Annotated in this window: 58 protein-coding genes (2 of these 58 only partly in view); 32 read left to right on the top strand and 26 right to left on the bottom strand. The window is 63.9% G+C overall.

Going from position 1 to position 55885, the window contains the following annotated elements:
* A protein-coding gene (locus tag MLB1_RS17550) for an APC family permease (RefSeq protein WP_180751119.1) crosses the window boundary here: on the bottom strand, positions 1-63 show its 5' portion. 1500 nt of this gene lie to the left of the window's left edge; 63 of the gene's 1563 nt are visible here — the first part of the coding sequence; its start codon is at positions 61-63; the stop codon falls past the left edge of the window.
* 257 nt (positions 64-320) lie between these two features.
* On the opposite strand from MLB1_RS17550, the gene MLB1_RS17555 reads away from it, so the two are divergent.
* The 4 genes from MLB1_RS17555 to MLB1_RS17570 are packed head-to-tail and all read left to right on the top strand — an operon-like array spanning position 321 to position 3373.
* Positions 321-1337 (top strand): phosphotransferase, encoded by a 1017-nt coding sequence (locus tag MLB1_RS17555; RefSeq protein WP_180751120.1) that lies wholly within the window; start codon positions 321-323, stop codon positions 1335-1337.
* A gap of 39 nt (positions 1338-1376) precedes the next feature.
* Positions 1377-2153, top strand: coding sequence for a 3-oxoacyl-ACP reductase FabG (gene fabG / locus MLB1_RS17560; RefSeq protein WP_180751121.1), 777 nt, complete (start codon positions 1377-1379; stop codon positions 2151-2153).
* Between the two features lie 27 nt (positions 2154-2180).
* Entirely contained in the window at positions 2181-3017 is an 837-nt protein-coding gene (locus MLB1_RS17565) for a GntR family transcriptional regulator (protein ID WP_180751122.1), read from the top strand.
* Positions 3014-3373: an FKBP-type peptidyl-prolyl cis-trans isomerase gene (locus MLB1_RS17570; protein ID WP_180751123.1), complete on the top strand. Its 360-nt coding sequence runs from the start codon at positions 3014-3016 to the stop codon at positions 3371-3373. The genes MLB1_RS17565 and MLB1_RS17570 overlap by 4 nt, the downstream gene beginning before the upstream one ends.
* Positions 3374-3376: 3 nt before the next feature.
* Here the strand turns inward: MLB1_RS17570 and MLB1_RS17575 are convergent, their stop codons facing one another.
* On the bottom strand, positions 3377-4690 hold the full coding sequence (locus MLB1_RS17575; protein ID WP_180751268.1) for a HAMP domain-containing sensor histidine kinase: 1314 nt from the start codon (positions 4688-4690) through the stop codon (positions 3377-3379).
* 104 nt (positions 4691-4794) lie between these two features.
* Entirely contained in the window at positions 4795-5562 is a 768-nt protein-coding gene (locus MLB1_RS17580) for a response regulator transcription factor (RefSeq protein ID WP_219603238.1), read from the bottom strand.
* A gap of 267 nt (positions 5563-5829) precedes the next feature.
* Between MLB1_RS17580 and MLB1_RS17585 the strand changes: the two genes are divergently transcribed.
* Positions 5830-6378: a hypothetical protein gene (locus tag MLB1_RS17585; protein ID WP_371750646.1), complete on the top strand. Its 549-nt coding sequence runs from the start codon at positions 5830-5832 to the stop codon at positions 6376-6378.
* Here MLB1_RS17585 and MLB1_RS17590 read toward each other — a convergent pair.
* Positions 6375-7475 (bottom strand): NAD(P)-binding domain-containing protein, encoded by a 1101-nt coding sequence (locus MLB1_RS17590; protein WP_180751124.1) that lies wholly within the window; start codon positions 7473-7475, stop codon positions 6375-6377. The two genes, MLB1_RS17585 and MLB1_RS17590, sit on opposite strands and share 4 nt — an antisense overlap.
* Before the next feature lie 15 nt (positions 7476-7490).
* Here MLB1_RS17590 and MLB1_RS17595 point away from each other — a divergent pair, with 15 nt between their 5' ends.
* Both MLB1_RS17595 and MLB1_RS17600 read left to right on the top strand, forming a co-directional pair.
* On the top strand, positions 7491-8222 hold the full coding sequence (locus tag MLB1_RS17595; protein WP_180751125.1) for an enoyl-CoA hydratase: 732 nt from the start codon (positions 7491-7493) through the stop codon (positions 8220-8222).
* Positions 8223-8224: 2 nt separating this feature from the next.
* On the top strand, positions 8225-9325 hold the full coding sequence (locus MLB1_RS17600; RefSeq protein ID WP_180751126.1) for an MBL fold metallo-hydrolase: 1101 nt from the start codon (positions 8225-8227) through the stop codon (positions 9323-9325).
* Here the strand turns inward: MLB1_RS17600 and MLB1_RS17605 are convergent.
* Both MLB1_RS17605 and MLB1_RS17610 read right to left on the bottom strand, forming a co-directional pair.
* Positions 9322-9999: a class I SAM-dependent methyltransferase gene (locus MLB1_RS17605; RefSeq protein WP_180751127.1), complete on the bottom strand. Its 678-nt coding sequence runs from the start codon at positions 9997-9999 to the stop codon at positions 9322-9324. The two genes, MLB1_RS17600 and MLB1_RS17605, sit on opposite strands and share 4 nt — an antisense overlap.
* Before the next feature lie 39 nt (positions 10000-10038).
* Positions 10039-10410, bottom strand: coding sequence for a nuclear transport factor 2 family protein (locus MLB1_RS17610; RefSeq protein ID WP_180751128.1), 372 nt, complete (start codon positions 10408-10410; stop codon positions 10039-10041).
* A 37-nt stretch (positions 10411-10447) separates the two neighbouring features.
* On the opposite strand from MLB1_RS17610, the gene MLB1_RS17615 reads away from it, so the two are divergent.
* Both MLB1_RS17615 and MLB1_RS17620 read left to right on the top strand, forming a co-directional pair.
* Complete coding sequence (locus tag MLB1_RS17615) at positions 10448-12886, top strand: cation-translocating P-type ATPase (protein ID WP_371750640.1); 2439 nt, start codon at positions 10448-10450, stop codon at positions 12884-12886.
* A gap of 312 nt (positions 12887-13198) precedes the next feature.
* The gene (locus MLB1_RS17620) at positions 13199-13873 is read left to right on the top strand and encodes a slipin family protein (RefSeq protein ID WP_180751129.1); all 675 of its coding nucleotides are present in this window, start codon (positions 13199-13201) and stop codon (positions 13871-13873) included.
* Between the two features lie 97 nt (positions 13874-13970).
* Here MLB1_RS17620 and MLB1_RS17625 read toward each other — a convergent pair whose 3' ends face one another.
* Positions 13971-14804 carry a class I SAM-dependent methyltransferase gene (locus MLB1_RS17625; protein WP_180751130.1) on the bottom strand — a complete coding sequence of 278 codons (834 nt, stop codon included), beginning with the start codon at positions 14802-14804 and terminating at the stop codon, positions 13971-13973.
* Positions 14805-14859: 55 nt separating this feature from the next.
* Between MLB1_RS17625 and MLB1_RS17630 the strand changes: the two genes are divergently transcribed.
* The 4 genes from MLB1_RS17630 (at position 14860) to MLB1_RS17645 (ending at position 17133) form a co-directional block, all read left to right on the top strand.
* Positions 14860-15075 carry an antitoxin gene (locus MLB1_RS17630; protein ID WP_180751131.1) on the top strand — a complete coding sequence of 72 codons (216 nt, stop codon included), beginning with the start codon at positions 14860-14862 and terminating at the stop codon, positions 15073-15075.
* 118 nt (positions 15076-15193) lie between these two features.
* Positions 15194-16234 (top strand): lipase family protein, encoded by a 1041-nt coding sequence (locus MLB1_RS17635; protein WP_371750647.1) that lies wholly within the window; start codon positions 15194-15196, stop codon positions 16232-16234.
* A 36-nt stretch (positions 16235-16270) separates the two neighbouring features.
* The gene (locus MLB1_RS17640) at positions 16271-16714 is read left to right on the top strand and encodes an SRPBCC family protein (RefSeq protein WP_180751132.1); all 444 of its coding nucleotides are present in this window, start codon (positions 16271-16273) and stop codon (positions 16712-16714) included.
* Positions 16715-16845: 131 nt separating this feature from the next.
* A complete protein-coding gene (locus MLB1_RS17645) occupies positions 16846-17133 on the top strand; it encodes a hypothetical protein (RefSeq protein WP_180751133.1) in 288 nt (95 codons plus the stop codon).
* 18 nt (positions 17134-17151) lie between these two features.
* Here MLB1_RS17645 and MLB1_RS17650 read toward each other — a convergent pair whose 3' ends face one another.
* Positions 17152-18063: an LLM class flavin-dependent oxidoreductase gene (locus MLB1_RS17650; RefSeq protein WP_180751134.1), complete on the bottom strand. Its 912-nt coding sequence runs from the start codon at positions 18061-18063 to the stop codon at positions 17152-17154.
* Positions 18064-18177: 114 nt separating this feature from the next.
* Between MLB1_RS17650 and MLB1_RS17655 the strand changes: the two genes are divergently transcribed.
* Positions 18178-18738, top strand: coding sequence for a TetR family transcriptional regulator (locus MLB1_RS17655; RefSeq protein ID WP_180751274.1), 561 nt, complete (start codon positions 18178-18180; stop codon positions 18736-18738).
* On the opposite strand, the gene MLB1_RS17660 is transcribed toward MLB1_RS17655, so the two are convergent.
* On the bottom strand, positions 18692-20701 hold the full coding sequence (locus tag MLB1_RS17660; RefSeq protein ID WP_180751273.1) for an MDR family MFS transporter: 2010 nt from the start codon (positions 20699-20701) through the stop codon (positions 18692-18694). The two genes, MLB1_RS17655 and MLB1_RS17660, sit on opposite strands and share 47 nt — an antisense overlap.
* 129 nt (positions 20702-20830) lie before the next feature.
* Here MLB1_RS17660 and MLB1_RS17665 point away from each other — a divergent pair, with 129 nt between their 5' ends.
* The 4 genes from MLB1_RS17665 to MLB1_RS17680 all read left to right on the top strand — a co-directional run bounded on the left by MLB1_RS17665 (position 20831) and on the right by MLB1_RS17680 (position 25058).
* Entirely contained in the window at positions 20831-21241 is a 411-nt protein-coding gene (locus MLB1_RS17665) for a PaaI family thioesterase (protein WP_180751135.1), read from the top strand.
* A gap of 76 nt (positions 21242-21317) precedes the next feature.
* Positions 21318-22835: an aldehyde dehydrogenase gene (gene adh / locus MLB1_RS17670; RefSeq protein WP_180751136.1), complete on the top strand. Its 1518-nt coding sequence runs from the start codon at positions 21318-21320 to the stop codon at positions 22833-22835.
* Between the two features lie 31 nt (positions 22836-22866).
* A complete protein-coding gene (locus MLB1_RS17675; protein WP_255485994.1) occupies positions 22867-23274 on the top strand; it encodes a DUF779 domain-containing protein in 408 nt (135 codons plus the stop codon).
* Between the two features lie 98 nt (positions 23275-23372).
* Positions 23373-25058 carry a hypothetical protein gene (locus MLB1_RS17680; RefSeq protein WP_180751137.1) on the top strand — a complete coding sequence of 562 codons (1686 nt, stop codon included), beginning with the start codon at positions 23373-23375 and terminating at the stop codon, positions 25056-25058.
* Here the strand turns inward: MLB1_RS17680 and yaaA are convergent.
* Complete coding sequence (yaaA, locus tag MLB1_RS17685) at positions 25048-25794, bottom strand: peroxide stress protein YaaA (RefSeq protein ID WP_180751276.1); 747 nt, start codon at positions 25792-25794, stop codon at positions 25048-25050. The two genes, MLB1_RS17680 and yaaA, sit on opposite strands and share 11 nt — an antisense overlap.
* A 119-nt stretch (positions 25795-25913) precedes the next feature.
* Between yaaA and MLB1_RS17690 the strand changes: the two genes are divergently transcribed.
* On the top strand, positions 25914-26696 hold the full coding sequence (locus MLB1_RS17690) for a VOC family protein (RefSeq protein WP_180751138.1): 783 nt from the start codon (positions 25914-25916) through the stop codon (positions 26694-26696).
* 57 nt (positions 26697-26753) lie between these two features.
* Here the strand turns inward: MLB1_RS17690 and dinB are convergent, their stop codons facing one another.
* Positions 26754-27959 (bottom strand): DNA polymerase IV, encoded by a 1206-nt coding sequence (gene dinB / locus MLB1_RS17695; RefSeq protein WP_180751139.1) that lies wholly within the window; start codon positions 27957-27959, stop codon positions 26754-26756.
* Between the two features lie 353 nt (positions 27960-28312).
* Here dinB and MLB1_RS17700 point away from each other — a divergent pair, with 353 nt between their 5' ends.
* The 3 genes from MLB1_RS17700 (at position 28313) to MLB1_RS17710 (ending at position 30665) form a co-directional block, all read left to right on the top strand.
* Entirely contained in the window at positions 28313-29719 is a 1407-nt protein-coding gene (locus MLB1_RS17700) for a hypothetical protein (RefSeq protein WP_371750641.1), read from the top strand.
* Between the two features lie 89 nt (positions 29720-29808).
* Positions 29809-30237, top strand: coding sequence for a MarR family transcriptional regulator (locus MLB1_RS17705; RefSeq protein ID WP_180751141.1), 429 nt, complete (start codon positions 29809-29811; stop codon positions 30235-30237).
* Complete coding sequence (locus MLB1_RS17710; protein ID WP_180751142.1) at positions 30234-30665, top strand: hypothetical protein; 432 nt, start codon at positions 30234-30236, stop codon at positions 30663-30665. Before MLB1_RS17705 ends, MLB1_RS17710 begins: the two co-directional genes overlap by 4 nt.
* On the opposite strand, the gene MLB1_RS17715 is transcribed toward MLB1_RS17710, so the two are convergent.
* From MLB1_RS17715 to MLB1_RS17730, 4 genes are read right to left on the bottom strand one after another with little or no spacing between them, the layout of a single operon-like run.
* The gene (locus MLB1_RS17715) at positions 30627-31292 is read right to left on the bottom strand and encodes an enoyl-CoA hydratase/isomerase family protein (protein WP_180751143.1); all 666 of its coding nucleotides are present in this window, start codon (positions 31290-31292) and stop codon (positions 30627-30629) included. The two genes, MLB1_RS17710 and MLB1_RS17715, sit on opposite strands and share 39 nt — an antisense overlap.
* Positions 31293-31298: 6 nt before the next feature.
* Positions 31299-31742, bottom strand: a complete 444-nt coding sequence (locus tag MLB1_RS17720; RefSeq protein ID WP_180751144.1) for a thioesterase family protein — start codon at positions 31740-31742, stop codon at positions 31299-31301.
* Positions 31739-32851 (bottom strand): alcohol dehydrogenase catalytic domain-containing protein, encoded by a 1113-nt coding sequence (locus tag MLB1_RS17725; protein ID WP_180751145.1) that lies wholly within the window; start codon positions 32849-32851, stop codon positions 31739-31741. The genes MLB1_RS17720 and MLB1_RS17725 overlap by 4 nt, the downstream gene beginning before the upstream one ends.
* Complete coding sequence (locus MLB1_RS17730) at positions 32838-33476, bottom strand: TetR/AcrR family transcriptional regulator (RefSeq protein ID WP_180751146.1); 639 nt, start codon at positions 33474-33476, stop codon at positions 32838-32840. The genes MLB1_RS17725 and MLB1_RS17730 overlap by 14 nt, the downstream gene beginning before the upstream one ends.
* 74 nt (positions 33477-33550) lie before the next feature.
* On the opposite strand from MLB1_RS17730, the gene MLB1_RS17735 reads away from it, so the two are divergent.
* Complete coding sequence (locus MLB1_RS17735) at positions 33551-35029, top strand: NAD(P)/FAD-dependent oxidoreductase (protein ID WP_180751147.1); 1479 nt, start codon at positions 33551-33553, stop codon at positions 35027-35029.
* Between the two features lie 52 nt (positions 35030-35081).
* On the top strand, positions 35082-35837 hold the full coding sequence (locus MLB1_RS17740) for an SRPBCC domain-containing protein (RefSeq protein ID WP_180751277.1): 756 nt from the start codon (positions 35082-35084) through the stop codon (positions 35835-35837).
* 3 nt (positions 35838-35840) lie between these two features.
* Here the strand turns inward: MLB1_RS17740 and MLB1_RS17745 are convergent, their stop codons facing one another.
* Both MLB1_RS17745 and MLB1_RS17750 read right to left on the bottom strand, forming a co-directional pair.
* On the bottom strand, positions 35841-38711 hold the full coding sequence (locus MLB1_RS17745) for an MMPL family RND transporter (protein ID WP_180751148.1): 2871 nt from the start codon (positions 38709-38711) through the stop codon (positions 35841-35843).
* Entirely contained in the window at positions 38708-39151 is a 444-nt protein-coding gene (locus tag MLB1_RS17750) for an MmpS family transport accessory protein (protein WP_180751149.1), read from the bottom strand. The genes MLB1_RS17745 and MLB1_RS17750 overlap by 4 nt, the downstream gene beginning before the upstream one ends.
* Before the next feature lie 100 nt (positions 39152-39251).
* On the opposite strand from MLB1_RS17750, the gene MLB1_RS17755 reads away from it, so the two are divergent.
* The 8 genes from MLB1_RS17755 to MLB1_RS17790 all read left to right on the top strand — a co-directional run bounded on the left by MLB1_RS17755 (position 39252) and on the right by MLB1_RS17790 (position 46334).
* On the top strand, positions 39252-39872 hold the full coding sequence (locus tag MLB1_RS17755; RefSeq protein ID WP_180751150.1) for a TetR/AcrR family transcriptional regulator: 621 nt from the start codon (positions 39252-39254) through the stop codon (positions 39870-39872).
* Positions 39873-40099: 227 nt separating this feature from the next.
* On the top strand, positions 40100-40552 hold the full coding sequence (locus MLB1_RS17760) for a MarR family winged helix-turn-helix transcriptional regulator (protein ID WP_180751151.1): 453 nt from the start codon (positions 40100-40102) through the stop codon (positions 40550-40552).
* A complete protein-coding gene (locus MLB1_RS17765) occupies positions 40549-41529 on the top strand; it encodes a zinc-binding alcohol dehydrogenase family protein (protein WP_219603242.1) in 981 nt (326 codons plus the stop codon). The genes MLB1_RS17760 and MLB1_RS17765 overlap by 4 nt, the downstream gene beginning before the upstream one ends.
* A 188-nt stretch (positions 41530-41717) precedes the next feature.
* Positions 41718-42059: an arsenate reductase (glutaredoxin) gene (gene arsC / locus MLB1_RS17770; protein ID WP_180751152.1), complete on the top strand. Its 342-nt coding sequence runs from the start codon at positions 41718-41720 to the stop codon at positions 42057-42059.
* 164 nt (positions 42060-42223) lie between these two features.
* Positions 42224-43114, top strand: a complete 891-nt coding sequence (locus MLB1_RS17775) for a LysR family transcriptional regulator (RefSeq protein WP_180751153.1) — start codon at positions 42224-42226, stop codon at positions 43112-43114.
* 157 nt (positions 43115-43271) lie between these two features.
* Positions 43272-44456: an NAD-dependent formate dehydrogenase gene (locus MLB1_RS17780; protein WP_180751154.1), complete on the top strand. Its 1185-nt coding sequence runs from the start codon at positions 43272-43274 to the stop codon at positions 44454-44456.
* Between the two features lie 151 nt (positions 44457-44607).
* Positions 44608-44976 (top strand): hypothetical protein, encoded by a 369-nt coding sequence (locus tag MLB1_RS17785; RefSeq protein WP_180751155.1) that lies wholly within the window; start codon positions 44608-44610, stop codon positions 44974-44976.
* A gap of 77 nt (positions 44977-45053) precedes the next feature.
* Positions 45054-46334 carry an acetyl-CoA C-acyltransferase gene (locus MLB1_RS17790; protein WP_180751156.1) on the top strand — a complete coding sequence of 427 codons (1281 nt, stop codon included), beginning with the start codon at positions 45054-45056 and terminating at the stop codon, positions 46332-46334.
* 30 nt (positions 46335-46364) lie between these two features.
* Here the strand turns inward: MLB1_RS17790 and MLB1_RS17795 are convergent, their stop codons facing one another.
* The 9 genes in view from MLB1_RS17795 to MLB1_RS17835 are tightly spaced (at most 37 nt apart) and all read right to left on the bottom strand, a layout consistent with a single transcriptional unit that may run on beyond the window.
* Positions 46365-47963, bottom strand: a complete 1599-nt coding sequence (locus MLB1_RS17795; RefSeq protein ID WP_180751157.1) for a carotenoid oxygenase family protein — start codon at positions 47961-47963, stop codon at positions 46365-46367.
* Positions 47964-47995: 32 nt separating this feature from the next.
* On the bottom strand, positions 47996-48631 hold the full coding sequence (locus MLB1_RS17800) for a TetR family transcriptional regulator (RefSeq protein ID WP_180751158.1): 636 nt from the start codon (positions 48629-48631) through the stop codon (positions 47996-47998).
* A complete protein-coding gene (locus MLB1_RS17805; protein WP_255485995.1) occupies positions 48621-49418 on the bottom strand; it encodes an RsiV family protein in 798 nt (265 codons plus the stop codon). The genes MLB1_RS17800 and MLB1_RS17805 overlap by 11 nt, the downstream gene beginning before the upstream one ends.
* 19 nt (positions 49419-49437) lie before the next feature.
* Positions 49438-50124: a DUF3329 domain-containing protein gene (locus MLB1_RS17810; protein ID WP_180751159.1), complete on the bottom strand. Its 687-nt coding sequence runs from the start codon at positions 50122-50124 to the stop codon at positions 49438-49440.
* A 37-nt stretch (positions 50125-50161) separates the two neighbouring features.
* Positions 50162-51412: an MlaD family protein gene (locus MLB1_RS17815; RefSeq protein ID WP_180751160.1), complete on the bottom strand. Its 1251-nt coding sequence runs from the start codon at positions 51410-51412 to the stop codon at positions 50162-50164.
* Positions 51409-52773: an MlaD family protein gene (locus tag MLB1_RS17820; protein ID WP_180751161.1), complete on the bottom strand. Its 1365-nt coding sequence runs from the start codon at positions 52771-52773 to the stop codon at positions 51409-51411. The genes MLB1_RS17815 and MLB1_RS17820 overlap by 4 nt, the downstream gene beginning before the upstream one ends.
* Positions 52773-53891, bottom strand: a complete 1119-nt coding sequence (locus tag MLB1_RS17825; RefSeq protein WP_180751162.1) for an MCE family protein — start codon at positions 53889-53891, stop codon at positions 52773-52775. Before MLB1_RS17825 ends, MLB1_RS17820 begins: the two co-directional genes overlap by 1 nt.
* A complete protein-coding gene (locus MLB1_RS17830; RefSeq protein WP_180751163.1) occupies positions 53888-54934 on the bottom strand; it encodes an MlaD family protein in 1047 nt (348 codons plus the stop codon). Before MLB1_RS17830 ends, MLB1_RS17825 begins: the two co-directional genes overlap by 4 nt.
* On the bottom strand, positions 54927-55885 hold the 3' portion of the coding sequence (locus tag MLB1_RS17835; RefSeq protein ID WP_180751164.1) for an MlaD family protein. Its footprint extends 100 nt past the window's final position; 959 of the gene's 1059 nt are visible here — the last part of the coding sequence; its start codon lies beyond the right edge, outside the window; the stop codon is at positions 54927-54929. Before MLB1_RS17835 ends, MLB1_RS17830 begins: the two co-directional genes overlap by 8 nt.

Genomic DNA, 55885 nt, shown 5'->3' on the forward strand with positions numbered 1-55885 from the left:
GAGACGCTGCATGCCGTCCGGCTCGGCGGTGGTGGCTGCGGGTGGGTCGATGATGTCGCTCACGGACGATCCCTTCTCCATATTTGGTCTGGTTTAGCCCGGCTGCCCGTAGCGGGCGCAATCCTAAATATTGGGCCAATGGCTTGCTTCAGATGCGACGAGATCATTTATACCTGGGATAGTTCCCAGGTCAACAGTGAATCAGAGAAATCGGCCCAAGTCGTTTCGAGGATGTTTCAATCTGGGCCGGTCGTGATGCGTCGGAGTTAAATGGTCCGATTTGGTCTGCTTACTTGCCTCTGATGGTGCACACTCGGACCATGCCGGGACTACCGCCGACCCACAGTGCGTTCGCGCGTGCCGCCCTGCCCGGTTATGGCAGGGCGTCGGATGCCCCACTGCGACTGCTGAGCCTGTCGGAGAACGCCACCTATCTGGTGGACGAGCCGCAACCCATGGTGCTTCGGGTCCATCGTCCCGGGTACCACTCGCTACCGGCGATCCGTTCCGAGTTGGCCTGGATGCGTGCGCTGCGTGCCGAGACATCGGTCATTACACCGGAACTCGTCCGCGCCGAGGATGGGTCGGATGTCGTTGCGGCATGTCTGGACGGGATCACCCTCTACGTCGATGCGATGAGTTTCGTGCCGGGTTGCACCGCGGAAGAGGAACCTGGTGTGGTCGGATACAGCAAGCTGGGCGAGCTGACCGCACACATGCACGACCATGCCCAGCGCTGGCAGGCGCCACGCGAGTTCACCCGGTTCCGTTGGGATCTGGACACGATGTTCGGCCCGACCGCGCGCTGGGGTGATTGGCGGCACGCTCCCGGCATAGCCGACGGCGACCGTACGTCGATCGCTGCCGCGGTGGCAGACATGATCCGGCGGTTGAACGAATACGGCCATACCCCAGATCGATTCGGTCTGATACACGCCGACATGCGATTGTCCAACCTGATGGTGGACCCGGGGCGGCCTGATTCCGAGATCACCGTGATCGACTTCGATGACTGCGGATGGTCCTGGTTCCTGGCCGATCTGGGTGCGGTGGTGTCCTGGGTGGAGGACACTCCGGCGGCCGATGCGGCCATCGCGGATTGGCTCGACGGCTACCAACGAGTGCGCCGGCTCTCCGAGGAACACCTCGGCATGATCCCGGTCTTGGTGATGCTGCGCCGGGTCATGCTCACCGCCTGGATCGCCTCGCATGCCGATGCCGATGCGGCGATCAGAGTCAGTGACGGATTCGGGACTCGTACAGCCCGTCTCGCGGAGCGATACCTAGGTGACCGAACCTGGTTGCAGGAGGCCATTTTTGGCCGTCGAGTCGGCTGAGTAGGCCGGAGAGGCCGTGCTGGCAAGAAAGGAAGTGTGATGTTCGATCTGTCCACCAAATCGGTACTGGTGACCGGCGGCACCAAGGGTATTGGCCGCGGTATCGCCACGGTGTTCGCACGGGCCGGCGCCAACGTTGCGGTCGCTGCACGATCGCCCGGTGAAGCCGACTCGGTATCAGCAGAATTGGATGAACTCGGCGCCGGCAATGTCGTCGGTATCAGGTTGGACGTGTCCGATCCAACGTCGTGCGCGGATGCCGCGCAGGCCGTCGTCGACGCGTTCGGCGGGCTGGATGTGGTGTGTGCGAACGCCGGTATCTTCCCCGAGGCGCCGCTAGCGACGATGACGCCCGAGCAGCTCACCGAGGTGCTGGATATCAATGTCAAGGGCACGGTCTACACGGTGCAGGCGTGCCTGGACGCGCTCACCGCGTCCGGTAGTGGCCGCGTCATCCTCACCTCGTCCATCACCGGGCCCATCACCGGTTACCCGGGATGGTCGCATTACGGCGCATCCAAGGCGGCTCAGCTGGGTTTCATGCGCACGGCCGCGATCGAACTCGCCCCGCGGCGGGTGACGGTGAACGCGATACTGCCGGGCAACATCCTCACCGAGGGGCTGGTGGACAAGGGCGAGGAGTACCTGTCCGGGATGGCGCGGTCCATTCCCCTGGGGGCCCTGGGCACCCCGACTGATATTGGGCACCTGGCTGCCTTCTTGGCTTCCGATGAGGCGGGATACATCACCGGCCAGGCCATCGTGGTCGACGGTGGGCAGGTGCTACCGGAGTCGCCGGAGGCGTTGGCACCCTGAACGGTGCCCGGCGGGAATACTGAGCGGATGGAGGAGTCGGAGGGCGGACCGGTAGCCGAGGACGTGCGTCGCCGCATTCTGTCGATGCTCGCTCAGGGCACATTGCGCCCAGGCACACGATTGGGCTCCGAGCGCGAGATGGCGGAACGGTTCGCGGTCTCGCGTGCCACCGTCCGCAGCGCATTGGTGCCGTTGAGCCGTGCGGGCATTCTCGAACGCCAGACCGGCCGGGGCGGTGGCACCTTCGTACGGGCGGATCTGGTGCAGCGCAATGTCGCCGAGCTGGCGGGCTTGCCCACCAGGTTGCACCTCGGGGGGCACACCAGTGACACCCGTGTACTCGGCACTTCCCGGAGGTGTGCGACCCCCGCCGAGCAATCCGCCTTGGAAATCGGGAACGCTGCAGAGGTTTTCGACGTGCGGCGGCTTCGCTATGCCGATGGTGTGCCACTCTCGGTGGACACCGCATGTTTTGTCGCCGAGCTTGTTCCCGACCTGCTGGAGCAGCCCCTGGGCGGCTCACTGTACGAGCTGTGTCAGCTGCGTTATGGGCTGGCGCCGGCCTCGTCCACCGAGACGATCGAGGTGGTCAGTGCCAATCCGCGGGAGGCCGAGTGGCTCGACGTGCCGCACCGTAGGCCGTTGCTGGCGATCACCAGGGTCACCCGGAGCGCCGACGGCCGCCCCTTCGAGTGCAGCTATGACCTGTTCCGTGCCGACCGGGTGCGCCTGACCGCCACCATGACTTCGGCCGGCGAAATCGCGGGCACCGTGCAGGAGCGTCTCGGCGCGGACGGCAAGGTCGAACGTGCGGTGAGCAGCCTGGCCGCCCATCGGCGGCCGGACGATACGCTGCTGGCATGACAAAACCTGAGATCGATTTTCAGCCAGGTCCGCCGCCCACTGAACTGGTCATCAAGGACGTCACCGTCGGTGATGGTGCGGAGGCCGCACCCGGTTCGGTCGTCAACGTTCACTACCTCGGAGTCGAATTCGAGAGCGGCGAGGAGTTCGACAGCTCGTGGAACCGTGGCGAGTCCATCGAGTTCCCACTCGATGCGCTCATCAAGGGCTGGCAGGATGGCATCCCCGGTATGAAGGTCGGCGGACGCCGTCAGCTGACGGTGCCGCCGGCGCAGGCCTATGGCGAGGCCGGAGCCGGTCACCAGCTGTCGGGTAAGACGCTGGTGTTCGTGATCGACCTGCTCGGCGCCCGCTAGGAACTAATGCCCGGGGAGGCGCAGCACCAGCCTGGCGCCTCCCAACGGGCTGGATTCCAAAGCCGCTGTGCCGCCGTGAAGTTCGGCTTGCTGCGCAACCAGTGCCAGGCCCAGGCCGGAGCCGGAATGCGAGGCGGTGGAGCCGCGTGAGAACCGTTCGAATACCAGCTCGCGCTCGGCCTCGGGGATACCACTGCCGTTATCGTCGATAGCGATCTCGACTCCATGCACGGTGCTGTTGGCGGATAGCTGAACTTTAGTCGCGCCGCCATGTTTCACCGCGTTCTTGATCCCGTTGTCGATCACCAGCCGCAGCCCGGCGGGTAGCCCGAGCATCAGGATGGTTTGGGACGGCAGTAGCGAGATCTCAAGATTTGGGTAGCTGCGGTCGGCGTCATGGGCGGCACGGTCCAGCAGCTCGGTGATATCGACGGGCACATGGTCGTCCTCGGTGGTCAGTTGACCCTGTGCCAGCCGTTCCAGCGCGGAAAGTGTTGCCTCGACCCGGCTTTGGGTGCGGATGGTCTCGTCGACGATCTCTGTGCGTTGATCGGCGCTGAGGTTGAGGGTGGAGAGCACCTCCAGGTTGGTCCGCATCGCGGTGAGTGGAGTGCGCAGCTCATGGGAGGCGACTGCCGCGAAGTCGCGTGCGGATTCCAGTGCGGCCTTGGTCTTTTCCTGTTCGGTGTTGATGCGTTCGAGCATTCCTTCGACGGCCTCGGAGATCTCGACCGCCTCACGCACGCCGCGAACGTTAACGTCATCAGGGTTGGATTGCGCGTTGATCAGGCGGGCCTGCTGTGCCAGCAGCCGGAAGGGGCTCACCACGATGAGGGATATCACCCAGCCGACGATGACGGTGCCCACCAGCACGCCGCCGCAGATCGCGAGAATGCGGATGTGGTACCGGTAGATCTGCCGCTCGGTCTCGGCAATCGGGGCGCCGACCGCGACGGGGATATTGCCGGGAGCGATGAACGACCGGACCCGGTACTCGACGCCGTTGATGGTGGTGTTGGCATAACCGGGGGCCAGTAGCGGCAGCTCCAGGTCGCTGGGGATGGACTTGGTCAGGCCGGCGACGCGGGCGGTGAGCACCAGGCCGTCGGGGGTATCGAGCTTCTTATCGGAGCTGATCACCGAATTCAGCAGATTCGAGACGGCGCCCAGGCTGGACACCGAGTCGAGCCTTTTGTCCAGCTGCTCGTACTGGTTCTCTGTGACACCCAGCCACACCCAGGCGCCGAGTGTGACAACGAGCACCATCACCCCCAGCGCGGCGATGGCGACCAAGGTGCGCAGCGAGAAGACCCGCATCGGCTTTTCCAGCAGCCGGTAGGCAAGGTCGGTAATCCGTTGACTGGGGTGCTTACTCGGGCTGGTCATGACTGTTGGTCTTCGCGCAAGCGGCTCATCTGTCGCTACTGCGATCGCAGCACGAACCCGACACCGCGCACGGTGTGCAGCAGGCGGGGTGCACCGCCGGTTTCGAGCTTGCGGCGCAGGTAGCCGATGAACACGTCGACGACGTTGGTATCGGCGGCGAAGTCGTATCCCCACACCAGCTCCAGCAGCTGGGCGCGCGACAGCACCGCGGTCTTGTGTTCGGCCAGCACGGCCAGCAGGTCGAACTCGCGTTTGGTGAGGTCGACCTCGACACCGTTGATGCGGGCGCGTCGGCCCGGGATCTCGACCTCGAGCGCGCCGACGGTGATGGTCTCGGTAGATGAGGTCGCCACCGCACCGCGCCGCCGCAGCAGCGCCTTCACCCGGGCCACCAGCTCGGCGAGCACGAACGGCTTGGTGAGGTAATCATCGGCGCCGGCCTCCAGGCCCGCGACCCGATCGTCCACCGAGGTGCGCGCGGAAAGCACGCAGACCGGCACGTCGTTGTCCATGGCGCGCAGCGCGGTCACCACGCTGACACCGTCCAGGATCGGCATGTTGATGTCGAGGATGATCGCGTCCGGGCGATGTTCGGTGGCGCAGCGCAGCGCCTCGGCGCCGTCGCTGGCGGTGTTCACCTCGAAACCGGAGAGGCGCAGGCCACGCTCCAGCGACCCGCGCACATCGGCGTCGTCGTCCACCACGAGCACGCGCGGGGAGAGGTGCCCGGCATCTGACGATGAGCCGCTCGCGCGAAGACTGCCGGGAACCGGTGAGCCGCTTGCGCGAAGACCATCAGGCATGCCTGCCATCTTGCCTGATGCGGTGCTCAAAACCGCCAACCGAGGTCCGGCGACACCACAATTCCGGCGGGAACTGCGCGGAAGCCCGGATCGGTCGAGACCAGTAATGCGCTCTGCGCCGCCAGTATCATGAAAGCTGATAATCCAGCGACCCACACCGAAAGCTTGCGAATGTCGACAGCAGTACACGTTAAAAAGGTTTCCTATGTTGCTGGCCTCTGCGCCGCGCTCGCTGTGCTTGCTGTGCTCGCCCTGGGAACGTTGTCTTTGGCCGGTGCCGGTGTCGCCCGCGCCGATAACTTCCCCGATTTGAACGGGTTCACGGCGGTGGCGCCCGACGCGTACTTCGTCACCAACGAGAACTCCTCGGTGCGGTCGATCCACTTCACCACCCCCGACGGAATCGGCTGCATGTTCCGCGCTTCGCAGAACATCTCGCCTAATTCGCGTCAGCGCCTGAGCTGTGACGGGGCCGTTCCCGGGATTCCCGGCGATGCACAGAATGTCCCGAATGTGCCGGGAGTTGGTGGCGCGAGCGCGAATGTGCCGGGGTTGGGCGGTGTGAATCTGCCCGGTATCGGGACCTGCCCAATGGGCACCGTCGCGCAGAAGGGTGATGGCGCGTTCGAGATCAGCAAGGGCGCCTGGACCTGCGGAACCAGACCCGAGGCGCCGGTACTCAATGTCGGTCAGAAACTCACCTACGGAAATGTCACGTGTGCCGTCGGCGGTGGCGGCCTCACCGCGTGCCAGGTGTCGATGGGCGATCAGAAGCACGGCTTCGTCCTGCAGCCCTCAGGAAGCACTTCCTTCTAGGTACTTTCTAGATATTCCATTAGCTCCGCGACGGCGGCACGGGCTGCCCGGTTGGCGCCGATGGTGCTGGCCGAGGACCCGTACCCCAGTAGGTGGATAGCGGGCCGCCCGGCAACCTGTGTGAGCAGCCGGCCCGTCATGGTGATGCCGCCGCGACTGTTGCGCAGGCGCAGCGGCGACAAGTGATCCAGCGCGTGTCTGAACCCGGTGCACCACAGGATCACGTCGACATCCAATGAGCTGCCGTCGGGCCAGGCGACCCCGGTCGGGGTGATTCGGGTGAACATGGGGCGCCGCGCCAGTACACCGCGCTGTGAAGCCTCGGCGATATCCGGTGTCCACGGCAGCCCGGTCGCGGAAACCACCGATCGTTGTGGTTCCCCGCGGCGCGATCGTTCGTCGACGCCGGCGACTGCGGTACGCAGTCGATCGACGGTGAAATCCGTGACGAACACCGGCTCGCGTCGGGTCACCCAGGACGTGCGAGTGGACGCAATTCCTGAAATCTCAACGAGTAGCTGCACCGCCGACACCCCGCCCCCGACCACGAGCACGTGCCGGCCTGCGAATTCCTCGGGTGTTCGGTAGTCGTGGGTGTGCAGCTGACGTCCCTCGAACGTGGTGGCGCCCGGGACGTAGGGGACGAACGGCTTATCCCAGGTCCCTGTCGCGTTGATCACTCCTCGGACACTGAACTCGCCTGCGGAGCTGGATACCGTGAACCCGTCCGAGCCGGCTGGCGCGGGCCGTACCTCGCGCACGTGTGCGGGCCGGTGGACATCGAGGGCATACCGATGTTCGTACGCGTCGAAGTACCGGGGCATGGCCGTCGACGCCTTGATGGTTCCTGTCTCGTCGAACGGCAGCCCGGGCAGCTGGTAGATGCGGTTGGTGTTGTCGAGCGTCAACGTGGGCCAGCGGAACTGCCATGCCCCGCCCGGGCCAGGAGAGTGATCGAGGATGACGAATCCGTCGCCGGGCTCCCCGGCGGAATGTCTGCGGCCGAGCGGCTCGAGGCCACGCCGTCGCAGGAAGTACCCCGCCGCGATCCCAGCCTGCCCACCACCAATCACGGCGACGGCAGTCATAGGCGCCATATTAGGGTGGTCGGCATGATCGGTGTAACTAGCGACGGCCCCGTCACCACGATTGAGCTTCAGCGCCCGGAACGACGTAATGCGGTGACCTACGAGCTCGCGGTCGCCTTCGCCGAGGAGGTCAGGAAGGCTGCGGAAACGGCACGTGCCATTGTCATCACCGGGCAGGGCACCTCGTTCTGCGCGGGCGCCGACCTGTCCAGCGGTGCCCCAGATCCCGATAAGTTCGCCGATGCCTGGCAGCACTCGATCCTGAGCATCGACGCCGCCGACGTCCCGGTGATTGCCGCCGTCAACGGCCCGGCCATCGGGGCCGGCGTGATGCTGGCCATGGTGGCCGATCTGCGGGTGGTCTCCGAGTCCGCGCGCTTCCAGTTCCCCGTCGCCAAATATGGCATTGCCCTGGATAACTGGAGCATCCGCCGATTGTCCTCACTGGTGGGTTACGGCCGCGCACGCGCCATGCTGCTGGCCGCCGAACCGTTGGATGCGCAGACGGCGTACATCACCGGCATGGCCAACCGCATAGGAGAGCTGGCAGATGCCCAGGCCTGGGCTGCAGAACTTGCCGGTTTTGCGCCGCTGGCCCTCAAGCACGCCAAACGCGTGCTGAACGATGACGGTGCGTTCGAGGATCAGGCTCCTGCGCACAAGGAGCTCTTCGACAAGGCGTGGTCCAGTCAGGACATCATCGAGGCGCAGGTGGCCCGAATCCAGAAGCGTCCGCCCAACTTCCAGGGCGCCTGAGCATGCGGGCGCTCTGGGTTGGCGCTGGCGCAGCTCTTGCGTCGACGTGGTTCGGACGCGTCCTGCGTGACGTCCCGCGATCGTTGGGGGCTAGCAAGGACCGCATCGCCGAGGTTGCCGAAGGATCCCCGCAGTACCGCGGCGGCTCCTTCCACAATGCCGAGTCCGCCCGGCAGTTCGTCCCCGACGCGGACCCGACGTCACTGGTGCGCGGTCTGCTTACCCGGCAGGGCGCCGGCAGCCCCAAGGCGCCGGTGCCGCTAGCGGTACCCGAACTTGCCGGTTCGCCGGCGGATCTGGCGATCACCTGGTTCGGGCATTCCAGTGTGCTCGTGGAGGTCGACGGATACCGCGTGCTCACCGATCCGGTCTGGAGCGACCGGTGCTCGCCCTCGCGTGCCGTAGGGCCGCATCGCCAGCATCCGGTACCGATATCGGTGTCGGCGCTGCCCGCCCTGGATGCGGTGGTTATCAGTCACGACCACTATGACCATCTCGATATGGACACCGTCATCGCGTTGACCCGCAGCCAGAACGCGGTGTTCGTGGTGCCGCTTGGTGTCGGCGCTCATCTGCGCAGCTGGGGTGTGTCACCCGACCGGGTCATCGAACTGGATTGGGACGAGAGTCACCAGCTCGGAAAACTGACGCTCACCTGCACTCAGGCCCGGCACTTCTCGGGCCGGTCGCTTGTCCGCAACACCACGTTGTGGGCGTCCTGGGCTATCGCCGGGCCGAGGCACAAGGTGTTCTTCGGCGGCGATACCGGATACACCAAGGCGTTCAAGGTGATTGGCGAGACCTATGGTCCCTTCGATCTCACCCTGTTGCCGGTCGGGGCCTACAACACCCAATGGCCGGATATCCATATGAACCCCGAAGAGGCCATCCAAACGCACCGGGACCTCGCGACGTCTAGTGCTCCGCTGCTACCCATTCACTGGGCCACGTTCAACCTGGCCTTGCATCCATGGGCCGAGCCGATCGAGCGGGTGCTCACCGCCGCCGAGGAACACGGCGTCACGGTTGTGGTGCCCAAGCCCGGGCAGCGGGCCGATGCGCAGCGGCCCGCCGCCCCCGACGGCTGGTGGCGGCTTTCCTAGCCCTTGTGTGCCTGTAGCAGGAACGCGGGCTGCTTATTGCGTCCCTTCTCGTCCTTGTGGAACAAGGGCATCTGGAAGTCGACACCAGGAATGACGGCCGGGATGTTCGAGTGGATGAACGCCGGGCTCAGGTCGTCGATCACCCAGTACGGTTCCACGGCGGCGCGAAGTTCGTCCTCCGTGACCGCGTTCGGGCCGATCCCGGGCGGAAACGCGCCCACTGCGAAGACCAGTACGTAGTAGGACGCATCGGGTGCGGCCGCGCGCACGATCGAGCGCAGATAGCCGTCACGGGCCTCAACCGGAATCGAGTGGAACAAGGTGCTGTCCACGATGGTGCCGAAGCGCCCGTCATATCCGGTGAAGTTGGTGATATCGGCGATCTCGAAGCTGGCATTGGTCAATCCACGATCGGCGGCGGTCGCTCGCGCTGCTTCGATGGCGGTGGGCGACAGGTCCAACCCGAGAGTGGTATGCCCCAGCGTGGCGAGGCGCAACGATGTCTCGGCATGCCCGCAGCCGACGTCCAGCACATCGCCATGGAACTTCCCGGCGTCGATCAGCGCGGCCAGCTCGGGCTGGGGTTCGCCGATATTCCATGGCGGCTCGCCCGAGAAGATTTCGCTCTTGCCCTGGTAACTAGCTTCCCAGTCCGGAAGTTCATTCGATGTCATACGAACTGACATTACTCTCGGAAGGCGAACGGCGGCTAGTCACTTGGCCAACAACGTGGCCGCCTCCGCGGAGTCCAGGTACTCGTCGATACGTGTGATCAGCCCATCGGAGATAGTGGCGACGATGCAGGCGGCAACCGAAACGTGTTCGCCTGCACGATTGATCGCATTCACCACATGCTGCTGGACAAATCCGTCCGGTGTGATGGACCGGCGGATGGCGGTATAGCGGAAGTCGGACAGGTTGCGGGCTACCCAGGTCAAGGTGGCCAGGTTCTCGTCACGGTTCCTGGGTTCCCCAAGAGTGTTCAGCCAGACGACGATATCGGGCGCGTACAGCACGGCGACAGTGTCGATATCGCCTATCTCGATGGCGGCGAACAATCGCTGAGCGATCTCATCCGCGTCCATGCCCGCGACACTACGCGCTGGTCGCTACTGTGCAGGGGTGGCAACGACCGAGGGGCTGGGCATGAATGAGCCGCTTGCGCGAAGAGCGCCGAACACAGTCGGCGGCCTGACCGCCGCCGAGGTCGCTGAGCGCGTAGCGCAGGGGAAGACCAACGATGTCCCGTCCCGTGCGGCACGCAGTGTGTCGGACATCGTGCGAGCCAACGTGTTCACCCGTATCAACGCGATTCTCGGCGTGCTGCTCATCATCGTGCTGTCCACCGGCTCGGTGATCAACGGCGCCTTCGGTCTGCTGATCGTTGCCAACAGTGCTGTCGGCATTATTCAGGAGCTGCGGGCCAAACAGACGCTCGACAAGCTCGCGATCGTCGGACAGGCCCGGCCCATGGTGCGGCGCGACGGTGTGGCGACGGCGCTGGCGCCGAATGATGTGGTTCTCGACGACATCATCGAGCTCGGGCCCGGCGATCAGATCGTGGTGGACGGCGAGGTTACCGAGGAGGCTGCCCTCGAGATCGACGAGTCGCTGCTGACCGGCGAGGCTGATGCGATCGACAAGACCGTTGGTTCCCAGGTGCTTTCGGGGAGCTTTGTGGTGGCGGGCAGCGGTGCGTACCGGGCCACCAAGGTGGGGCGCGAGGCGTACGCGGCCAAGCTCGCTGAGGAGGCATCAAAGTTCACCCTCGTGCACTCCGAACTGCGCAATGGCATCAACAAGATTCTGCAGTTCATCACCTATCTGCTGCTGCCGGCGGGTGCGCTCATCATCTATACCCAGCTGTTCACGACCGATGACAGTTGGCAGGAATCGGTGCTGCGCATGGTGGGCGCCCTGGTCCCGATGGTGCCGGAAGGCCTGGTGTTGATGACGTCAATCGCCTTCGCGGTTGGCGTGATTCGACTGGGACGGCGTCAATGCCTGGTGCAGGAGCTGCCCGCCATCGAGGGGCTGGCCCGGGTGGACACGGTATGCGCCGATAAGACCGGGACCCTCACCGAGAACGGGATGCGGCTCTCGGAGGTGAAGAAGATCGACGGCGATGGCGATCGGCAGGCCCTCGCCGCTTTGGCTTCCCTCGCCGCCGATGACCCACGACCCAACGCGAGCATCGCTGCCATCGCCGAGGCATATGACACCCCACCGGGCTGGAAATCGACTGCAATCGCCCCATTTTCGTCGGCCAAGAAGTGGAGTGGCGCCTCCTACGGGGAGCATGGCAACTGGGTGATCGGCGCACCCGATGTACTTCTCGACCCGGCCGACCCCATCGCCACCACCGCCGAGGAGATCGGTTCTCGGGGTCTGCGAGTGCTGCTGCTGGCATCGGCAGAACTGCCCGTCGACGACGCGAACGCACCAGGCGCCGTCACGTCGCGCGCGCTGGTGGTACTGGAGCAGAAGATCCGTCCCGACGCCCGTGACACCCTTGATTACTTTGCCTCCCAGCATGTCTCGATCAAGGTGATCTCCGGCGACAATGCGGTGTCGGTGAGTGCGGTGGCCCAGTCTTTGGGGCTCTCCGGCGCCGCCGTGGACGCCCGCACGCTGCCCGCTGATACCGACAAACTCGCCGACACCCTGGCCGAGGCGACCACGTTCGGACGGGTGCGGCCCGACCAGAAGCGGGCGATGGTCAAGGCTCTGCAATCGCATGGCCATACCGTCGCGATGACCGGTGACGGGGTCAACGATGTGCTGGCACTCAAGGATGCCGATATTGGTGTCGCGATGGGTGCGGGCAGCTCGGCCTCACGCGCGGTCGCCCAAATTGTCTTGTTGGACAACAAGTTTGCCACCCTTCCTTATGTGGTTGCCGAGGGGCGGCGCGTCATCGGCAACATCGAGCGGGTTTCCAACCTGTTCCTCACCAAGACGGTGTACTCGGTGCTGCTGGCGCTGACGGTGGGACTTGCGGGACTGGGCTCGAAGATCTTCCACTATGGCTCGGTGCCGTTCCCGTTCCAGCCGATCCACGTCACTATCGCGGCGTGGTTCACCATCGGCATCCCGGCGTTCGTCCTGTCGCTGGCGCCGAATAACGAACGCGCACAGACAGGATTCGTGCGCCGGGTGATGGCGTCGGCGATCCCGTCGGGCCTCACCGTGGGGATCGCGACATTCCTGTCGTATCTGTTGGCCCGCCAGATCCTGCATGTCACGGGTAACAGCACGCAGGCGTCGACGGCGGCACTGATCACCGAGCTCGTGGCGGCGGTGTGGGTGCTTGCGGTGGTGGCGCGTCCATACCAATGGTGGCGGGTGGCGCTGGTGACGCTCTCAGGCCTTGGCTATCTGGTGATCTTCGCGATTCCTTGGGCGCGAGAGACATTCATGCTCGACCCAAGCAATCTGGCGGTCACCGGGCCGGCGTTGGGCATCGGTATCGCGGCCGCCGCGGTGATAGAGGCGCTGTGGTGGCTGCAGGGCAAGTGGTCCGGCCGGCCTCGCCACTTCTGGGCCACCGAGAACGACTGAGCCGACCGAGCCGACCGAAATAAACCGGATGCGCCGCGTCGAAGGCCTCCGGTACCTTTGCTGATGCGGAGATCAAGCGGCGCCCCGGCATCGCCGGACGGCGTTCCGTGTGTAAAGGCTCCACTCCAACGGCATGCCCACCTAAGGCTATTGGGTTCGAGTCCCATACGGATGACTTCCGGGCCGCGGGCCGCAAGGTTCGCGGACCGGTCCAGCGGGGACGCTACGGCGATTCCTCCCGCCGGTTCGCGATGCGGCTCGGAAGTCATTTCTCCGCAACGGAATACAAGAAATGTAAGAGAGGTGACAAGGATGAGTATGTGGGACGAGATGGTCGGCACGAAGGTCACGGTCATGGAATGGCAGCGTGGCGTGTTGTACCGCGACGGTGTGTTCAAGGCTGTGCTGAAGCCGGGTGTGCATTACACACGCCCGCGTACCGACACCTTGGTCACCGTGGAGATGCGGACGCAGTCGATTCAGGTAGCCGGCCAGGATGTGCTGACGGCAGATGGCTTCACCGTGAAGGTGTCGGCCGTGGCCGAGTACAACGTGACCAAGCCGATCGTTTTCGCCGGGTCGGAGAGTGGTTCGGTGCACTGGGGTATCTACCTGCAGGCACAGCTGCAGCTGCGTGACGCCGTTGCGGCGTTGACCCTCGATGAGCTGTTGGCCCAGCGGGGTCAGTTCCTCGGTGCCAATGCTGTCGCGAAGATTGCGGCCGAGGTCGAGGAGCTGGGTGTGACGGTGACCCGGTTCGTCGTCAAGGACCTCATGCTGTCCGGCGAGGTACGCAAGGCGCTGGCCGAGCCGCTGCTGGCCCGCGAGGCCGGTAAGGCTCAGCTGGAGCGGGCCCGCGCGGATGCCGCGGCGCTGCGCTCGATGGCCAACACCGCCAAGCTGCTGCGAGAGAACCCTGAGTTGCTGCAGCTGCGGACTCTTGAGTCGGTGGCTGACGGCAAGGCCATGGTCGTCCTCAACCGCTGACCTTCAACGGCTGACCCTCCAACCGCGAGCAGACGCATAGTGCACGCGCCACCTGGCGTTTCTGTGCACTATGCGTCTGCTCGCGTAAGAAAAGGGGTTAGAAACCGAACCGCATGATCCTGCCGATATCGCGCAGGGCGGGGATATGGGAGATGACCTTCATCTGGATGCGGCCCGACAGTGGCAGGTGTTCCTCACCTGCCACGTCGGTGCTGCGGAGGTCGTCGATGCAGCGCAACCCCGGGTGTAACACCTGGATCTGGGCGGGATCGTCGATACCCCAGTGCAGGGTGGCACCTGCATTGCGTACCGCGGGCACCAGCTTCTGCAGCTTGATCCCAATGCTGCCGTAACAGTCGAAAGCCAGTTGGCCACTGGGGAATCGGTCGGTGATTCGCCGGATCAGCGCCTGGCCCTCGGTCTCGGTCAGGTACATCGTCAAACCCTCGAACACCGCGAGGGTGGGTCGGTCGGCGGGGATGCTCTCCAGCCACGCGTCATCGGTGACGGAGCTTTCGATCATCCGGTAGTCGCCTCCGCGCTCGGGGAGCAGTGTGCGCCGCAGCGCGATCACATCGGGGTAGTCGACATCGACCCAGCGCACGGTCTCGGGCGGATTGATCCTGAAGACGCGGGTGTCCAGCCCGCAGGCTAGATGCAGCACCGTCGCTTCTCGGTGTGCGGTGAGAAACTCGGAGGTCCAGACGTCAAGTTGCCGGGCGCGCAACGCTACGCCGATCGCCTGAGTGCCTTTGATCTTGGTTTTGGAGAAGTCGTAGTCGATGCGCGCGACGGCCTCGGCGGCGTAGTGGTCATGAAGAACCGAATTGGGGGATTTGGCGTCCTGTGCGCGCCCGTACAGCGTGGCCAGCATCGTCTCCGGAGCGCCGGTCAGCGTGATTTTCACAGGGTCCGTCACTCGACCCAACATACGCCGCGATCTCGTACTACAGTTGCGCCGTCCCAGACCTAAGGAGAACTACAACATGGCTGATTTCAAGGGCCTCATCGACAAGCTCAAGAGCCTGTTGTCGGGCAACAAAGACAAGGTGAACCAGGCGGTCGACAAGGTCGGCGACGTGATCGACTCCAAGACCGGTGGCAAGTACTCCTCGGTGGTGGACAAGGTGCAGGACGCCGCAAAGAGTGCCGTCGACAAGGCAGAAGCGCCTGAGGCCCCCAAGGCCGGCGACGCGCAGTAACCGACTGGCGCCGCTCATTGCGGCGCTGGTGTTGTTCACGGCGGCCTGCGCGCGGGTCGAGGCGGAGGGTGTTGCACCCCCGCCTCCCTCGCCGCCGCCGGGTGAAGTGCTATCGGATGTGCTTTTGTCGCTGGCCCCAGATCTTGATGCCATCGCCGACGGCCATCTCATCCGATACATGTCCACCTCGGGTTCCACCGCCACGCCCACCGAGGTCACGGGAGTCGTCTTTTCGCCGAAAGGCGAACCGCCGCGAGAGGGTTGGCCTGTCGTATCGGTAGGGCACGGCACTACCGGACTGGATGACGACTGTGCGGTCTCCCGTGCCCCCGACTTGCGGGGCTATATCTGGCTGGTGCGAAACCTCACCAAGCGCGGGTGGGTGGTGGCCATCACCGACTATGAGGGGCTGGGGGTTCCGGGTCCACACCCCTATCTGGAGCCCAGATCCGCGGGATTCAACGTCATCGACGCGGCACGCGCCGCGGTGTCGCTGATACCCGGGGCTTCGTCGACATGGGCGGCCATCGGGGCATCCCAGGGTGGTCAGGCAACCTGGGCGGCCGCCGAACTTGCGGGTGATTACGCCCCTGAGCTGGAGTTTGTGGGGGCGGCAAATCTATCGCCGGCCGCCGACCTCACCAATATGGCCACCCATGTCGGCGACGGTCGATATGACTTGAGTCAGCTCTCGATGATGCCGACCTTGCTCACGGGGCTGTCGGTCACCGTCCCGGAGCTGGTGCCGGAGAACTTTCTGCACGGGTCATTTCAGGACAACCCACACGACAAGGCGCTGCTGCTGGGTTGTCACAACGGACTGGATCCCGCGCGGGCCGCGGCCATAGGCAGATTGCGCGCCAACGATTTTCACGGCACCACCCCGCAGGATGCGGCCATCTTCGCGGGCGCGCTGAAGCGGATCGCACTACCGCTGGGTCGGGCATCCGGGCCGATGCTTGTGTATGCCGGTGAGTCCGATCGGCTTATCGACGCACGCTGGATCCACGCGGCGGTGCAACGGGCATGCGCCCTGGGGGACACGGTCCAGGAAATCGTCGCGCCGGGTAAGGGGCATGTGGACCCTGAGGGGGAGCGGCTCGGGGTCCAGTGGATAGCCGACAGGTTTGCCCGGCTACCGGCGCCCAGTAACTGTTAGCCATCTGTTTTTATCGGTCGGGTATCCTCTGCCAGCGTGGCAGCTAAATTGAATTCCTCCATCGATGTGCCCCTCCCTCCCCAGGTGGCCTGGGAGCACGCCTCGGATCTGCAGCGATTCGATGAGTGGCTGAGTGTTCACACGGCGTGGCGCAGCAAGTTGCCGGAGACCCTCCAAGAGGGCACTGTGATCGACTCGATCGTGTGCGTCAAGGGCATGTACAACCGGGTCAAATGGACGCTTCAAAAGTACGACCCGCCGACGGGACTGTTCCTGGACGGCAAGGGCAGGGGCGGTGTGAAAGTCAAGCTCAGGGTGACGATCACCCCGAAGGGACCGGGATCGGTCGTGGACTTCACCCTGCACTTGGGCGGGCCCGCCATGTTCGGCCCGATCGGCACCGTGGTCGCGGCCGCACTGCGCAGCGATATCGATGCCTCACTATCGAAGTTCGTTCAGGTCTTTGCATCGACTTCCTAGGGTGAGCCAACCCACAAACATCACGTTTTTGCGTTCTACCTGCGAAAACATAAGTGACCGTTTGTGATTGGATGAGTATTAAGTTGGTGTCGGTGGTTGGCAGGCTCCGGAATAAGGAGCAATATGGATATATGTCAATCACACGGAAGATCATCGGAAGGGTGCTCGTCGCAGGTGCCGGCGCGGTGCTGATCGCTGCTGCACCCGCTGCCGTGATGGCCGCCGGGGTGCCGACAACCACGTCCAACCAGGTCGTTCTTGCCGATCCCGGTGGTTCGGGCGGCGGCGACGCGGGTGGCGGCGGTGGCTGCTACAACGGGGTGTGCGGCGGGTGGAATCCCGGACAGGGTGGCTATGGTCACGGCTGCTACAACGGTGTCTGCGGTGGCTGGGACGGCCAGCGCGGCTGGGGCAACTAACCCCGGTCGGCGCGCGAACTAGTCCGCTAGCGGCCTGAGGGCCTGCGCCAGGGCGTCAAAAGCGTCCCGGCGGGCATTCCCGATGCCGAGAAGGTGATCAGGCAAGATTACCTCGTCGACACCCTCGCGTGCCCATGGCTCCATCTGTTCCGCGATGCGTTCGGCGGTGCCGTACAACACCGGAATCGGTGATTTGGCAGCGGTTTCCGCGGCGCGTGCTTCGGATTGCGGGCCATCGGTGACAATGATGCGCGCCTGCGTGGAACGCCATATCGTCGCTGGATCGCGGCCAATCTTCTCGGCCGCGGCGTCCAGGCGACCCGAGACCTCATGGAAGGTCCCGGGTGTGGACCACTGGTTCCATTCCTGTGCATATCGAGCGGCCAGTCCCAGCATCCGCGGCTGGGTTGCGCCGATCAGAATCGGTAGGGGCCGCTGCAGCGGTTTGGGTTCGCAGATGGCCTCCGTCAGTCGGTAGTACTCGCCGTCCACCGTCGTCGCCTGCTCAGTCAATAGTCCGGTAATCGCTTGCAGCCCTTCGGAAAACCGGTTGACTCGCGGTCCCGGCTCGCCGAGTTCGAGCCCGTACCGTTGATGCTCGTTCTCCTGCCAGCCGGCGCCCAATCCGAGTGTGAAGCGCCCCCCGCTCACGTGGTCGACGGTGACCGCCCAGTTCGCGAGTACCGCCGGATGCCGGAAGGTCATCGACAGCACCAAGGGCGCCAGCCGGATACGTGAGGTGGCCGCGGCGAGTGCCGCAAAGATCGCGGTGGCCTCGTGGAAGTCGGTGTGCTTTTCGGGGGTGTCTGCGAATGACATGAAGTGGTCGGCGGCATAGAAGGCGCGCCACGAACCGTGGTCGGCGTATTGAGCGATATCCAGCAGATCGGCCCAGGATTGATTCGTCTGTCCCCATATTGAAAAGCGCATGATGTCCAGCCTAAAGACCGCGAAGGAGAAGTATGCGGGGAACGTGCGTGTCCAGAAACCGACCGTAATACGCTTGTAGTGATGAACGAGCAACCACGGGGTCGGCGGGCAGAGGTGCTGGAAGCTGCTATTCAGGTGGCGGGCACCCACGGCGTCGACGGCCTTACCTATCGGTCGGTCGACGCGGCAGCGAATGTTCCCAGCGGTACCACGTCGAATCACTTCCGCACCCGCGACGCTTTACTGCTGGGCGTCATCATCGAGATCGAGAAGTTGCGCCGCGCCTTCTGGCGGGCGTTGGTTACCGAGACGAACCCGACGACGGTGTCCGAGCTCGTCGATATCGTCACGGCCTACGCCAACGGTGCCGTCGGGGTGATGAGCACTCGGGTGCGGGCGTACATGGTGCTGCTTATGGAGGGCTGGAGCCACCCCGAGCTGAGGGAGCCGCTTCAGCGGGGGCGGGACGCACAGATTCCCCGCACGCTGCAGCTGATGCGCAAGGTGAATCCGGGTACGCCCGAAATGCACGCGGAAATTCTGCAGGACTATCTCACCGGCATCATCTACCAGCAGCTCGCCAACCCAGCGCCGGAGTTCAACCCGCGACCGGCGATCGAGGCGCTGATTACCGTGCTGGTGATGCCCCAGGCGCCGCGGGCAGTGCAGCGATAGGGTTCTCCCGCCAGTCGGTGTCGGTGACGAGTCGCCGCGAAATGCGTTCCAGCGCCGCCTGAATCTGATCCCGATCCGCACGATCTTCGAAATCCGGTGTACGGGAGAGCCGCTCGATCAGATAGCGGTTGATCGCTTCGCTGATCTTCTCGACTTCCCGTCTGCCCGAGTCGGTGAGCCAGATGTGGTCATCGGTGCGCAGGGCATAACCGTGCTCGACGAGTTCGTGGAAGGCGGGATCGAGTACCTCCGGAGGCACCCGGTACCACTCTGCGATCCTGGGCACCTCGGCCGAACCCGTAGCGCGCAGAAAGCGATTCGCCTGCACTAGGGCCCACAGCGGTGCAATGGGCATCGACACGCCTGCCTGCTCGCGCAGCTTGCGCAGACCGATGTGCGGGAAGCCGCGCATCGCGTTGCTGATCGCGATCTCCAGCAGCTTGTCCGGCGAGACCGTGCTGGGCATGCCGAAACCCTCTCCGAGGTCCATGGCGAGGGCCGAGTCGGTGCCGCGTAGCGGGACTTCCTTGAGGAACAGGGAAACGATGAATCCGACGATGGCAACCGGTGTGGCACAAAGGAATACCAGATCCAAAGAGTCGGCGTAGGCGTTGATAACGGGTATCGCAGCCTCATGCGGCAATGCGTGCAGTGCCTGCGGAGACTGGGTGGCCTCGGGTGACGTCGTCACCGAGGTCAGTTCGCGTGCAAGGAAATTGGAGAACAGCGATCCGAATATTGCCGCACCGAAGGAGCTGCCGATGGTCCGGAAGAAGGTCACACCGGACGTCGCGACGCCTAGGTCGTCGAATCGGGCGGTGTTCTGCACGATGAGGGTGAGCACCTGCATCGAGGCGCCGATGCCCACGCCCAGGATCAGCAGGTACAGCGATTGCAGCGCGAACGGCGTCGAGTTGTCCATCCGGGACAGCAGCACCAGGGCGATGGCCATGATGGCGGTGCCCGCCACGGGATAGCGTTTGTACTTGCCGGTGCGCCCTACGAGCGTGCCGGTGGCGGTGGAGGTGATGAGCATGCCCGCGACCATCGGCAGGGTGCGCAGCCCCGACGCGGTGGCCGAGACACCGTTGACGAACTGCATGAACGTCGGCAGATACGTCATCACGCCGAGCATGGCGAAACCGACGACGAAGCTCAGCACACAGCAGATCGTGAAGACTGGGTCGCGGAACAGACGCGGGGGCAGAATCGGTTCGGGCACGCGGGATTCCACCCAGATGAAGACACCGATCGCTACGACCGAGCCGATGAACAATCCGATGATCATCGGCGAGGACCACAGATAGGTGGTGCCGCCCCAGCTGGTCGCCAACGTCAGCGCCGAGGCGCCCAATCCGATGAGCGCAATGCCCCAGTAGTCGATGACGGGACGCATCGCCTTGGCCAGTGCGGGTATTGCACCGGCCGCCACGACGATCACCACGGCCGAGATGGGCAGGTTGATGTAGAACGCCCACCGCCAACCGAGGTGATCGGTGAACAGGCCGCCCAGGAGCGGGCCGATCACCGTGGTCACCCCGAAGACCGCGCCGAGCATGCCCTGATATCGGCCGCGCTCGCGCATGGGGATGATCTCGCCGATGAGGGCGGTCGCCGTCACCATCAGCCCGCCGCTGCCGAGGCCTTGGATGGCGCGGGCACCGACGAGCATCGCCATGGATCCGGCCATGCCACAGAGCAGTGATCCGACGGCAAAGATCACGATGCAGGTCATGAATACTGTCCGGCGCCCGAAGAGGTCACCGAACTTACCCATGACCGCGGTAGCCACCGTGGAGGCCAGCAGATAGCTGGTCACAACCCAGGACTGATGCCCGGCATCCCCGAGATCGGCGACGACGGTGGGCAGGGCGGTGGCGACGATGGTGCTGTCCAGGGCGGCAAGGAGCATCCCGAGCAGGACCGCAATGAAAATCAGATTGCGGCGCTGCACGCTGATCATGGAGCTCGCCGCTTCCTGATCGACTGTGGTGGATTCAGGTGACTGGGCTGACATAACTTACCCATGCTAAAGGTATGCGGATCGGGCGGGCGATTATCGTTGCCCGCACACACGTGGACAGGAAGCCAGATGACAAGTGAACGCCTTCCCGCCGGCCAATTTCCCGGGCTGCTGGGGATCGAGTCTGTGTCGTACGGGGACGGCGCCGAGGACGGCTCCGTCACCGCCGAGCTTCCGATCCGCGGGGAGCATTTCGCTCCGAACGGGTTCGTCCACGCCGCCGCGATCGTCGGGCTCGCTGACACGCTGTGCGGGTACGGATGCCTAGCCTCCCTGCCGGAGGGTGCGACCGGATTCACCACCATCGAGCTGAAGACGAACTTTCTCGGCGCCGCGCGCGAGGGAACGCTCACCGGGACTGCGGTGCCGGTTCACCGCGGACGCTCCACTCAGCTGTGGGATGCGACGGTGACATCCGAGGATGGGCGCGCGGTGGCCGTGTTCCGGTGCACTCAACTGGTGCTCTGGCCACGGGACTGACAACCGGTGCCCCCGCCCCTGACCTGGGTGTAACGTACGTCACAGGGCTCGGATGTTCGACCGACAGGAGCAGGCAATGAAGCACGCAGCACCCGGAACCGATGGCAGCGTAATCACTTTCGCGCCTCGGTACGACAACTTCATCGGTGGTGAGTGGGTTGCGCCTGCGGACGGCCAGTACTTCGAGAACTCCTCTCCGATCGACGGCAAGGTGTTCACTCAGGTCGCCCGTAGCACCGCACCCGATATCGAGAAGGCGCTCGATGCCGCGCACGCTGCGGCGGAGGCGTGGGGTAACACCTCGCCGACCGATCGGTCCAACACACTGCTCAAGGTCGCCGACCGGATGGAACAGAACCTGGAGAGGCTGGCCGTCGCGGAGACCTGGGACAACGGCAAGCCGATCCGCGAAAGCCTCAACGCCGATATTCCTTTGGCGATCGATCACTTCCGTTATTTCGCCGGGGTGCTGCGTGCCCAGGAGGGTTCGCTCTCGGAGATCGACCACGACACCATCGCCTACCACTTCCACGAGCCGCTCGGCGTTGTCGGGCAGATCATCCCGTGGAACTTCCCGATCCTCATGGCCGCCTGGAAGCTGGCCCCCGCGCTGGCTGCAGGGAACTGTGTGGTGCTCAAGCCCGCCGAGCAGACCCCGGCCTCGATCCTGGTGTTGATGGAACTGGTCGGTGATCTGCTGCCGCCAGGAGTCATCAACGTGGTCAACGGATTTGGTGTCGAAGCGGGTAAGCCGTTGGCCTCCAGTCCGCGCATCGCCAAGATTTCGTTCACCGGTGAAACGACCACGGGCCGGCTGATCATGCAGTACGCGACCGAGAACATCATCCCGGTCACCCTTGAGCTGGGCGGTAAGAGCCCTAACATCTTCATGCCTGATGTGATGGCTGCCGACGACGCCTTCCTGGACAAGGCGCTCGAAGGTTTCACCATGTTCGCGCTCAACCAGGGTGAGGTGTGCACATGCCCGTCCCGCGCCCTGGTGCATTCATCCATCTACGACGAGTTCATCGCCCGAGCGATCCCGCGCGTGGAGGCCATCGTCAGCGGCGATCCGCTCGATGAGGACACCATGATCGGTGCGCAGGCAAGTAACGACCAGTACGAAAAGATCTTGTCCTACATTGACATCGGGCGACAAGAGGGTGCTCAGGTGCTCACGGGTGGAGACGCCCGGAAGGTCGCCGAATACCCGGACGGCGCATACATTCAGCCGACGGTCTTCGCCGGTACCAACAGCATGCGCATCTTCCAGGAGGAGATCTTCGGCCCGGTGCTGTCCGTGGCGAAGTTCGACTCGCTGGATGAGGCGTTGAAGATCGCCAATGACACCTTGTATGGCCTCGGTGCGGGGGTGTGGTCACGCGATATGACCAACGCCTACCGGTTGGGCCGCGGTATCAAGGCGGGGCGGGTGTGGACCAACTGCTACCACCAGTACCCGGCACACGCCGCGTTCGGTGGCTACAAGAAGTCCGGTATCGGGCGCGAGAACCACAAGATGATGCTCGATCACTACCAGCAGACCAAGAACCTTTTGGTGAGCTACTCGCCCGACGCGGCGGGGTTCTTCTGATGATCCCCCGCAAGCGGGAGGTGCCCCCAGTTTGCGCGAAGAAAGTCCGGCCCTGATCAATCGTGTCGATCTCACCCCGGCGGCGGCCGAGCTATTGGCGTCGTTGGTGGCCAAACACGGGCCGGTGATGTTCCACCAGTCCGGCGGATGCTGCGACGGTAGCGCGCCAATGTGCTACCCGCGCGGGGAATTTCGGGTGGGCGGAGCGGATGTGTTACTCGGCGAGGTTAGCGGGGATGCCCCGTTCTGGATGAGCGCCGATCAGTTCGAGTACTGGTCGCATACGCATCTGACGGTGGATGTGGTGCCCGGACGTGGGTCGGGATTTTCGCTGGAGGCGCCGGAAGGGGTGCGGTTTCTCATCCGCTCACGGTTGTTTACCGATGACGAAATGCTCGCGCTGGCGGATCAGCCGGTGCGGACCGGCGCTGACAGTTAAGTCGCTGCCGCGGCCTTCGTGTTGTCGCCGGCGCGTAGAGGTAGTAGTTTTCCCTTGTCGAAGGCGGTCTGGCCCGGGTCGGAGGGGAGTGTCGTCCAGTGTATGTAGGTATTCGAACTGCGGCGGTTGCTGCGGTGTGCAGTCTGTGCGTCGGAACAGGCGTGGACGTGCGAACCGTTCGGCCGACCCCTTCCGTAACATATACGGCCACAACACGTTCCGTGACGACACGGCCATTCTCCCTCACGGCGCTCTCTGACCTGTTGGCGGTAGCTGTCCCGCAGAATGATGCTGTAGCGCAATCGAATTCGGCGGGCACCGGGGTGGCGAGTAGTACCGATCTCATGGGCACTGTCGCCAAGCTCCTCACGACATCAAAAGCCGCGCCGACCAGCCTGTCTCCAGAGCTAACCGGCATGGCTCCAGAGCTCAATGCGCCCGCCGCCGATGCTGGTGATCTGCCGGTGGACCAGCCCGCAGATCCGCCCGCGGCCGATGAGCCGACGCCGCCTACCAATTTCCCGGGGCCACGTCCGACCTTTGGTACTCCGTCTTACTTTGCGCAGTTGGCCTTTGCGGTATTCCACGTTGTCGCATTGCCGATCACGGTGCCGGTGCAGTTTTTCCTGGGTAGTGCCGAGGGCGTCCCGACGGTGATCGCCGCGGCGCTCAATGACTTGTCTGGCCTGTTGGGCGAAATACCGGGGCTCTCACCGCAGCAACCCGCAGCAGCGCAACCGCAGCAGAAGGTCGCAGAGGTCTCCTCGCCGTTGCCAAAGTTGGCCGCAGCGGAGACTGACCCACCCGCCGATGAGCCGCCTCCGGCGCCGGATCCCTTGCCGACTAATTTCCCGGGGCCGCGTCCGGCCTTTGGTACTCCGTCTTACTTTGCGCAGCTGGCCTTCGCGGTATTGCACGTGCTTGCATTACCGATCACGGTGCCGGTGCAGGCGATCATTGGTAAGACCGAGGGTGTGCCGACGGTGATTGTCGCGGCGCTCAATGACTTGTCGAGTCTCCTTGGGCAGGTACCGAAACTGTCGGCACCTGCAGCCGACGCACAGACCACGCCGGAGACGTCCCTCTCTCAGCGGGCCGATCAGGCCGCCACCAAGCCGGATGCCGTGTCCGAGAAGTCAGAGGCCACCAAGCACGACGCCGCTGTGAAGACGGCCAGCATCGAGCACACAGAGCATGGGGCCAAGCCTGCCGAGACGTCTGCAGAGGCGCCCAAAACGGAGCATGAGGCTAAGCCCGTCGACACGGCCGCGGAGGCACCGAAGGTAGATCCGACGAAAGTCGTTGAGCCGAAGGTGGACCCGACGAAAGCGGTTGAGCCGAAGGTCGACCCGGTGACGGCAGAGGCCGCCAAGCCGGAAGCTACGAAGCCGGAAGCCGCCAAGCCCGAAGTGACGAAGCCCGAAGCCGCCAAGCCGGAAGCCGCCAAGCCTGAGGTCACGAAGCCGGATGCCACGCGTCCCGCCAAGGTCATCCGGGACAGCCTGAAGTCGGCGCCCGGTGACACGAGCACCACCGGCGGTACTAAGACGGCCGAGGGATCCAAGGGAGCCGAGACAGATAGCAAGGCGCCCGCTGCGTCTACGGTGACCAAGGTTCGCGAGGGATTGACGTCCTCGGTGGGCGGCAAGACCGATAAGCCCGCTGAGAAGCCATCGACGGAGAAGTCGTCGCCGGAGAAGTCGTCGACCGGCAAGGGCGCATCGTCATCGGAAGGGACTTCACATTCCTCCGAAGGAAAGTCGCACTCCGCGTCTACTGACTGACGATGATCGTCAGCGCGTTGCCGTCGCGCTCGATATGAAGTCCCGCGCGACGGGCGACGGTGGCCACCGCGGCGGCGTCAGTGGGTTCGGCTCTGCTTCCGGCGAGGATGCGCGCCAGCTTTCCCTTGTGTGCCTTGTTGAAATGGGTGATCACCGTGCGGCGCCCATCGGGATGCTCGGTGAGGCAATCAACGGTCACTGCGTGCGGTAGCCGCCCCAAACCCGCATATGAACCTGAACGTAGATCGACGATCAGTTCGTTCGCGGCCAGCTCGGCCAACACTGGTTCCAGAACGGGCTTCCAGCGCGCGGACAACGACGGCTTTCCGGGCAGTTTGGACGAGGCCGATAGCCGGTAGGCGGGGACCGGATCATCGGCACGTAGCAGTCCGAACAGTGCCGAGCCGACAGCGAGTCGCTCGCGTGCCCTGGTTGCGGCGGCACCGCGCAGCGATGTCACGTCGAGGGCGTCGTACAGCACGCCGGTGTACCGGTGCAGGGCAGGCATGGTGGGTGAGGCGCGCAGCTCGGCGTTGCGCTGAATCTCGGCGTCCTGCGATGCCGAGATGCCCAGCGCCTTCCTGCATGCCTGAGGGTTGGCGGCGAGAGCGACGAGCTCGTTGACGAGTGTCCCGCGGAGTGGATTCAGCGCCGGTGTCGCCAGTTCGTCCAGGCGCAGAGGAGTGTGATCTCCACCTTCACGTTTGGTTTCCGAGGGTGGCAGCAACACGATCACTCCACAGACCGTAGCGAACTGGCCGCCCTCTGCGGCGGACAGGGTCGGCACCTGCGATGAGTTTTTCTGGCCTCGGTGGTCGATACCTGTGAATGCCCCATCCAGTTCAAGGAGACCCCATGCCCACTCGTGAAGAAACTCCACTCGGTGCCCCCGCGTGGATCGACCTTGCCTCGTCGGACCTTGAGAAGTCGAAGGCGTTCTATGGCGCGCTGTTCGGCTGGACGCTGCAGGAGGCCGGCCCCGAGTACGGCGGCTATGTCAATGCGCACAAGGACGGTAAGGCCGTCGCGGGAATGATCGCCAAAAACCCGGAGTGGAATGCCCCCGATGGGTGGACGACGTACTTCGCCACCGATGACATCAATGCCACGCTGCAGAAGGTGGCCGATAACGGTGGCGGAAATTGCATGCAGGCCATGGAAGTTCCGGAGCTCGGATACATGGGAATCTTCGGCGATTCCTCCGGCGCCGTAGTTGGGTTGTGGCAGCCGCTGGCTCACAAGGGGTTCCAGTTGGTTGCCGAGGCGGGCGCGCCGGTGTGGCATGAACTGAATACCCGTGAATATGACAAGGCGGTCGACTTCTACACCAAGGTTCTCGGTTGGGATACCAAGGTAGAGGGTGATTCCGATGATTTCCGGTATGCGTGCGCCCAGCATGAGGGTGAGCCGATCGCGGGTGTCAACGACGCGACCATCGGCCAGTGGGCGCTTCCCGAGGGTGTGCCGGCTCATTGGGCCGTGTATTTCGGTACCGACGATACCGACGCCAGTGCCACCAAGGTCGCCGAGCTCGGTGGTGTGGTGCTGACACCCGCGCAGGACACCCCATATGGGCGGATGGCGCTGGTGCAAGACACCACCGGCGGTACCTTCTGGCTGTGCTCGGTTGATTCCTGATAACTGCCGCGGTAAAGGCCCGTCATCGTACTCACGGTGATGACGGGCCTTTATTTTCTAGAGGTCCTCGAAGGTGGGGATGCCCCACTCCTCGTGTCCACCCCCGTGTAACAAGGTGGCACGGGTGACTGACCGAGTGCCAAACTTGTCGCGCAGTTCATCAAGGGTACTGTCGAGCGCCAGCGCGTTCTCCGTCAAACCTGTGAACGGAAGCTCCAATTGTGCTGCGCCGCATGGGTCGAAGTTGGAAACGGAGAATCCGATCAGGGTGATTCCCCGCTCGGCGATCAGCGAGGCGCCCTCGTCGACAAGCTGCCGTGCCACCGCCAGCAGGCGCTCGGTGGAGGTCGTGGGCCGCAGCACGGTGTGTGAACGCGTCGCGCGCGTGTAATCGTCGAACCGCAGCCGTAGCACCACGGTTCGACAACTGCGGTCGGTGCCACGCATCCGCCGGGCGATCCGCTCGATGAGCTGGGTGGCTATGGCGTCGATCTCCTTAGGCGTGCGGCGTCGCCGCCCAAGTGCGCATTGGGCGCCGATGGAACGCCGCCGCCGTCCTCCTTGAACTCGCCGCGGGTCCACATTATTTGCAAGGCAATGCAATTGGTGGCCCATGGCCCGGCCGACCATTGCAGCCAGCGTGGACTCGCCGAGATCTGCGATATCCGCGACCGTACGGATGCCGTACACCCGCAGCTTCTTGGCAGTGATCGCGCCGACGCCCCATAGTGCCTGCACCGGTAAGGGCCGCAGGAATGACAACTCCTCGTGGGGCTCCACCACCAACAGCCTATCGGGTTTGCCCTGACGGCTGGCGACCTTGGCCAGGAACTTGGTGCGAGCGATCCCGACGGTGATCGGCAGACCCGCCCGCCGGCGTACCTCCGCGCGCAGTACTGCCGCGATATCGCGCGGTGTGCCCGAAATGCGCAGTAAGCCAGCGACATCCAGAAACGCCTCGTCGATGGACAAGGGCTCGACCAGGGGAGTGGTGTCTCGGAAGACCTCAAAGACCTGCTTACTCGCCGCGCTGTACGCGTCGAAACGGGGTGGAACCACCACGGCACTCGGGCATAGTTGATGCGCCTGCCGGCCTCCCATCGCGGTGCGCACCCCGCACCGCTTCGCTTCGTAGCTGGCGGCCAGCACGACACCGCCTCCAACGATCACCGGGCGGCCGCGCAGCGCTGGATCATCACGTTGCTCGACGGAGGCGTAGAACGAGTCCAGATCCGCGTGCAGGATGCTGGCCGTTCCGTTCATGAACAGATGCTCGCACCGGGGTCCGACAGCCATAGCGGGTTGATTTGCCCAACCGCTGGTTGATTCGGAGAATCCCTGGGCAATCCTCGGTGGCGCCCGGGAGATATTTGACTTACGGCTAGGAAAACTATCGAGTTCCTGGTCGGCGGCATGGTGCAGTGTGCCCTACGTTTATGGCGAGTTCTCCAGGTTACTTCCAGCCTATTCACAAGCTTTGCCCAGAAGGGGTGGTTTACGTGCGTATACGACTTCGTGCGACGGCGGCCGCGACGGTTTGCAGTATTTGCATCGCCGCGTCGGCTTCCGCGCTCACGATCCAAACTCCTAGCGCCAGTCCGGAACAACATCGGACAGTGTCGACACAGGCGTATGTCCTGATGTCGAACGATGGCACGCTCTCGCCCGCCAGCATCGGCTCGCTGGCTACCTTGCCGGGTGTCCAGGGTCCGGCCGCGACGCCGACGGCTGCGGCTGCTGCGCCGGCGCCGAGTTTGTTTACGGCGATTCAGCCGGTGTTCACGGTGTTGGGTGGGGCGTTGACGCTGCCGTTCAACATTCCGTTCTGGTTTGCAACGGGGCAGTTGAATGCGGCGGCGAATCAGAAGGTGATCAATGACTTTGTGACGGCCATTGGTCAGTTGCCGGGTGTTCCGGCTGCGGTGTTGTCGTACTTGGCGGGTATTCCGTCGCAGACGTTGCCGACGATCCCGTCGATTCCGGGGTTGACGTCAGCGGCGGCTTCTCCGACGGTGAAGCCTTTGGCTGCTGCTGCTGCGCCGACGGCTGCGGCTGCTGCGCCGGCGCCGAGTTTGTTTACGGCGATTCAGCCGGTGTTCACGGTGTTGGGTGGGGCGTTGACGCTGCCGGTGAACGTCCCGTTCTGGTTTGTGACGGGGCAGTTGAATGCGGCGGCGAATCAGAAGGTGATCAATGACTTTGTGACGGCCATTGGTCAGTTGCCGGGTGTTCCGGCTGCGGTGTTGTCGTACTTGGCGGGTATTCCGTCGCAGACGTTGCCGACGATCCCGACCATTCCGGGCATCACCTCGCTGGTCACGCCCTCGTCGAAGCTGATCACGAACGCTGCGGCGATTCAATCCGATGCCACAAAGGCTGACGTCGTCAAGTCGGAGGTCGCGAAGCCCGGAACCCTCGAGGAAGCGGCGAAGCCCGCCACCTCGGTGGAGCCGGTCAAGGTGACGACTCCGGCTGAGCCGGCCAAGTCTGTGGAAGCGGCTACCTCGGTGGAGCCGGTCAAGGCGACGACTCCGGCCGAGCCTGCCAAGCCAGCCACCTCGGTGGAGCCGGTCAAGGTGACGACTCCGGCTGAGCCGGCCAAGCCCGTGGAAGCGGCCACCCCCGCCGAGCCGGTCAAGCCAGCCACCCCGGCTGAGCCCGTCAAGCCTGCGACTCCTGCTGATGCCGCCAAGCCTGCGGAGCCGAAGGTCAACGTGCCGAAGGTCAAACTGCCCACCCCGGTCACCAAGGTCGGAGAGGTCAGCGGCGGGGTTGCGCCGAAGACCGAAGACTCGGCCAAGGGAGACAAGAGCGAGAAGGCTGATTCCAAGGACGCCAAGTCCGACAAGGGGTCCGCACCGAAGAAGTCCGAAAATGACTCTTCAGCTGCGAAGAAGCCCGAGAGTGCCGCGTCGACCACCGGTAAGTCGGAGTCCGCCTCGAGCTCCTCATCGAGCGACTCGCACTCGAGCGCCTCGAACGGTTCCTCGCACAGCGACTCGCATAAGGCGTCGTCCGACTAGTCCCCGGTAGCAAGCACAAAGGTCCCCGCGCCCGACACGGCGTGGGGACCTGCTTGTAAGCGGAACTGACATAAGTCAACATCATTGACATGGAAACCGACGGAACCGCGACCCTGGGGTACTTGTTGACCCGTACCGCGACATCGCTGCGCGGCAAGGTCGCGGCCCGGCTGGAGCCGATTGGCCTCAGCCTGCCCGAGTACATCTGCATGCGGATCCTGCAGACCTCTCCCGGCATGTCCAATTCGGAGCTGGCCAGGCAGGCCATGGTTACCCGACAGGCAATGAACGCGGTGCTGCACCGGCTGGAAGAGGAGGGGCTCATCAGCCGTCCGGAGAATGCGGACCACGGCCGGTCGCTGCCAGCTCGCCTGACCCGGCGCGGCAGCACCCAGCTGGACAAGGCGGTCGAGGCGGTGACCATTGCCGAGAACGAGGTCATGGAGAAGCTCTCCGTCGACGAACGCCGCTCTCTGAAGGCGATGCTGGTCAAATGCGTTCCGGGGCAATTGCCATGAGACGCGCCGGGTGGCTGATCGCATTCGCCGGTCTGGTGATGGCGGTCAGCGTCTGGCTTCCGTGGCTGCGTACCTCGGCCAGCGGTGGAGGCAGGGCCAACGCCATTGGTGGTGCCATCGGATCCGTCGTACTTCCAGCGGGATTCGGTGCGGGACAAATGATTCTGCTGGTATCGGCGCTACTCGTGGTGGCCGGATGCATGGTGGGGCAGAACATCCTGCACCGCGTTGCGCCGATCGCCGCGGGCGTTCTGGCACTTGGGCTGCTGGGGCTGGAACTGCTGTACTACCGCACCAATATCAAGGCCCCGATCGTGACGGGGTACGGGTTCTGGGTCGCGATCGCGGTGTCGGCTATCGCGGTCGCGCTGTCCATCGTGGCCTTGTTGTCACGACCCCAATCCGGCGAGCAGCAGTGGGACGATTGAGCCGTACATCCCGTACTTGACCGTGCCGAGCGTGTCCCGGTTCTTGCCCACTAATGGCGCTACGAAACTTGTTGCGGTAGAGAGCACCTGGCCCTCGTCGACGGCTGCATCGACGATCTGGTAACCCAGGCTCTCGGCGCCGCCGAGCCGCCGGCCGCTGGGCATGGTGGCGGACGCCGCCTGTGGTGTCATCTTGCCTTGGCACAGCGCCGCCATACCGGGCGTGAACGGCATGCCGAGGTCGACCTCGGGCAGGCAGAAGAATCCGCGATCGACGCGCATCACCCGGTAGTCACAGGCCAGCGCGACCATGGCTCCGGCACCGAAGGCATGACCGTTGACGGCGGCGACGGTGGGCGTGGGGAACACGAGGAAGCGCGCCAGAATCTTCTGGACCTCGGTGATGTACCAGCTGAGCTTGTCGGGGTTGGTGCCCAGGAAGTCGACGTCCAGCCCGTTGGAGAAGAACTTGCCGCTCCCGGTGACAACCAGAGCGGCCGGGGTCTCATCCGCGAGGGCCTCGTCGAGCAGCGCGTTGATCTGATCGATATTGGCTGTGGTGAAACGGTTCTCGTCGGTTCCGAGTTCAAGGGTGTACACGCCTTCGGCGCGGTGCAGGGATGGCATGTGCTGTTACCTCAACTGTTCGAGAGCTGTAGTGACCTGCTCGGGGATGGGAACGGGAGTGCGCGCGTCGGAGTCCACATAGACATGGACGAATCTGCCCAATGCGCGGGGTGCGCTTTCGACTTCACCGTCGACGACGCGGAACACTGCGAGCTTGTAGATGACGCTGCTGCGGCCCTGGTGCTCCAGGGCAAGGCCGATGGACAGCTCATCGGGGAAGGACACCTCGGCCAGGTATTTGCATGAGGTTTCGGCGACGACGCCGATGGCAGGCAAGTCCCGGATATCGCATCCGGCGGCCTTCATCAGCCAGCCGTTGACGGCGGTATCGAACCAGGCGTAGTAGACGACGTTGTTGACGTGCCCGTAGACATCGTTGTCGGCCCAACGGGTTTGGTGCCGCAGATGTACCGGGAAGTCGGCCTTGGTGGGCAGTTCTGGCTTGGTCATGCCGTCACCGCGCCCGGGCGCAGGATCTGCCGGACTGCCTGGCCGTCGGCCAACGCATCCAGGGCGATATTGATATCGGCGAGGGGTAGGTCGTCGGACTTGAGCTTCTCCACCGGTAGTCGACCGGCCCGCCACAGCGCCAGCATCGCCGGGATGTCCTGTTGCGGTTGCGCCGATCCCATGTATGAGCCCAGAATGCTGCGCCCCTCGGCCACAATGCTCAACGCGGGCAGCGTGATCCGTGCGTCGGGGTGTGGTAGGCCCACCGACACGGTGCCGCCGCCGCGGCCAGTGAGCGCGTACGCCTGCTCCAGCACCGCGGCCGATCCGACCACCTCGAACACCCAGTCGTGGCCGCCGGGGGCGTCCTCTGGTGCACAGGCGCTGGTGGCCCCGAGTTCTAGGGCCAGCTCGCGTTTGGCGGGTACGGGGTCGATGGCGAGCACCTCGCCGGCACCCGCGGCGGCCGCCGACATCACGACGGCCTGGCCGACGCCGCCGAGTCCGAGCACCGCGACCGAGTCGCCGGGGCGCACCGAGGCGGTGTGGACGACCGCCCCGAAACCGGTCAGCATGGCGCAGCCGAAGAGCGCGGCGGTGTCCAGGGGAACGTCCGGAGCGATGACGACCACCGAATTACGGTCCACTACAGCATGATCCGCGAAGCCCGACACGCCCAGATGGTGACGGATCTCGGTGCCGTCCAGATCGTGCAGGCGCGTGCCGCCGCGGATCAGGTCGCCGCGACCGTTGGCCGCAGCGGCGTCCGGGCACAGGGCGGGGCGACCCGAGGAACAGTACCGACAGGCGCCGCAGCTCGGCACGTACACCAGCACCACATGATCGCCGGGGGAGACGTCGCGAACACCGGGGCCGACTTCGGCGATGACACCGGCGGCTTCGTGCCCCAGGGCCATTGGCACCGGTCGGACGCGGTTGCCGTCGACAACCGACAGATCCGAATGGCAAAGGCCCGCCGCTTCGATTCGTACCAGCACCTCGCCGGGGCCGGGTGGGTCGAGTTCCAGCTCAACGACTTTTAGTGGATGGGTGTCGCGGTAGGGCCGGTCGATAGGTGCCGAATGCAGCACCGCACTACGAATTCTCACGGAGTTCTCCATAGATCGCGTTGAGCCAGACGTGCAGCAGCGTATCGACCACCCTGTCATCCTCGACGGCGGGCTGCTGACCGGTGAAGGTCGCCTGCATCATCGACTGGTTGATGAGGTTGAGCGCGATCGAGATATCGCGGGAGGGAATGGTTTCCGGAGCGGCACCACGAGCTCGTTCGGCGTCGATGCCGACAGCTGTCATGGCGACCCAATTCTCGGTCACCTCCGACCAGCGTTGATCCAGCTCGGCGCTGGTCCCCTGTACGCCCGATAACGCCACCGAGACGGAACGGTGCGAACCGAAGGCATCGAAATAGGCCTTGATCACGGCGCGCCAGTACTCGGCCGGGCTCTTCATGCCGGTTATGTCGATGGCCGCGACATTGGCGTCGGCCTCCTCGATGATGCGTTCTGCGAGCGTGAGGAGGACGGCTTCCTTGGAGGAGAAATAGAAGTAGAACGTCGGCCGGGAGATCCCGGCTCCGCGCGCCAGATCGTCGACGGCGATATCTGTGAGCGGACGGTGTGCGAGCAGCTCCTCGGCGGTCGCCAGGATGGCCTGTATCCGATCATCCCCGGAGGGGCGCGTCGTCCTGCGGCCTCTCGTCGTCGGTTTAGTCACGTCTACCTGCGCATTCTATGAAGTTCTCGACACACTGTTGACTTTCTCGACACTGCGTCGATAGCCTAGCTGTCATGACCGAACATGTCGACATTGTCATCGCGGGCGCCGGAATCTCGGGTATTGGCATGGCATGCCACATCACCCGCGACGTGCCGGGCAAGAAGTTCCTGGTACTGGAGGCGCGCGAGCGCATCGGCGGCACATGGGACCTGTTCCGCTACCCGGGGATCCGCTCCGACTCCGACATGTTCACCCTGGGCTTTAACTTCCGGCCGTGGACGAGCACCAAGGGCATTGCCGATGGGACGTCCATCCGCGAATACGTCACGGATACCGCTCGCGAATACGGCGTGGACAAGTCGATCCGATTCGGGCACAAGATCGTCGGCGCCGAGTGGTCCTCCGAGCAGGGCCTCTGGACGCTGCAGGTGGAGCACGCTGGCGAGACCGTCGAATTCACCTGCGAGTTCTTCTTGGGCTGCACCGGGTACTACAACTACGACGAGGGCTTTACGCCCGAGTTCGAGGGTCTCGACGATTTCGCCGGTCAGGTGATCCACCCGCAGCACTGGCCGGAGGATCTGGATTACGCAGGCAAGAAGGTCGTTGTCATCGGCAGTGGTGCGACGGCCATGACCCTGGTTCCCGCGATGGCGGGAACGGCAGGCCACGTGACCATGCTGCAGCGTTCGCCCACCTACGTGGTGTCGCTGCCGTCCACCGACGCCCTGGCGGTGGCACTGAAGGGCAAGCTGCCTGCCTCGATCGCGTACCCGATCGTGAAGTGGAAGAACCAGATGGTCAGCTTCATCAGCTACCAGACGAGCCGCCGCGACCCGGAGCGGATGAAGGGGATCTTGCGTGCGCTACTGAAGCGGCAGCTGCCCGATTTCGATCTGGATAAGCACTTCACCCCGAAGTACAACCCGTGGGACCAGCGGTTGTGCGTGGTGCCGGATTCGGATCTGTTCCGCGTGCTGCGCAAGGGCACCGCGTCGATCGTCACCGACCGGATCGCGCGATTCACCCCGAAGGGCATCCTGCTGGAGTCGGGCGAGGAGCTTGAGGCCGATATTGTTGTCACCGCAACGGGTTTGAACGTTCAGCTGGCGGCTGGCCTCAAGCCGGTCGTCGACGGCATCGAGGTCGATCCGTCGAAGTGCGTCACCTACAAGGGGCTGATGCTGACGGGTATCCCGAACTTCATCTTCACGTTCGGATACACCAACGCCTCGTGGACCTTGCGTGCCGATCTGGTGTCGCAGTACACGTGCCGGCTGCTCAAACACATGGACAAGGAAGGCCAGACGGTCGTGTGGCCGGTCGAGCCCGAGACCACGGAGCGACTGCCGTTTGTGGACTTGGATTCCGGGTACATCTCGCGTGCGGGCGCTGCGATGCCGCACCAGGTGCCGACCGCCCCGTGGCGTTCGTACCAGAACTACTTCCGTGAGCTGCCCGTTCTCAAGTACGGGAAGGTCGCCGATAAGGGCGTCCGATTCAGCAGGGTGAATGCCTCGACAAAGACACCCGTTGCAATAGGCAGGTAAATACCTGCATAATGGCCGGGTGCAGTCAGCGCCCGGCCATTCTCATTGGGACATCGTTTTCAAGGCTCTCGCCGACCCAACTCGACGGGAGCTGTTGGACCGGCTGCATGAACGTAACGGCCAGACTCTGAGTCAGCTGTGCGACGGCGTTTGTATGACGCGACAGTCGGCGACTCAACACCTGGGCGTGCTCGAATCCGCCAACCTGATCAGTGCCGTGCGGCGGGGCCGCGAGAAGCTGCACTATCTCAATCCGGTTCCGCTGCAAGAGATTCAGGAACGGTGGATCGACAAGTTCGAGCGCCCGTGGCTGCGGGCGCTGAGTGCGATCAAGCAGCGAGCTGAGGAGCCAAACATGTCTCAACCAACTTTCGTCTACACCACCTACATCAGCAGCACGCCGGAGAAGGTGTGGCAGGCCATCACCGATCCCGAGCTGAGCGGCCAGTACTGGGGACATGCGAACGTTTCTGACTGGCAACAGGGTTCACGCTGGGAACACCAACGCGTCGACGGTTCCGGTATTGCCGATGTGGTGGGCACCGTGGTGGAGGCCGATCCGCCACGCAAGCTGGTGACCACCTGGGCCGACCCGGCGAGCGGTGCCGAGGGGCCGACATCTACCGTTACCTTCCTGATTCAGCCATACCAAGACATCGTGCGGCTCACCCTCACGCATGCCGATCTGGCGGACCCGGCCGAGTATGCACAGGCAAGCGGTGGATGGGCAGCCGTGCTGTCAAACCTCAAGTCATTCTTGGAGACTGGTGCTCCGCTTCCTAGCGCGCCGTGGAACCAGCCCGCGTAAGCGTCAGCCGTGCACGGAGATCGGTCCGGTGGCGTCATCGGTCCCGGATGGTTTCGGCCCAAAAGGATTCGACACTGGGCGGCTTCGCATGTTGAGGGGCCACCAGAACCAGCGGCCGAGCAAGGTGGCTATCGCCGGCGTCAAGAACGACCGCACCACGAGGGTGTCGAAGAGTAGTCCGAGGCCGATCGTGGTACCGATCTGGCCAAGAACGCGCAGATCGCTGAAGATGAAGGATGACATTGTCACCGCGAAAACCAGGCCGGCGGCGGTGACAACCCCGCCGGTGCCGGCAATGGCGCGGATGATGCCCGTCTTCAAGCCTGCGCCGGTTTCCTCCTTGAATCGGGAGACCAGTAGCAGGTTGTAGTCTGCGCCGACAGCCAGCAAGATGATGACCGCCAGCGGGAAGATGACCCAGTACAGTGGAATTCCGAAGATGTACTGCCACACCACTACTGACATCCCGAATGATGCCGCCAGCGACAGTGCCACCGTCCCCACGATGACCATGGCCGCCACGAGGCTGCGAGTCAGGAACATCATGATGAGCAGGATGAGGCCAAGCGAGGCCAACGCGGCCATCAGCAGATCGTATTTCTGGCCGTCGGCGATGTCCTTGTACGCCGAAGCGGTTCCGGCCACATAGATCTTGGCGTCGGCCAGCGGTGTTGCCTTGACGGCATCGAAGGCAGCTTCCTTTATCGCGTCAATGTGTTCGATCCCCTCGGAGGTCTGCGGATCTCCTTGATGGGTGATGATCATGCGCGCGGCCTTGCCGTCCGGGGACATGAACAGCTTCATGCCGCGTTTGAACGCCGGATTATCGAACGCCTCCGGTGGCAGGTAGAACGAATCATCGTTCTTCGCGTCGTCGAAAGCCTTGCCCAACTCTGTTGCGGTGCGGGTGGATTCCTCATTCTGCGTATTGGTGCCGTTGTTGATGGCGTAGTTGGACTGGGTCAGGTCGCGGTTCTTCTCCTGTATCGCGATCTGGGGTGGAATGAGATCCACGAGTTTGGGCTGTAAAGCGTCGAGCTTGTTGAGGCTTCCGGTGACGGTTTGGAGCGCATCGACGAGTTCGTCGATACCGTCGAGGGCGTCGAAGACGGACCTCAGCGCCGCGCAGAAGGGGATGTCGAAGCAGTGTGGTTCCCAGTAGAAGTAGTTGCGTAGGGGCCGGAACTGGTCGTCGAAGTTCGCGATCTTGTCGCGCAAGTCCTGGGCGACCGCCACCGTCTGCTGGAATCCCTGGGTCTGTTCGTGCGTGATCGCGGCGCTCTGTTTCTGAAGTGCCAGTTGCTGTCTCAGCACAGCGATGGTTTGCGTCATCTGATCGGCCTGTTGAGACAGGTACAGGGCCTGGTTCTGCTGCTGGGAGAGATTCATCAGCTGGCTGGCGCTCGACGCACTTATCTGAAATGGAATGGAGGAGTGGGTGATCGGCGTCCCGAGAGGGCGGGTGATCGATTGGACCAGGGCCACGCCACGGGCATGCAGAACGGACTTGGCGACGCGTTCCAGCATGACCATGCCCGCGGGATTGCGCATATCGAAATCGGTCTCGATCATGAGAAGCTCGGGGTTGAGTCGCGCGACGGAGAAGTGACGTTCGGCTGCGGCATACCCCACGTTGGACGGAACCGAGCTCGGCATGTAGATGCGGCCGTCGTAGGTGGTCTTGTACCCCGGCAACGCGAGCAGTCCGATCAGCGTCACCACGCAAGAGACGACGAGAATTGGGCCGGGCCAGCGCACGATTGCCGTGCCGATGCGGCGCCAACCGCGGGTGCGCATCGCACGTTTGGCCTCCATCAGTCCGAAGCGGCTGGCGATTATCAGCACGGCCGGGGCCAAGGTGAGCGAGGCAGCCAGGGTCACCAGCACCCCGAGCGCAGCAGGCACACCCAGGGTCTGGAAGTAGGGCAGTCGCGTGAACGACAGGCAGAGCAACGCGCCCGCGACGGTCAGACCTGATCCGATGATCACGTGAGCAGTGGACTTGAACATCGTTTGGTAGGCGGCCAGACGATCCTCACCGGCTGAGCGTGCTTCCTGGTAGCGGCCGACGAAAAATATTGCGTAGTCGGTACCGGCGGCAATGGCGAGCATTGTCAGAAGATTCGTGGCATAGGTCGACAGGCCGATGACTCCCGTGTGTCCTAGTGCCGCAACAATTCCGCGCGCTGCCGATAGTTCCACAAGGACTGTCACCAGAACCAGCGCCGTGGTGCCGAGCGAGCGGTAGACGATCAGCAGCATGATGGCAATGACCGCGAAGGTGATGAGCGTGACTTGGGCGGCGCCCGCGTTGCCCACCTCGAACTGATCGGTGATGGTGGGGGCCTCGCCGGAAACGTAGGCCTTGACCCCGTCCGGGGCGGGTGTGTCTGCCACGATGCGCCGTACGGCATCGACGGATTCATTGGAGAGCGCCTCGCCCTGATTGCCGGCGACATAGACCTGCACGTACGCGGCCTTGCCGTCCTTGCTTTGCGAACCGCCCGCCGTGATCGGATCGCCCCAGTAGTCGGCGACGTGCTGCACGTGCTCACGGTCCTCATTCAGCCGCTGCACCAGCGTGTTGTAGAACTGATGTGCTTGCGCGCCAAGGGGTTTGTCACCCTCGAGGACGACCATTGCCGAGCTGTCCGAGTCGAACTCGTTAAAGACCTTGCCGATATGCCTCATCGCCATGGTGGACGGTGCATCGGCGGCGTTCAGTGGGGCAGAACGTTCTTCGCCAACCACTTCCAGTTGCGGCACTGCGGCGTTGGTCACCGCCGCGATGGCCACCCAGAACAAGACGATCGGCACCGCGAGCCTGCGGATTATCCTGGCGGCCCGTGACTCTTGGGCGTGACCGGCACTCATGCGGACTTGTCCAGGCAGGTGGTGTAGCCGTTCACGATGGTGACGGTCCTTTCGTCCTTGACGATGCCGTCGACGGTAATGCGGCAACCGGTTACGTCACCGTTGCCCTGCGCGCGCAAATCGGCGAACAGGGTGGGGTCGTTGGTAACCAGCTCGTGCGACCACGGCAGCGGTGCATTGTCGACGCGGTGCGGTTGTGCCATTTCATCGAGGAAGTTGATGGTTGCGGTGCTCCCGGCCGTGCCGAAGACCTCGAAGAGGACGCGTTTGGGGTTGTAGTTGGTGTTCTCCATGGCCTCATTGCCGGGGCGAGACAGCTCGATGTTCGAGCCGAATACGCCGTGTAGGCGAGTAACGCCGAAGGCCACCACCGCTATCACGCTGGCCGCGACGGCCAATGTCCACCACCGCTTGAGGAGACTCCAGAACCGACCTTGCACCAGCGCCCACGCCCTCTCGCTAGTCGGCAGACCGCAATCGGGTACCGATAGCGGGTCGAGCCGATAAGATTCTTGTGGAACGGTACGGTACCGTACTCTGATGAGGAGCGCTGTGTCAACGGGGTTGACTAAGGGGGCTAAGGGGCGGCGGGCACCTCAGTGGACTCCGCGTGAGGTGGAGCTGCTGGCGGTCACTCTGCGTCTGTTGCAGCAGCACGGATACGACCGCCTATCGGTCGACGAAGTCGCTGCCGAGTCGAAAGCCAGCAAGGCCACGATCTATCGGCGTTGGCCGTCGAAGGCGGAATTGGTGTTGGCGGCTTTCATCGAGGGGATGCGCGCCCAGCTCGTCCGGCCTAACACCGGCTCACTACGCGAGGATCTGCTGCAGATCGGGACCAATGCTCTCGCCGATGTCCGGCGCAATACGCCCGTCATGCGCGGTCTGCTGAACGAGATCGCGCGAAATCCCGCCTTGACCAAGGCGTTTCGGACGGAGTTCATTGATCAGCGAAAGTTGTTGATCGATGACGTGGTCAACGCAGCTGTCGAACGGGGCGAGATCGATGCGGCCGCCGTCAACGAGGAACTCTGGGATCTGTTGCCGGGGTATCTGGTGTTCCGCTCGTTACTGCCCGTGCGGTCACCGACAGCCAACACGGTCCGGACGCTGGTGGACGATGTCATCATGCCCAGCCTGACCCGCGGCACGAATCGCTAAGTAGGCCCCGGAAGCGCTCACCTCGGGATTTATCAACGCCGTCGATAGTGGACTGGAAGCCCTTACAGTACAGCCAATTTCAAGGCATTGGTTCACTAGGTCGATGAGGTTCAGCTAGCGAATGACGGACGCTGGTCATCAAGTCGAATTACATTCCGCGGAATGCACTGCCTCATACCGGCCTGCTATATTCCATGGAATCCAGTAGTAGGTTGAGAGGATGGGCCATGGCAGATCTGGAGCTGTTGTTCAGCGAGCTGGTCAGATGGGAAATCGGCTTGTGGAACGCCGTGGACGCACGGCTGCGCGCCGATTTTGATCTGCCGCTGAGCCGGTATGAGCCGATGCGCGTCATCGGGCGGCGCGGCTCGTGCCGGGTCAACGACATTGCCACCGAGCTGTCAATCACGGTCGGCGGCACCAGCAAGCTGATTGACCGCATCGAAGGCTCCGATCACTGCCGGCGTCGACCGAATCCAGACGACGGGCGCTCCTCGACCATCGAGTTGACTTCGTCCGGTAGGCGCCTGCTGGCCAAGGCGAAATTGTCCCTGGAGGACGAACTTTCGAGCCGCTTGGGGACGGTGTTGTCCGCTCGCGAGTTGCAGCAGTTCTCAAAGATCTTGACCAAAGCCGCGGCCGCGGGACAGACAGCAGTGAAGGATGGGACGGCATCATGACCACCACCATGCGGGCCATCGTTCTGGACGCCCCGGGGCCCCCGCAGGCCCTGAAGATCCGGGAGCTGCCGGTCCCGGAACCGGTCAACGGGTGGGTACTCATTGCGGTGAAAGCTTTCGGCTTGAATCGATCTGAACTGCATACCCGCTTGGGCCTGGCGGAAGGGGTTACCTTTCCGCGGGTACTCGGTATCGAGGCCACCGGTGTGGTGGCAGCTTGCCCCGGCGGTGAGTTCGCGGTCGGGCAGCAGGTGATGGCCATGATGGGCGGCATGGGCCGTGAGTTCGACGGCGGATACGCCGAGTACACCTGTGTGCCCGCTACACAGGTGACCGCCTTTTCCAGCGGCTTGGACTGGGCCACGCTGGGTGCCGTTCCCGAGATGCTGCAAACGTCGTACGGATCTCTGACGGTAGGACTGGACGTCAGCGCCGGTCAGTCGCTTCTCATCCGGGGCGGCACCTCTTCGATCGGGATGGCCACTGCGGTGCTGGCGAAACAGCGCAATATGACCGTGTTCTCCACCACGCGAAACCGCGGTAAGGCCGACGCGTTAGTCGGGATCGGTGTCGACCATGTCCTCATCGACGACGGCCAGGTCGCACGCCAAGTCCGAGACATTCTGCCCGACGGCGTCGATACCGCGCTGGAACTCATTGGCACACCAACGCTTCCGGACACCCTGCGTGCCACTCGCGTTCACGGGGTGGTGTGCTTCACCGGAATGCTGTCCAACCAGTGGATAGTCAATGAGTTTTACCCTATCGATTACATCCCGCGGGGCGTCCGTCTGACCTCCTACGGCGGAGGCACCGCCGACCTGCCCGCACACGTCCTGCAGGAGTATCTCGACGGCGCAGCCTCCGGCAACACCCACATTCCTATCGATCGTGTTTATACCTTCGACCAGATCGTCGAGGCGCATACCGCTATGGAAGCGGGGAGCGCGAGCGGGAAATTGGTCGTAACCATCTAGGAGAAGTTCTTCAACCTCTCCAGAAAGCTGACAAGTGGTCAGCGCAATGGTATTGCACCGGTCGGGGTTTCGGCCTAGCTGCCGAGTCTGAATTTGCTCGGGGGGTGAGCGGTAGGAATGAGGCAGCGCGGTCGTCAGGCTCGCGCTGTACCGGGCGTGCCGTGAACCCCTACCTGTAAGTTGAAGCTGTGGACGCGACGATTTACCACAACCCCCGGTGCACCAAGTCCCGCCAGGCGCTGGCCCGGCTCGAGGATGCCGGTGCCGATATCACCGTCGTGAAGTACCTCGACGATGCGCTCACCAAGGCGCAGCTCAAGGCACTCATCAAGGATGCGGGCCTGACGGTGCGCGAGGCGGCACGCACCGGCGAGGCGGAGTACAAGGAGCTCGGCCTCGCCAACGCATCCGATGACGCCTTGCTCGACGCAATGGTCGCGCATCCGCGCTTGATTCAGCGTCCCTTCGTGGTGACCGCGAAGGGCACTCGGATGGCGCGCCCCACCGAGTCGATCGACGAGATCCTGTAGCTCTCGGCTTGCCGACGAGTACGGCGGCGGCAACCCCGGCGGCGACGCCAATCACGGTGTCGAGGCCGCGATACAGGATCAGTGTGAGCCGCCGGGCGTGCCTGTCCAAGAGATGTCGCCGCTGAGTCGATAGGCAGACCCGATCACCCGTGGTAGAACGAGCCATGCAGTTCCGTCAGCTCGAATATTTTGTGGCGCTGGCGCGGGAACGACACTTCGCCCGTGCGGCATCGGCGTGCTACGTCTCCCAGCCGGCGCTATCGGAGGCCATCCGCAAGCTCGAACACGAGCTGGGTGTCCCCTTGGTATTGCGCGGGTCGAACTTTGAGGGACTAACCCCGGAGGGAGACCGCTTGGTCCTTTGGGCCCGAAGGATTCTCGCGGACCGTGATGCGCTGGAGCATGAGGTGACGGCGTTGCGCAGCGGACTCACCGGTGAACTGCGGCTGGGCGTGGTACCCGGCGCTGCGACCCGTGTCGCGCTCATGGCCGATGCGTTTTGCGGTGAGCACCCGTTGGTGCGGGTACGGATCGAGTCCAGCCTGCGATCCGCCGAGATCCTGGATCGCATCCGCCGGTTTGAGCTGGATGCGGGCGTGGTCTACGACGACGGGTTACAGACCGAAGGGCTGGAGGTGACCCGTCTCTACGAGGAACGCTATGTGCTGGTGGCCGGTGAGGGGTTGTTGCGTGACGCCTCCGATCCGATCGATTGGTCGGAGGCGTTGAGCCTGCCAATGTGCTTACTGCACAAGGGTATGCGTGATCGCGACCGGATCGACGAGGCGGCCGCCGAGCATGGGCTGACGGTATCGCCACGTTTGGAGGCCGACTCCGTCGCCACCCTGCTGGCCCTCGTCGGCACGGGTCGCTGGGCGGCGATCGTCGCACGGACCTGGTTCGCCACCGTGCCTGCGCCGACAGGAACTCGAACGGTGGAACTACAGGTACCGACGCTGGGCTCGCCAGTGGCGCTGGTGCGTGCCGCGGGTGAGCCCGCGTCGTTGCTTGCGCGTGCACTGGTCCAGACCACTGCGGCGCTCGACCTGCCCTGATCGGTTCCGCCTATGGGGCGGTCGGAACTTGGTCTTGGACACCCGACCATCCTGTGCCGGAAACTGAGAGTGCGTCGACAAGGACGCATCGGATAGCTGAAAAGCCATCTGCATCAGAAGAACTGGCGGCACACAGGACTGCCGCAGAGGAGTGGTCATGGCGAAGATCTTGTGTGTGCTCTACCCCGACCCGGTGACGGGCTATCCGCCCGTATACGCCCGAGATTCGATTCCGGTCATCGGCGGCTATCCGGACGGGCAGACCTTGCCCACGCCGGAGGCCATCGACTTCAACCCGGGTGAACTGCTTGGATGTGTATCCGGGGAACTCGGCTTGCGTCGCTTCCTGGAGTCACAGGACCATGAGCTGGTGGTCACCTCCGACAAGGACGGGCCCGACTCGGTGTTCGAGAAGGAGCTGCCCGACGCAGATATCGTTATCTCCCAGCCCTTCTGGCCCGCCTACCTCAGCGCGGAACGAATTGCCAAGGCGCCCAAGCTCAAACTGGCGTTAACGGCGGGTATCGGCTCGGACCACGTCGATCTGGATGCGGCCATCAAGGCCGGCATCACCGTTGCCGAGGTCACCTACTGCAACAGCATCAGCGTCGCAGAGCACGCCGTCATGCAGATCCTTGCGCTGGTGCGTAATTACCTGCCGTCGCACCAGTGGGTCGTCGACGGAGGCTGGAACATCGCAGACAGCGTCGAAAGGGCCTATGACCTTGAGGGATTCGACGTCGGAATCATCGCGGCCGGGCGCATCGGCCAGGCCGTGATGCGCCGCCTCAAGCCGTTCGATGTGCGGCTGCACTACTTCGACACCCGCCGGTTGCCTGCCGAGGTGGAGCAGGAGCTCGGACTCATCTACCACCCGGATGTGCAATCGTTGGTGAGCTCTGTCGACATCGTCGACATCCACGCCCCGCTGCACCCGCAGACCTACCATCTGTTCGATGCGAATCTGATCAACTCCATGCGCCGCGGTTCGTACATTGTGAACACCGCACGCGCCGAGATCACGGTCCGCGATGCGGTGGTCGATGCCCTGCGTAGTGGACAGCTCGCCGGTTACGCCGGTGACGTCTGGTACCCGCAGCCGCCGGCCCCCGATCACCCGTGGCGCACCATGCCGCACGAAGCGATGACACCACACGTTTCCGGCACCACCCTGTCGGCGCAGGCGCGGTATGCCGCGGGTACCCGGGAGATTCTCGAGGACTTCTTTGAGCGGCGGCCCATTCGCGACGAGTACCTGATAGTCGAGGGCGGCCAGCTGGCCGGGACCGGTGCCAAGTCCTACACCGCGGACGGCTCGGCCAGTCCCGGCGCGGGCACGTAGCCCGCACGAGAGTGAAGCTGCCAGGCCGCTGCTGGGGACCGATGCCCGGACAGCGGCCCGGCGGCGTCGTCGGGTGAATTGGCAGGGATCGGGCGGGATCTGGCACCGGTTGGCAGTGTCAGGAGTGCGTCACGCTGGCAGCATCGCCGACATGAGTCTCAATACGGCATTACGAGGAATTGCGGTCGGACGTGTGGCTTCGGGGATTGCCGGTTTGGCGGTCCCGCAATTGATGGCACGATTGAGTCATGTGCCGACGACCCCTGAATTGTCCTATGTGACAAGGGTATTTGGTGCGCGTGCGATAGCCCTGGGTGTGGGGTATCTGACGTGTCCCGAGTCGGAGCGGTCGCGGTGGCAGCGATTGGCGCTGATGGTCGACACCATTGACACCACGCACGGTGTCGCTCATGTGGTGCGTGGCGATCTGCCGCGACCGGCGGCGCTCTTCTGGGCGACATTGACCGGCGGTTTTATGGCGCTGGGTGCGTCCAAGCTTGCGAGGGATCTGGCGTCCTGACCGTGCGATCAGTACCAATGTTTACGCTCGATGCACCCGCGTAAACGGGCAACTGACTCGCGAGTAAGCTCGCCGCCATGACTGCTCCTGCCAAGCGTCGCGCCGTCATCGTCGCGGGCGCGCGTACCCCGTTCGTTCGTGCCTTCGGCGACTTCACCCGGATCGATACCATCGCGCTGGCCGACGAGGCCGTACGCGGTCTGCTCGACAACACCAAGATCTCGTCGAACGAGATCGAGGCCATCGTCTGGGGTGGGGTGATTCTGCCTGCCGGTGCGCCGAACATCGCCCGTGAGATCGCACTCGACCTGAAGCTCGGCCACGGCGTCGAGGGACACACCGTGACCCGTGCCTGCGCCTCCGGCCTGCAGGCCATCACCACGGCGGCTGCGGCCATCGAGCGCGGTGAATACGACGTCATGATCGCCGGCGGATCGGACTCCACGTCCAACGCCGGAGTCAACTTGCCGCAGAAGCTCATTCATGCCGCCGCTCCGCTGGCACTGGGCAAGCCCAAACCAAAGGACTACCTCGACGCCGCACTGAGCCTCGCCCCGTTCACCGGGCTGCTGCCGCGCCGCCCCAAGATCGAGGAGCGCACCACCGGCGAGGTGATGGGGGAGTCGGCCGACAAGATGGCGAAGATCCACGGCATCACCCGTGAGGCGCAGGACGAGTTCGCGGTCCGCTCACACCATCGCGCCGCCGCTGCCATCAAGTCGGGGCGCTTCGACCGCGAGGTCATCCCCGTCAACGGCGTCACACGCGATGGCTTGGTCCGCGAGAACACCAGCGTGGAAAAGCTGGCCACGCTTAAGCCGGTCTTCAACCGCGACGGCACCGTGACCGCCGGTAATGCCAGCCCACTCACCGACGGTGCGGCCGCGGTGCTGCTCATGAGCGAAGCGAAGGCGCGTGCGCTGGGTCTGCGGCCGCTCGCGGCCTTCCGGTCGTGGAGCTATGTGAGCGTGGACCCGGCCGACGAGGTGCTGATCGGACCGGCGATCTCGATGCCGCGCGCGCTGGAGAAGGCGGGGCTGACCCTCGCCGACGTAGACTACCTCGATATCCACGAAGCCTTTGCCGCGCAGACGCTTTCGGTACTGGAGGCGCTCGGCTCCAAGAAGTGGGCGGCCGACCGGCTGGGGCGCTCCGAGGCTGTGGGCACTCCCGATATCGACAAGGTCAATGTGCACGGTGGCTCGGTGTCGATCGGTCACCCATTCGGCGCCACCGGCGCTCGCATGGTCACCACCATGGCAAACGAGCTGGCACTCACCGGTAAGGGCATTGCGCTGCTGGGGATTTGCGCGGCCGGCGGCCATGGTGCAAGCGCGGTGCTGGAACGGGTCGAGTGAGCGACAGGCTCCAGCACCGCCGGCCCGGCCCTAGTGTTTGGCGATCCGATCTGTGAAGACGCCGTGATAGCTCATCGGTACGTGGAAGGGCAGCCATGCCTCGGCGGTCGGTCCCGCATCTATATGTGCGGCGTCGAAGATCATCAGCCGACTGCGGTGTGAGGCTTCTTCGTAACCCACCGTCAGCACCCATCCGTCCTCTTCGGCGGCATCGGCGCTGCGCGGAATGAAGGTCGGCTCGACCAGTGCATTTCCTGGCGGGCAATACTTTTGAGTGTCTCCGGTCCGGTGGTCGATTCGCGCGATACCCGCGCCCTGGGTGTCGTCGGCACTCTGCACCGCCACGTAGGTGATGTTGTGATGCTGGGTGGAACGGCGCTGGTCGAATTGAGGGAACTCGCACGCCAGGTCCGTCACCACGTCCTCGGTGACATGGCCTGAGCCGCTGATACGCAGTCGGGTGATGCGTACGGCGTCGTCACGTTCGGTATTGGTCAGGCCGTCGTACACGGTCTTCATGTCCAGTCGGGTATCCGCACCCCAGCGCTTCATCCCGGGCAACGTCGCGAGGGAGAGCCGGGCCAGTTCCACCACGACATCGGCTCCGTCATCGAAGGCGTTGGTGTAGTGCCATGAATAGAACGGATCGGTCTCGATCACCCGTACCTTGCCGCCGTCGCGCGGTGCGAGGATGAGATAGGTCGGTTCACCCTCTTTGACGCTCATCGAGTCCCACATCGAGACACCGCCGAACAGCGCGCGAGGGTCGATCCGGTAGGGCGAAGCGGTGAATATCGCGTACCGCGGCGTCAACGCCATGTCGTGGATCAACGGAATACGCGTCAACCCGGGCAGCGGTACCGACCGGACGTAGTGGGTTTGTCCGTACTTATCGGTCTCGTAGAGCCGCAACTTAAGACGCGGAATCGCTTCGCTCGCCAGCTCCCTGATTCTGCGTACCCGCTCCGCGCCGTTGGGTGCCGTGCGTATCCAGGCGGGATCGATGCGGGGGTAGAAGGGGTCGATGCCGAAGTTGACGTAGCTCTCCTTGATTGGGTCATAGGTGTAGTGCGCCGAGTAGGCGCCCACCGGACCCTGCAGGGCGCCACCCAGGCTGCATGCTCCAATGGTGTTGAGGGTGTCCAGGTCCAGCCGATGCGGCCGGCCGCCTTCGTGCAGTGCCAGCAACGAGTTCGATTCGAGCATCACGCTGGTGTTGGCGGTATTTGCCGGCATCCGTCCGAAGTTCCGGATGGCGCCACCAGGGCGCTGGAAGACGAATCCACGCTTGACCATCGACCCGGCCTTGGTGGTTTCCAGATAGTGCTTGGTGCGCACGAACCTGTTGCGGAAGTGGACTCCGGTGCCGTCCAGGATGAAGGCGCTCACCATGCCATCAGCATCGAACAGGCTCTTGACCTGGGAAGTGCCAATGTTCCAACGCCCCGAACCATTCCGGTAGAGCGTTCCGGTGAGCTCGGGCGGCAATGTGCCGGTGATCTCGGTGACGGCGAGATCTTCCTCGCCGCGAATGCTTTCCCAGAAGCGGGAGGGAGCGCCGTGGTCGGGCAGGGCTGGGGGAGTGACCAGCGCAGGGGATGAAACAGACAGGCTGTCAGTTACGGTCATAACCGACAGCCTGTCTGTTTAAGGTGTAGGTGTCAAGGGTTGTCGCGAAGGGGCCCGTTGAATAACGGAAGTCGTGCCCCGCCCTCCCAGCACATGACCGTCAGATGCTCGACGAGATCGGCCCTCGACATCGTGCCGGTCCGGCGCCACCATGCCGTCGAGGCCGCCACCGCCCCAATCATGGCGCGCGACCAGGGACCGGCGGCAGCGGTCTCTGAGTTCTGGGCTGAGAGATTCATGGTGAGCAGCAGCTCCGCGCTATCGGCCAGCTGCTCGAAGAGGCCGTGGGTATCGTCGTCGCCGACGAACGCTTGCCCGCCGAGCATTCGATAGAGCTCGGGTTCCTCTTCGATCCATTCGCAGAGAGAGTCGATGAAGGCGGCGAGGCGTTGGCGGTCGGTCGCGTCGCTCGGAGTTTTCTTTCCCGTTTTGACGAGGATCTGAGCCGCGTGCCGTTGGCTCAACGCCGTCAGCAAGGATGCCCGGCTGGGAAAGATGGCATATACGACCGACCTGACGAATCCAGCCTGCCGAGCCACCTCGGCAAGCCCTACCTGCGGTCCGCCCGTTCTGACCGCCCGCTCGGCCGCGTCGAGCAGTTCTTCACGTCGCCGTTCGACATCGACGCCGGGTCCGGTTGGCCGTCCGGGTCGTCGACTACCCGCCATATCCAGGTCGGAGGATCGGTGCGATGGCGCCGATCGGGATATGCGCCTCCACGCTGCCGCCATCCATCGAGTACACCCGCTGGCCGGGGGAGTAGTCGATCGGATAGTCGTGCGCCACAGGGTAATCCGGCATGTAGATGATCAGCTCATCCGGTGTCAGCGCCCACGCCTTGTACGCACCGGAGTACACCTTGTCCGGGGTCCAGCGGTCGGGCGTGAACGGGTAGGTCTGCGGGGTGTGCCCCGGTGCCGACCGGTCCAGCGCCTCGATGATGAACGGCTCGGCGATCGGTGGAATGGCACCCAGGTCGCCCCCCTTCAAGATGTCCTTGAGCATGATTCGCTTACCGCCGTCATAGTTGAAGGTCCGGTATGCGTTGTTCACCTGCGGGCCGTTGGCGTGGTAGTCCTCATGGAACACGATCGACGTGGTGCTGCCATGGTTGAACACCTGGAAGTTCTCTTCGCCATAGCTGTCCTGAATCATGTCAGAACCCTTGGCTTTCCAATTGTTGTACAGATTGCGCAGGTACTCGCGGACCTCGGGGTTGCTATCCACAAACTCTGGGATGGCGACCTTGATATCGCGATCGGCCTTGCGCGGCGAGGACACCACCGTACGGCAGTACAGCCCGTCGAAGTTGCCGCCGAGCTCGCCACAGAAGGACTGCGCCGACGCTGCCGCCAGCGGCGCGCCGCTGAGCGCGGTACCGGTCGCCACTGCAGCGACAACCGCCCCGGCAACCCCTCGGACTACCCGCCTGGCGAAGAGCTTAGAAATCCGCATGAATTACCTTTCCGGCGGTTTACAGGTACTCGAGCTTGCTCGCTAGCCAACGGCCATCGATCTTTTCCATCGTGATTCTCATCCGGCTCCGGTCGACGCGCGGATCGGGCCGTTGGGTGTTGGTGATGCTCTGGTCCACCATCATCAGCAGCACGACCTTGTCCGGAGACTGGGACTGGATCGCCGAGTTCACGACCTTGCCGTGCGCGGCAGCCTTGTTGTCGACCAGCAGCTGACGCAGCTGCACGCTGGCCTTGGTGAACTCGTTCTTGAGTTCGCCGGTGGACCCGTTGAGGATCTGCCGGAAGTTCTCGTCCACGCTGTTGGTGTCGATGCTGGTCAAGATCTCGGTGTACGGGACGGCGATGGCTTGTGCCTGCTGTCCTGCCGCATCGATCTGGTGCTGCCGCCATACCTTCCAGCCGACGACACCCGAGAACACGAGCGCGCCGATCAGAATCGCCGAAACGGCGCCGACGACGGCATAACGTACCCAGGTCAACCCCGCGGCGCTGCTCTTCGCGTCGTCCGAGCTAGGTGCCTCCGAATCAGACACAGCCGTCGGCTCGACGTCCTCGACCTCGACCTCGGTCTCGTCGGTGTCGGTGGCATCCGTCTCCGCAGCAGAGTCGACGGCGTCCTTGTCCGCTTTTTTCGCGGAGGCGTCGTTTGTGGAATCGACGTCTTCTTTGGTCATAGTGACCACGGTAGTGGCTCCTTGAATCTGGATCGCAGGTCAGGCATCAACGCGGCGGTTCGATCGGCAGTGTCGGTCCACCATATGGGGTGGGTACCTGGAACCTGCCCTTTGGTGTCGGATCGGCCTTCTGGCCCATATCGGCTCCCTGGGGTGGTCCGGCGGTGTCGTCCCCTGCTGGTCGCGGCGCATTCTTGGCGCCGCGGATCAGGACCGCCGGATCTTCATCCGCGCAGTAGTTCGCGTAGAGGAACGGCTCCGGGTAGTCGGCGGCCGACAGCGGCAGCCTCGGTGTCGCGTAGTCACACACGTAGCGCGGGTACAGATCGGCGGTGGCCCAGATGCCGCCGTCGTGCATGATGCTCATGAGGGCGTCGAACACCGAACCGCGGTAGGTGGGGAACAGTGCGTTCAGTGCAGGAACGCGCAGGTAGAGCAGCTTCGACGCGGTGGCGAGGTTGCCCAGCAGGGTGACCATGGTGTCGGAGTTGTCGGCGAACAGGTTGTCTACCGCGCCCAGCGTCTTGGGGGTCTGGTCGACGAGCTTGCGGTACCCGTTCTGCATCTTGTCGATACCGCGCAGGGCTCGGCCCAGGCTGTCCGCGGTGGCCTTGATACCGGAGTTCTTGTCGGCGGCAAGGGTCAGCACCACTCGGCTGGTCTTGAGGACGCTGGTGGTCTCCGGCAGCACCGAATCGAGGGTGTTGAGCAGGAACGTACCGCCGTCGATGATCTCGGTGAGCTTCTTCGGGCCTTCCTTGCTCAGGCTCAGTTCCTTCTTGATGAGCTCAAGCTTCTTGGGTTCTATCTGTGCGAGCAGACCGTCGGCGTCCGCGAGCAGTTTGGCCAGCGTGACGGGTACCTGGGCACCTTCGGCGATGACACTGCCGTCGTGCAGGAACGGTCCCTGGTCCGAGACGCCCTCGAAGTTGATGTACTGCTCACCGGCCGGTGAGAGACCCGTGACGCGCACCTTGGCGGCGGTGGGGATCTTGTACTTCGACTGGATCTCGGCAACAGCGTTGACGCCCTGTTGGGTGATCTCCAGCGATTGCACGGAGCCGATCCGCACGCCGCGCAGGGCCACGTCCTGGTTAGGTAGCAGACCACCCGACTCCGGAAGTTTCACCATGACGCGGTAGGTCCCCGCCAAGGGGCTGACCCGCAACGCGCCCACCATGAGGTAGGCGATCGCGACGAGCAGCACAGTCCCCAGCGCGATGCCGGAGAGCAGCATCTTCTTTCGGTGCCCGGCCCGGACGGTGCCGACGAGTCCGTTGGCGATGGCGTTGATCATTGGCCCATCACCTCTGGAGCGGGGGCCGGTCCGGGCGCGGGACCGGGAGCGGGTCCTGGTGCCGGAGCCGACGCGGGATCAGCCTGTCCGGGGGGCGGCGGTACCGGAGCGCCCGGCGGCGACGGTACCGGAGCGCCCGGCGGCGACGGTGCAGGTGCGGGCGGGCCCGGTGGAACACGCTCGATCACACCAGGTTCGGTTGGGCTCGGCCGCATCTCAACGTTCTCGCCGTATACGCCCTTGCCGACGACGCGTTCCTGTAGACGCCAGAGCGTGTACTTCATGGAGCCGACCAGCTGGGCCCAGTTGTAGCGCTTGGGGCCGTGTGAGCCGAGATCGCCCTTGAACCCTGCATCCGGCATCGATCCGAGAATCAGCCGGTCGATGCTGACCCGCACCGAGATCGCGTTACTCGGCGTTGACTTGATGAGCGTGGTGATCTGCCGGTTGAGGTTGTTGATATCGACGGTCGGGTCTTGCGCGATCTCATTCCAGGCCCGCGCAATGGTATTCGCGTCGCCGATGACGCTCCGCCCACTGGTATCGGTGCCTGCGATCGACGGGAATTTCTGCAGCTGCCTGGTGGTGTCACCGATCTGCAGGATCAGCTGGGAAAGCTGTGCGGTGTTGGCGGCGAGGGCCTCGGTGGCCGGGTCGGCCTCCTTGACGATATCGGTGAGTGTCTGGTTCTTGGCGTCCAGCTGATCGGCCAGCTGCGAGGTCTGGGTGAGCGCCTCCGAGATCTGCGAGGATCGCGAATTCAAGGTTCCGAGAAGACGATTCGAGTCTTTGATCAGGTCGCCGAACGCCTGGCCCTGGTCGCCGGTCGCCTTACCGAAACCGTTGACGATATTGGTCAGGTTGCGTACGGCGCCGCCGTTGGAGACGAGCGCGGCAGAGCTCAGCACCGACTCCACCGTCGCGGCGGCGGTCGTGGAGTCCAGGCCGATGGTGTCGCCGTTCTTGAGGATCGGTGCGTCCGATGGTGCACCCGCCGGGGGGCGAATCGAGACGAAGACATCGCCCAGTGGGGTCGCGGAACGTAGCTCGGCGGTGCTGCCCTTGGGCAGTCGGACGCCATCGAGAATGCGTAACGTGGTGATGGCGGTGTAGTTGCTCACGCGCATCTCGTCGACCTGGCCCACATCGGCGCCGGCGAGTTTCACCTTGGCGCTGTTGGGGAGGTTCAGGACGTTCGAGAACAGGGCCGTCAGGTGATAGCCACCGGATCCGACACCGGGAGCGGGCAGCGGCAGATCGCCCAGGCCGTTGGTTGCGCATCCCGACAGCGCCGCGGCGGCCAGCACGGATACGGATGCCGTGCTGGTCAACCTGGTGATCAGTCGCTTGCGTGTAGCCATTACTTTTGCCCCATCGCCGCGAGCCCGTCGAGCACGTAGGTAAGTCCGAAGTCGGGGCCGTAGTCCTGCAATGTTCCTGTGCTGCAGCCCAACTGGCGCAGGCCCATCATGTTGCAGATCTCCTTGCCGGTCTGGCTCTCGAACAGCAGCTTGTCGGTGAGGAACCGTGCGCGCAATGCCCCGTTGTCCTGGTCGATGATGTTGTACAGGTTCTCCACTGCCAGGGGTGCGATGTCGAGGACCTCGGAGAGATCGCGTTGTTTGTCCACCACCGTCTTCAGGGCCGTATTCCCGTTGAGGACAGCGGCCTTGATGTTGTCGCGGTTGCCTTCGAGGAGATCGCCGGCCTGCTTGACCAGTTCGTTGAGCTTGCGACCCGTGGTACCTGTGCCCAGCGCCTCGTCGTCGATGACCGAGCTGAGTTGGTGGATCGTGGAGGCGAAGTCGCGCAGCTTGCCGTCGTTGGTTGCCGCGGCGTCGAACAGTGAGCTGATGTTCTTGATGATGGTGGTCAGCTGTTCTCGGGTGGTCACGCCGCCCTCCGAGCTCAGCCGCAGCGCCTTGGACAGCTCGTCGAGACCTGACTTGATCTTCTCGCCGTTACCATCGGCCACCCCGGCGGCCGCGTTGATGATGTCCCCGACCGGTCCCTGGCCCTTGCCATCTCCCTTAAGTGATACCGACAGCTGGTCGAGCACACCTAACACCCGGTCGAACTCGACCGGAGTCTTGGTGTGGTCCAGCGCGATCGTGTCACCGTCGTTGAGCGTCGGTCCGCCGCGATAAGGCGGGGACAGCTCCACCTGGCGGTCGGTCAGGATCGACGTCGACAGCGTGACGGCCTGCACATCGGCGGGCACCTTCACGTCCTTGTCGACGGTGAACTCCACCTCCACATATCCCGACCTCGGAGTGATCTTCTTGATCTGGCCGACCGGCATACCCAGCACCGCAACCACATTGGACTCATAAAGCCCGGACGCATTGTCGAACTGCGCGGTCAGCGTGATGTGATCCAACTTCGACTTCACGTAATACGCGCCCGCGCCCACGATGGCCGCAACGACCACCGCGATCGCCGCGATGACCGCGACAGCCCGACCCTTCCCGCTACTCATTTGCAGTCCTTGAAGTACTGGATCTCGCCGAATTGCTTGGCGCGACCGCTGATTGCGCACATCCAGGAGTCGACGACCAGACCGTTGGGTGCGTTGAACTCGATGGCGTTGCCGGTACCGGTGGCGTTGGTGACGCCACGTAGTGCCACGGGAGCGATCTGCAAGATGTTGCGCAGCAGGTCGTCGTGCTGGCCGAGCATGTCGGTGAGTTGGCGCAACGTCTTGAGCATGTCATCGAGCTGCGGCCGATCCTTGATGACGATCTTGCTCAGCTCCTCGACCAGGTTGGTGAGCGATTGCATCATGGCGTGGAATGTTCCGCGGCGCACCACGAATTCGCCGATCAGGTTCTGGCCCTGGTTGATCAGGGTTCCGATGCCCTGTTGCTGGCGGTGCAGCGTGTTGGTGACCTTCTCGGTGCTCTTGAGTAGCGTGCCGAGTTGGTCGCGGCGCTCAGCGATGATGGAGGACAAGGTCTGGATGTTCTGCATGGCCTGCGGGACCACCTCGGGCAGTCCGTCGAGCTGCTTGCCCAGAATGCTCAGCGACTGTCCCACCTTGTCGAAATCAACCTTGTCGAAGGTGTTCGTCACATCCTTGAGCGTGGCCTGCAGATCGTAGGGGACCTCGGTGTGCGCCAGGTCAATCGTCTTACCGGGCAACGACCCCGGCCCTTCGGGACGTAGGTCCAGGAACCGGGAGCCCAGGATGGTGGTGACCCGGATCGAGGCCTTGGTGTCCTTACCCAGTTTCACGTCATCGCTGACCGAGAGCTTGGCCTCAACGTGATCGCCGACCAGCTTCATCCTGGTGACAGTCCCCATCGGAATGCCCGCCACGGTGATCGGCTGGCCCGCCCGCAGCGACGCGGCCTGCGCGAACTCGGCGGTGTAGGTGGAGTACCCGAAGCCGATGGCCTTGATGAGCAGCATGCCGCCCACGAGTGCGCCGATCACGGCGATCGCGATGAACCCGAGCCAGGTCTTGTTGTAGGTCTCGACCGGTCGGTTCTTGATCTTCTGCCACCTGGATTGCTCAGCCATTGGCCATGTTCCTGCATCGGGGGGTGTGTTGCGTGACGTTGCCGGGGGTGGCCGCGTTGACGATGATCGGCACGACATCGTTGAGGCCGGGGAAGAAGCCGGTGATGTTCAGGTCGCAGATGTAGGCATTGCCGTACGCGCCGTTCTCGGTGATGCGGGCCAAGCCCTTGAGTAGCAGCGGCAGGTTGCCGCCGAGGAAGGCCAGCTTCGGTTCGATTTCGACCATGTGCTTGGCGAACCCGGGCTGGCGAGTGATGAGCTCGTCGAGCGAGGGGTTGACTTCGTCGGTGATCTTCGAAAGGCGGCGCAGGGTTTGGGCCAGCGAGCCCACCGAGGACACCAGCTCGGGACGACGAGAGTCGAAGTCCGCGATTGCCTTGCGGGTGTTGGTGATCGTCTTATCGAGGCTCTCGTTCTGCTGCGCCAGGTTGCCAGTCACGGTGCTGAGGCTGGTGATCACATTGCCCAACACCTGGTCGTGGCCCGCGAATGTCTTTGTCATCGTGGAGGTTTGATCCACCAGTGACGTGATCGAGGCCCGATCGCCCTGCAGTGACTGAATGACACCCTTGGTGAGATTGTCGGCCTGTTCAGGGGACAATGTGCTGAACAACGGCTCATATCCATTGAGCAGCGTGGTCACATCGAAAGACGGGTCGGTGCGTTCCATCGGGATAGTCGTCCCGCCGGCAAGCACATTGGTATCGCCCGTCTTACCGATCGACAGGCCCAGATACCGCTGACCCACGATGTTCTGATACGTCACCGAGGCCAGGGTGTTGCCGTACAGCCTCTGGTCGTTCTGGACGACGAAATCGACCTTCGCCTGGTTGTTGTTGACCAGCTCGATCTTCTCGACGCGGCCCACGCGCACACCCGCCATGCGGACGTCATCACCATCGCGTAACCCGTACACATCGCTGAAAATCGCCGAGTACGCGGTGGTGCCGC

It is taken from the genome of Mycobacteroides sp. LB1 (genome assembly GCF_013449725.1).
In the GTDB taxonomy this organism is placed as follows: domain Bacteria; phylum Actinomycetota; class Actinomycetes; order Mycobacteriales; family Mycobacteriaceae; genus Mycobacterium.

Excerpts from the sequence above, each read along its gene's own strand:
- MLB1_RS17555 (WP_180751120.1), top strand. The coding sequence starts at position 321 with ATGCCGGGACTACCGCCGACCCACAGTGCGTTCGCGCGTGCCGCCCTG.
- fabG (WP_180751121.1), top strand. The coding sequence starts at position 1,377 with ATGTTCGATCTGTCCACCAAATCGGTACTGGTGACCGGCGGCACCAAG.
- MLB1_RS17565 (WP_180751122.1), top strand. The coding sequence starts at position 2,181 with ATGGAGGAGTCGGAGGGCGGACCGGTAGCCGAGGACGTGCGTCGCCGC.
- MLB1_RS17570 (WP_180751123.1), top strand. The coding sequence starts at position 3,014 with ATGACAAAACCTGAGATCGATTTTCAGCCAGGTCCGCCGCCCACTGAA.
- MLB1_RS17575 (WP_180751268.1), bottom strand. The coding sequence starts at position 4,690 with ATGCGGGTCTTCTCGCTGCGCACCTTGGTCGCCATCGCCGCGCTGGGG.
- MLB1_RS17580 (WP_219603238.1), bottom strand. The coding sequence starts at position 5,562 with ATGCCTGATGGTCTTCGCGCAAGCGGCTCACCGGTTCCCGGCAGTCTT.
- MLB1_RS17590 (WP_180751124.1), bottom strand. The coding sequence starts at position 7,475 with ATGGCGCCTATGACTGCCGTCGCCGTGATTGGTGGTGGGCAGGCTGGG.
- MLB1_RS17595 (WP_180751125.1), top strand. The coding sequence starts at position 7,491 with ATGATCGGTGTAACTAGCGACGGCCCCGTCACCACGATTGAGCTTCAG.
- MLB1_RS17600 (WP_180751126.1), top strand. The coding sequence starts at position 8,225 with ATGCGGGCGCTCTGGGTTGGCGCTGGCGCAGCTCTTGCGTCGACGTGG.
- MLB1_RS17605 (WP_180751127.1), bottom strand. The coding sequence starts at position 9,999 with ATGACATCGAATGAACTTCCGGACTGGGAAGCTAGTTACCAGGGCAAG.
- MLB1_RS17610 (WP_180751128.1), bottom strand. The coding sequence starts at position 10,410 with ATGGACGCGGATGAGATCGCTCAGCGATTGTTCGCCGCCATCGAGATA.
- MLB1_RS17620 (WP_180751129.1), top strand. The coding sequence starts at position 13,199 with ATGAGTATGTGGGACGAGATGGTCGGCACGAAGGTCACGGTCATGGAA.
- MLB1_RS17625 (WP_180751130.1), bottom strand. The coding sequence starts at position 14,804 with ATGTTGGGTCGAGTGACGGACCCTGTGAAAATCACGCTGACCGGCGCT.
- MLB1_RS17630 (WP_180751131.1), top strand. The coding sequence starts at position 14,860 with ATGGCTGATTTCAAGGGCCTCATCGACAAGCTCAAGAGCCTGTTGTCG.
- MLB1_RS17645 (WP_180751133.1), top strand. The coding sequence starts at position 16,846 with ATGTCAATCACACGGAAGATCATCGGAAGGGTGCTCGTCGCAGGTGCC.
- MLB1_RS17650 (WP_180751134.1), bottom strand. The coding sequence starts at position 18,063 with ATGCGCTTTTCAATATGGGGACAGACGAATCAATCCTGGGCCGATCTG.
- MLB1_RS17660 (WP_180751273.1), bottom strand. The coding sequence starts at position 20,701 with ATGATCAGCGTGCAGCGCCGCAATCTGATTTTCATTGCGGTCCTGCTC.
- MLB1_RS17665 (WP_180751135.1), top strand. The coding sequence starts at position 20,831 with ATGACAAGTGAACGCCTTCCCGCCGGCCAATTTCCCGGGCTGCTGGGG.
- adh (WP_180751136.1), top strand. The coding sequence starts at position 21,318 with ATGAAGCACGCAGCACCCGGAACCGATGGCAGCGTAATCACTTTCGCG.
- MLB1_RS17690 (WP_180751138.1), top strand. The coding sequence starts at position 25,914 with ATGCCCACTCGTGAAGAAACTCCACTCGGTGCCCCCGCGTGGATCGAC.
- dinB (WP_180751139.1), bottom strand. The coding sequence starts at position 27,959 with ATGAACGGAACGGCCAGCATCCTGCACGCGGATCTGGACTCGTTCTAC.
- MLB1_RS17705 (WP_180751141.1), top strand. The coding sequence starts at position 29,809 with ATGGAAACCGACGGAACCGCGACCCTGGGGTACTTGTTGACCCGTACC.
- MLB1_RS17710 (WP_180751142.1), top strand. The coding sequence starts at position 30,234 with ATGAGACGCGCCGGGTGGCTGATCGCATTCGCCGGTCTGGTGATGGCG.
- MLB1_RS17715 (WP_180751143.1), bottom strand. The coding sequence starts at position 31,292 with ATGCCATCCCTGCACCGCGCCGAAGGCGTGTACACCCTTGAACTCGGA.
- MLB1_RS17720 (WP_180751144.1), bottom strand. The coding sequence starts at position 31,742 with ATGACCAAGCCAGAACTGCCCACCAAGGCCGACTTCCCGGTACATCTG.
- MLB1_RS17735 (WP_180751147.1), top strand. The coding sequence starts at position 33,551 with ATGACCGAACATGTCGACATTGTCATCGCGGGCGCCGGAATCTCGGGT.
- MLB1_RS17745 (WP_180751148.1), bottom strand. The coding sequence starts at position 38,711 with ATGAGTGCCGGTCACGCCCAAGAGTCACGGGCCGCCAGGATAATCCGC.
- MLB1_RS17755 (WP_180751150.1), top strand. The coding sequence starts at position 39,252 with ATGAGGAGCGCTGTGTCAACGGGGTTGACTAAGGGGGCTAAGGGGCGG.
- MLB1_RS17760 (WP_180751151.1), top strand. The coding sequence starts at position 40,100 with ATGGCAGATCTGGAGCTGTTGTTCAGCGAGCTGGTCAGATGGGAAATC.
- MLB1_RS17765 (WP_219603242.1), top strand. The coding sequence starts at position 40,549 with ATGACCACCACCATGCGGGCCATCGTTCTGGACGCCCCGGGGCCCCCG.
- MLB1_RS17775 (WP_180751153.1), top strand. The coding sequence starts at position 42,224 with ATGCAGTTCCGTCAGCTCGAATATTTTGTGGCGCTGGCGCGGGAACGA.
- MLB1_RS17780 (WP_180751154.1), top strand. The coding sequence starts at position 43,272 with ATGGCGAAGATCTTGTGTGTGCTCTACCCCGACCCGGTGACGGGCTAT.
- MLB1_RS17785 (WP_180751155.1), top strand. The coding sequence starts at position 44,608 with ATGAGTCTCAATACGGCATTACGAGGAATTGCGGTCGGACGTGTGGCT.
- MLB1_RS17790 (WP_180751156.1), top strand. The coding sequence starts at position 45,054 with ATGACTGCTCCTGCCAAGCGTCGCGCCGTCATCGTCGCGGGCGCGCGT.
- MLB1_RS17795 (WP_180751157.1), bottom strand. The coding sequence starts at position 47,963 with ATGACCGTAACTGACAGCCTGTCTGTTTCATCCCCTGCGCTGGTCACT.
- MLB1_RS17800 (WP_180751158.1), bottom strand. The coding sequence starts at position 48,631 with ATGGCGGGTAGTCGACGACCCGGACGGCCAACCGGACCCGGCGTCGAT.
- MLB1_RS17805 (WP_255485995.1), bottom strand. The coding sequence starts at position 49,418 with ATGCGGATTTCTAAGCTCTTCGCCAGGCGGGTAGTCCGAGGGGTTGCC.
- MLB1_RS17815 (WP_180751160.1), bottom strand. The coding sequence starts at position 51,412 with ATGATCAACGCCATCGCCAACGGACTCGTCGGCACCGTCCGGGCCGGG.
- MLB1_RS17820 (WP_180751161.1), bottom strand. The coding sequence starts at position 52,773 with ATGGCTACACGCAAGCGACTGATCACCAGGTTGACCAGCACGGCATCC.
- MLB1_RS17825 (WP_180751162.1), bottom strand. The coding sequence starts at position 53,891 with ATGAGTAGCGGGAAGGGTCGGGCTGTCGCGGTCATCGCGGCGATCGCG.
- MLB1_RS17830 (WP_180751163.1), bottom strand. The coding sequence starts at position 54,934 with ATGGCTGAGCAATCCAGGTGGCAGAAGATCAAGAACCGACCGGTCGAG.